The sequence below is a fragment of the Nostoc sp. DedQUE07 genome (genome assembly GCF_034530975.2).
Classification (GTDB): domain Bacteria; phylum Cyanobacteriota; class Cyanobacteriia; order Cyanobacteriales; family Nostocaceae; genus Nostoc.
Genome location: NZ_JAVRCC020000047.1, coordinates 1 through 55,316 on the forward strand (window position 1 = coordinate 1; position 55,316 = coordinate 55,316).

Sequence of the window (55,316 nt, forward strand, 5' to 3'; positions counted from 1 at the left end):
GACGCTCTTCCGATCTGTTGCCATCTGTAGTAATTGCCAGTCCTTCAGAAACTGCGATCGCTTTCTCAAACGTAAATAACGTAATTGCAGTTTCTGCTGGGGCATTAGATTCCAAGTTTTCAGAAACAGTATCTACGCCATCGTCGGGTGAACTCGATCCTAAATTTTTCCTCGGCTCTCTCTCTGCTAACAGCGAGAAGACTTGTACTTGCACGCTGTATTGCCAAGATTTACCGAGCAGATCCGACATCAAATCGCCGGAACACCGCAACTCCCAAACTCCCGGTTGGAAGTAGGTAAAAGGAATTACCGCCATTATGCCTTCTGAATTAGTGCGACGCGATCGCTTGAAAATTCGCCGCGTTGGTTGAACTTCCTCGGTTGAAGAGTGAGTTACCCGCACTTCCACGTCTGTATTAAGAAGGTTAGAACGAGCCAAAACTCTATACTGCCCTTCCAAAATTTCCAAATTTGGCGATTCTAGGATATGCCACGAGCGAGCGCCTTGTTTCTGTATCAGAAATTGCCAGTGTTCCATTGTAAGTGATGCCCAGACCGACGAGCCGCTGAGTAATATTGTGTATTAACTTGCTTGCAAGTTTACCTCAGTATTTTAGAAATGCCTCACTTAAATGGCTATCAAGTTAACTCAATTTTACTGACTTGACTTCTCACACTTTAACTACTCACCTCAAGGGAATTTCGATAAGTCGCCGTGTTGCTTGTGCGTAAAGCTTTTGTTGTTTTCTAAATATTAAGTTTGACAGATTCTAGTGCTAAATTAACAGGGATGCAATGGATAGCGTTAGTTGTCTTTGCTCAACTTAATGCAAAAATTTTTGTATTATTTTTTACTAGAATTTCCACTTTGCAATAGACACAACGTACAATAAATTAAAATTCGCTTGAGAATTGTTATTGAATCGTAATTGCCCACATTTTTGCTACAAAGAGGTAGGATGCGGTTCTTAAGTGTCCTCTGCGATCGCCCAAGTTAGGCGCAAAGCGAGATTGCAAATTACAACACTTAACCACGCAAAACGCATCCAATCTATCTGAAGTGGCTCTTTGAAGCGCTACAAAACACGTCTTCCCCGGAGTGAAATGTGGGTTGACAATGAGGATTTACAGGAGGGATTCGATGCTAGTCATTTTAATGGACGAGCAAATCCTTGCCCCTGAGCAAGTTTGCCAGTCTTGTTTACTCGCTGACGGGAGCGGTCAACCCCGTTGGCGTGGGGGTCAACTGCGCTGTGGCCAAGCCATTCGCAAACTTACTCAACAGCAGCCAGACCAATATGAATGTATGATGGGCTTTCGCATCGCCCATATAGAATAGTTGAATTTCTCAGCAAGACCAGCAATTGCGTTATCCTATGCTCAAGTAACTATTAAAATTTAACCACAGGAGAACGCATAATGTCTTGGCGCGGGTCTACAACAGTTTCAGATCGGATTTTTGCTTCCTTGCCTTATTTGCTTCCTCTAATTGAAGTTTTTGTATTTGGTAGATATTTACTATCAGAGTTTCCACCGTTACAACTACTGTTTTTACCGCTTCTGCCATTATTAAGAATTTACTACGGCGTGCGTTATGCAGGAATGATTATTTTTTTTGCTTTATTTTTGCTGGTAGTAAGAAATGAAAAAATTAGTCATTTTATTCGTTTCAACACCATGCAAGCAATCCTTTTGGATATCATTATCTTTTTGTTTAGCATCCTAACTGATGTTGTGGGACTAGTTCCTTCCGGTGGTTTTGCAATCCAAACTCTATCCACAACCATTTTTATCGGCATAGTGGGAGCAGCAGCATATTCAGTCATCCAGTCTGTGAGCGGACGTTATGCAGAAATTCCAGCGATTTCTGATGCAGTGTATATGCAAGTGCGTTAGAAGTTAACGGGACGCTACGGTGTTTTCCAGGCGACCGATACCTTCAATTTCTACGCGGACGCGATCGCCTGGATGCAAAGCACTTACACCCTCCGGCGTACCTGTAAGCACCAAATCACCAGGAAGTAGCGTCATCACCTGACTGATATAGGAAACTAAAACATCGGGGGAAAACACCATCCGATCGATACAGGCAGATTGAACTGGATTAGCATCGTCATTCACAAAAGTCTGCAATCTCGCTCCTGGATTTAATTCTCGCACAATCCAAGGCCCCAAAGGACAGAAAGTATCAAAACCTTTGGCTCGCGTCCACTGACCATCCTGTTTTTGTAAATCCCGCGCTGTTACGTCATTGGCGATGGTGTAGCCCCAAATTTTGGTTTGGGCTACCTCTGGCGTACATTCAAAAGCGTAATCGCCAATCACTAGAGCCAACTCTCCTTCATAGTCAACTCTATGTGACTGGGGAGGATACTTAATTTCCCTTTCAGATGGAATGATCGACGTAGGTGGCTTAAGAAAGATTAATGGCTCAGAAGGTACTGGAGTTCCCATTTCGGCCGCATGATCTGCATAATTCTTACCCACGGCCACAATTTTTGAGGGAGCGCAGGGAGCCAGAATTTGGTAATTTTCTGGTGTCAAAGTTAAATCAGTGGGTTGTCCTTGTAACCAGGGTGGAGCATCTAGCACCTGTACATTCAGGGATAGCTGTAGTAACCCATAGTAAATCTGTCCTTCTGGATTTTGAATTCGCACGTAGCGCTGCGCCATAACCTTGATAAATACCTTTTTTCTGCTTTTTAGTTGCTGTGAGTACCTAGCAATCGTCAGTTAGCTGTTTAGCCAACCGATTGAGCCTTGAGCAAAAAAGCGATCGCTATAAGATGCCCTTTAAAGAAAGATACCCCTTAGCGAAGCTGATAGCTCGATCGATCTTGTGAAAGAAATATCAGGATTGCCTCTCAACCTAGTTTTCATTAGGGACATGCAAAAAATCCAAACTTTGGCGATTTGGCTAATGAAACAAAATTGAAAACTGGTAAGATTATAGTTCCTTGTTGCTTCAGATGTTGATTAATACTGGCATTTTAAAGAAAAGACAGGTATAAATTAATATCAGCAGCCACTTTTGTCCATGAGGAAACTGAAAAATATGACTACAAATTACGAAACAATGTACATCCTCCGTCCTGACTTGGGAGAGGAACAGGTAGAGCAAGCAGTTACTAAATATCAGAATTTGCTTCGCGAACAGGGTGCTGAAGAGATCCAAATTCAAAATCGTGGTAAGCGCCGTCTAGCTTACGAAATCAAAAAACACCGGGATGGCATCTACATCCAGTTAAACTACAGCGCGCCTGCAACTGCGATCGCTCCTTTTGAACGCGCTATGCGTTTAAGTGAAGAAGTGATTCGCTACTTGACAATTAAGCAGGACATTGAAGAAGAAAAACCCCCTAAAGAGGAAAAAGAAAAGCCTACTAAAGTAGCTGCACCTGCAACAGTGTAGGAAGGTGAGGTGGATGAGGGAGATGAGGGAGTAGGGGAAGCAGGGGAAGAATTCCTAACTCCTAACTCTCCACTCCCCAATCCCCACTCCCATTCAATAAAATTTTGTCTTTTTCTTTTTTCGTCACTTGTTTGGGAATGCTAAATTAACAAATACTTGCCAAAGGTAGTACTCCCGCAGTTATACCTAAGAGTGGACAAGATTCTGAATGGGAGCTTTAAGCTACTGTGAGCCAATCTGATACACCTAATATTCAAGTTCTCTCGACGGAAGTATCGCAGCTACGCCAGGAGCTGCAACTTCGCGATCAATTAGTACAACAACTATCTCAAGAACTCTTCCGGCTGGTAAAGGGTAACACTAGTTTTATGCCACAGCAGCCGGAATTTGAGCGCGATCTGACCCAGTTACACGCTTTACAAGAACAACTTCAAGCTGTGGAACAGCAGGTGGCGTTCTACCAAGAGCAAATTACAACTCGTGACTCCGAAATTTATCAATTGCGACAGTCAGTTCAAGAACTTACCGATCGCACTCGGATGTTGGAGCAAGTAGTACAAGAGTTGCCTCAAATTTACCGTCGGAAGTTTGAGGAGCGGATGACGCCAGTGAGAGAAAAGGTAGCAACGCTACAACGGGAAAACCGCCAACTGCAAGCAGAACTGCAAAGTGTGAGTTACCGTTTAGCACTCAAAACTCGCAATGCTAGTCACAGCGGTATTGATTTACCAAATTTTCCCCGCCCAGCATCCGAACAAACTAATATTTCGACTCCCCAGAATGCCTAAAATTATCATTATGGTGGAATCTAAGAGGTAAGAAATTGGTGCATCAAAACATCTTGGAGGCATCCAAGTAGTAGATCGAGGCAAAAATAACTATAAAGTTAGAAATAACCTAAAAGCTGAGATTTTAACCTTTCTTACCTCCTGCTTCCTTTCACTAGTTACGTCCCATATAAAACAATTAGCTTAGAGTAATTTGCACAACCCTGGATTTAAAAGGCTGGGGAGTATCACAAACAGTTGCATTTGCTTTGATCGATTTTGGCAATTTCTGACTTTACTGCTTTAAGTAGATGACTTACAATAATGCAATTTATACTACCTAGCTTAAAGATATAAGTTTCCCTCAACATTCTTCTCTAGACAATAAAGAAAATCAGCCTGCTAGCACCAGACTGTTATTTTAAAGAGAATATGAAAGAATATGAACAAATGCAAATATCGCTTGACTCCGCCATCCTTCTGTAGGTAGATTTATTAGTTAGTCTGCTAGCATCAGACTGTTATCTTTAACGTTGGTAAAAATATCTTGGTAAGTGTCAAAAATTTCAAACACTGTATCGAGTTGGGTAAGTTCCAAAATCAACCGTACAGGAGCTTGTACATTGCATAGAACTAAGCGGCAACCACTCTGACGTGCAGCTTTTAAGCCTTTTACTAAAGGAACTAACCCAGAGCTGTCCATGAAGTTAACTTCTGCTAGGTCGATAACCCAGAGTTGATAAGCTTGAGGGACTACTCCAGCCATTTGTTCGCTCAAAGCCTTACCGCCTTGCAAATCTATGCTTCCTTGGGGTTTAAACAAAATCACTTGAAGTTCTTGTGTGAAAGCCATGAATTTAACAGGGTAATTGGAACACTTGACAAAAAATTGAAAAAGACATCAATACTTCTTCTCTTTCAACGGTAAAATGACCTTTTACCCAGATATTTGGGCAATTTTAGTCCTACAGTTGAGAGAGATTATTTCAGTATTCATGTCGTATAATTTGTGATAACTTTCATCAATATAGGCATAAGCGCCTAACAATTTCGGTATCAACCGTATCTTTTACAAGATTTTCACAATTTAAACGGATATTTATAAATTTTCTATAAAATTTTTAATCTTTTTTTAATAAATTATGAACATGTGGTACCAATCCCAAAATTTGTATATTTAATAGTCATAAATTAATAGTTCCCATAGAGTAGAAGTTATGTATTAGTTTGATTGACACCCCACCCAAAAACAAGCAAAAATGTAAAAATATAGTAAAAGTAAAAATTTGTAAAGACGGCGGTGTGGAATGTCTTTAGAGCTGATTTCACTAGAAAATATCCAGGAAGTTGCTCATAATTACGGGTATTGGGCAATTTTTTTCGGAATTTTGCTAGAAAATTTAGGCATTCCCCTTCCTGGTGAAACCGTGACCTTAGTAGGCGGGTTTTTAGCTGGCAGCGATGAACTAAATTTCTGGCTGGTTCTCGGTGACGCAATTATGGGTGCTGTCATTGGTGGTACTTGTGGCTATTGGATTGGTAGAGTTAGCGGTTGGGCTTTTCTGGTAAAAGTTGGCAGTATATTTCGGATTTCTGAAGTGCGGCTGCTGAGTATTAAAGATCAATTTAGTCAAAACGCTGCTAAAGGAGTGTTTTTTGGGCGTTTTTTGGCATTGTTACGAGTTTTTGCTGCACCACTAGCTGGTATAGCTGAAATGCCCTTTAGAAAATTCTTTTTATATAACTTTTTAGGAGCAGTTGCTTGGGCTAGTTTGATGGTGACATTAGCTTTTTTTGCTGGCAAAATAGTCTCTTTAGAACAATTGGTTGCTTGGGTGGGTCAATTTGCGATCGCAGCTTTACTAATCCTCGCTGCCTTAATTATTGTGCCCCTGTGGCTGGAGTCTCGCCAAGTTAAAGGTGCAGCAGAAGAGTAAGTCAAGCATAAACTAAGTGAGGAGTGAGGAGTAAAGAGTAAAGTAAAAAGTGAATTTTTTTAACTTTTACTTTTGTATTTTGCTTTTTTAACTCCTAACTCCTAACTCCCAACTCCTAACTCTTAACCCCTAATCTGCTTTGACCAAATGCGAGTCGGTAGTCCCCAAACGTATATAAAGCCTTCAGCGGCTTTGTGGTCAAATTTATCCTCGGCTCCGTAGGTTGCCAAATCAGGAGTATAGAGAGAATTATCGCTCGAACGCCCAACTATCGTAGAGTTGCCCTTGAACAACTTCACTCGCACAGTTCCAGAGACTTGCTCTTGTGTCTTTTGAATAAAAGCATCGAGTGCAACTTTGAGTGGACTGTACCACAAACCGTTGTAAACAATTTGGCTGTAAGTTTCTTCAATCCCACGCTTGTAATGGGTAACGTCTGCTGTTAGCGTCAAGCTTTCTAAATCCCTATGTGCTTGAATTAGCACCAACATTGCAGGTGATTCGTAGATTTCCCGCGATTTGATCCCCACCAGACGGTTTTCAATCATATCTATCCGTCCGATGCCATGATTTCCCACCGCCTGATTGAGTTCTTCAATTAGCTCAACTGGCTTTTTAGCTATTCCATTGAGAGTTGTGGGGATACCACCCTGGAAACCAATTTCAATGTACTCTGGCTCGTTGGGAGTGTGAGCGATCGCTTTGGTCATCTCATAAATTTCTTCTGGTGGCTCAAATGAAGGATCTTCGAGTAAACCAGCTTCAATACTACGACCAAGCAAATTTTTGTCAATACTATAGGGAGAAGATTTTTTAACTGGTGAGGGAATACCAAACTTTTCCCCATAAGCGATCGTTTCCTCACGACTCATTCCCCATTCTCTGGCTGGTGCGAGGATCTTCAGGTTGGGGTTTAAGGCGGTGACAGAGACATCAAAGCGAACCTGATCGTTGCCTTTGCCAGTGCAACCGTGAGCGATCGCATCAGCACCATATTTTTCGGCTGTTTCTACTAATATTTTGGCAATCAGTGGACGAGCTAGGGCGGTTCCTAGAGGATAACGATTTTCATAAAGGGCGTTGGCTTGAATCGCTCCAAAGGCGTAATCTTTAACGAAGCTGTCTTTGACATCCGCCACTAGGGATTCACTTGCACCCGATTTCAGAGCTTTTTCTCTGATTGGCTCTAATTCATCTCCCTGACCTAAATCTGCTGCTAGGGTAATCACCTCTTCCACACCCCACTCTTGCTTAAGGTAGGGGATGCAAACTGAGGTATCCACTCCGCCAGAATATGCCAGGACAACCTTTTTGGCGCGACCCATTAATTTCTCCAGTTAGGACAACAAAGAATGAGTCATTATTATATCTAAACTAATCCACGTATATTTTATTCATGCAATAACCTATAGGAGTCAAAATTACGGTTCACTCTCAATACAGTCTGGTTAAGCTCTAAGCAGTATTGAGTAGACCTCTTGCACAAATGAAATGTAAAATTTGCCCACCTTACGGGATCTTGCTACATCCCTCAACCCCTTCTCCCAATTTTGCATGAATAAAAAGTCTAGTTAAAGAAAATTTTCTTAGCTTGCTGCGCGTAGCATTGACTGTAGAAGAAGCCCCGATTATAAATGGCAAATGGATTAGGGCGAGTTTACCTAAGTAAACTCACCCTGAGTTGCATTTTATATTAACTAAGTTTTGAAATCCTTCTACAGGCTAAGGTTAGACTATAGAGAAAATCTTACTGAGTTCAGATTGATATGTTTAATGAGATTGTCTTACAGTTTGTAACTTTTCGTTCTTGCGCTTGCGTAGAAACATACCACCTACAGCCAGCATACCTAATGTAATACTAGGCTCAGGAACAGACTTAGGGTCAAAACCTGTAAATTTGTCAGTTCCTAGATGGAAAGAATGGTTGTCGCTTTCAAATCCACCACCACCTGTTTGGGTAATGACAATCTTGTTGAAAATGTCGTTGCTACTATCTGAGTAGAAGTGAAGGTAGCCATTTCCTTCACCGCCATGCTGTGATGCACGAATTGGAGCAACTGGGTTCACATCCTCAGTTGTAAATGATTTGATTAAATTATCGCCACTGTAGAAGGAAAAAACGTTACCAGAACTAATAGCTCCCCAGTCAATACCGAAATAATTGAGGGAACTTGCAAGGTTAATTGTGACTTTATCGCCGTTGAAAACTGCCAAATACTTCCCATTATTGACCTCACCATTTGCCCCAGCAGGTGCCCATACATCTGACCTCACACTGCTGGTTCCACTGTTATTCTCAAATGAGTATTTAGCAAAACCAGTGGTTGGTGCTTGACCATTATTGAAGTTAACAGTTGTCGTACCAGGAAGTTGAGTAAACTCAGAAAAAGCACCTTGGTCAGTTTCTCCATTAGGGCCTGCAATGCCAGTGGTTATTTGGAAGGAAATAGCCTGGGCAGAACCTGCATAGATAAATGAGGAGATTGCAGATAAAGATAGAGCAGCGATACAAGCAATTTTTGTAAAAGACATAATCTTGAAATTCTGTATTTTTAATTGTTGAAAAGTTCGTTTGCGACTTGGATTCATTATGTAGTGTCTTCTAGAAGAAACAATAGGATGAAACTACTGGATTTGTATTTATTGAAAAATTCCTATATTTAGCCAACATTTTGCCCTATTCTTGAACAGAAATCAGTAGTTTCACTTGCAGAAAAAGTGGATAGTATATCTGTTATTTATCTGAAATTAAAAAAGTTGTAAAGTTAGCCTGCATATATTAAGAATTTGTATCTTCGGATGTTGTCCTGATTAAGGAGCAATTAAGATAACAAACAAAATTGTTTTAAATTCTTTGTTTCCTGATAAATATAAATAGATTCGTGGTATTGCTATTGGTTTTGAGATTCTTCCGTCGCTATATTTACTTTTTCTTCTGTAATTAACTATGCAACCTGAGTGTTTTGACATAGCTATTAACATGAATTAAACTAAACTCTTGCAATCAACAAAAGAATTTTGACCGATGCATCCAACTGAAAAAGCTGTTGTCCCTACTCGCGTTATTGGTTTAATTAGTGGCACATCCGTAGATGGCATAGACGCTGCGTTGGTAGAGATTTCCGGTACAGAATTGGATCTCAAAGTTGAGTTGCTAGCCGGGGCAACATATCCTTATCCAGCCCAACTCAGAGAAAGAATATTAGCAGTTGGTGCAGGCGTTGCCATCTCAATGGCAGAATTAGCGGAAATAGATGATGCGATCGCCCAAGTCTTTGCCCAAGCCGCCCAAAATATTCAAATTGGTCATCAGCGCGCCACTCTCATTGGTTCCCACGGTCAAACGGTTTATCATCGACCACCCAAAGAGGGAGCAGAGGGAGATGAGGAGCAGGGGAGCAGGGGGAGAGAAATGATCGCTACCCACGGGCTAAACCCTAGCTATCCGTTAACAGCATTGGGCAGTCCTTTGGGTTATAGTCTTCAACTAGGGCGAGGTGCATTAATTGCACATCTTATGAACATTACGACTGTGAGTAACTTCCGCGTTGCTGATATTGCTATTGGTGGTCATGGTGCGCCTCTCGTGCCTAGAGTCGATGCTTATTTACTCAGTCATCCCCAGGAGGGGCGTTGTATTCAAAACATTGGTGGTATTGGCAATGTTGCTTATATTCCGCCTCGGCATGGAGACTGGCTCTCAAAAATTCGTGGTTGGGATACTGGCCCAGGAAATAGTCTGTTGGATCTTGCGGTGGAGCATTTAAGCGGTGGTGCTAAAACTTATGATGAAGATGGCAATTGGGCAGCAAGTGGTACTCCTTGCCATCAATTAGTAGAACAATGGCTCAACCAAGACTACTTTCATCTACCGCCGCCCAAATCCACTGGACGCGAATTATTTGGTGTGACTTACTTGCATCAGTGTTTAAAAGATGCTCAAGCATACCAACTCAATCCTGCTGACGTACTGGCAACTCTCACAGAACTTACAGCTGCTTCAATTTTTCATAGTTACCGCTCTTTTTTGCCAGAAATGCCACAACGAGTATTATTATGTGGTGGTGGTAGTCGCAATCTTTATTTGAAACAAAGGTTACAGTTGTTGTTAGGATCGATACCAGTCTCCACAACAGATGAAGTCGGCTTGAGTGCAGATTTTAAAGAAGCGATCGCCTTCGCGGTTTTAGCCTACTGGCGACATTTGGGTATTCCTGGCAACTTACCTGCTGCCACTGGTGCACCTCAAGAAGTACTTTTGGGAGAAATTTACCAAGGTCAGTTCTGAGTCAAGAACAATAAACAAGATAAAAAATTTCTCCATTCTCCACAGGCTAAACGTCCCGCTATCGCTAACGCAACTTAGCACCGTCTTTATCAATATTCAAAGCTACTATCTTTATAGGCTAAACGTCCCGCTATCGCTAACGCAACTTAGCACTGCTATAACTGTAGTCTTGGCAGCACTCAAGCAAGACAAGGAATAAAAGGTGGCTCATACTTTTTTATTGGAACCAGGACGCTGGGCAATGCAAGGAAATTGGCTGGAACGTAATGGTACGCCAATCAGCGTCAAGGGTATGACATTGGTAGCTTGGAATCGAGATAACTGGTTTACTATGGCCACAAAACTGATATTTCCAGGTAGCGATCGGTCTGAAATCTCTCTCCAATATAAGGGACGGTTGCATGATGGAGAGCGTCAGTATACTTTTTTACTACAACATAATATTTTGGGGCAGGTTGAAGGCGAAGGCTGGATTGGTCTGGATACTATCGTACAGCGTTACTGGGTACTAGGCGATCGTCAGCGTCGTAGTGGTTTTGAAACCCTACACCGGATTTCGCAAGATACATATTACCTCAGTAGTGGTATCTTGGCTGGTCATTTTTTAACTAGCACAATGGAAGCTAGCCTAGAGCGTCAGTCAGCTTAAAAGCAGCCCTACCTCACCGCTTTGCTGTTCTTCTAAGCCAAAAACTGCCGTTCAAAGAACTCTGGCAACGCACTGGTTTACCAACGCCTAATATCTCCTACCCGACTTTAACCACTCATCGTATATTCTTACCGACCTACTGAGTTGTATAGTAAAAAAGAAACGATCAAATTATGGTCAGGATTTTAGTATTTTACCTAACCATGTAGTCAGGAGTTCAGTTTCGTGAATCCTAAAGTCTCTGTTATTATCCCTGCTTACAATACTGAAACTTATATTGGAAAGGCAATAGAGTCAGCCTTAAAGCAAACACTCACTGACATTGAAGTTATCATGGTCGATGATGGCTCAAGTGATAAAACTGTAGAAGTCGCTAAAAGTTTCACCGATCGACGTCTCAAAGTGATAGTTAATCAGCAAAATGTTGGAGCGGCGGCGGCACGTAATCGCGCCTTCAGAGCAGCCCAAGGAGAATGGATTGCTGTACTTGATTCAGATGATTGGTATGCTCCCAAAAGATTAGAAAATCTTGTGTCTCTGGCAAATCAAACAAATGCAGACATGATTGCTGATGATGTTTATTTGATCGAAGACGGTACAACATCTCCTTGGAGTACATTGATTCAAGAAAGTGGAGAACGTATAGATAAAATCTTCCAAATTGATATCGTTTATTTTGTAGAAACTGATGTCTATGGGCAACCAGGGTTGCATCTTGGCTTAAGCAAGCCTCTATTCAAACGAGAATTCCTGATTAAGAACTGCATCGAGTACGATGAAGAAATTAGAATGGGTCAAGATTTTTGGATTGACATGAAATGCTTAATCAAAGGAGCTAGGTTTTTTATTGAGCCAAAACCCTATTATTTCTACCGTTCACGCCCTGGTTCTCTTGTATATCAAAGCCAATTACCACGTCTAAATCAATACTGCAAAACTACTACTTCTTTCATGCAACAAGACATTGTGAAAAATAATCCTACTCTAATGCGTGCTCTATCTTATAATCTCTCAGTCTATAAGAAAAATCTAGCTTATCTTCAAGTTGTAGAACCTATAAAACAAAGAAAATGGTTAACAGCATTCACAGGAATCAGGAAATATCCGGGTTTCTTTTATGATTTTATGTCCAGATTTCATAGTATTGTCGAGCGTCGAATTCAATATTATATAATGAATAATAAATCAAGTTTTGATATATATCCTAATCAACAGGAAAAACGAAAAAACAACACTTAAATATTACAGTTTACCAATGAATAATGCATTATTACATAGTAATAATTAGCTTGAAGATTAAAAAGATTGTTAGGTAATCAGAAAATTTTTTAAAAGTATTGGGTGAATATAATTCGTTATTACATAAACTAAGTCTATCTTCGTGAACTAATGCGAATTTAAGGGTTTGTTAACCTACAAAGACAGGTTTATCAAATTAAACATGGCTAGTTGTCAAATTATTTAATTGGGCAGTTAAAACGTCCAGATATTGCTATGTCAATGGCTTAGTTTTTAGGCAGTCGGCGCGCTCCGCACGCCATTGCTTAATCAGTTGCGTAAGTCCTGGTGTAGCCAAACTAATGCCGTCTTCTCCCAACACAAACCAACGTCTCGTAGAGAAAAGGAGATGCCAAGAGTGATAGCGCATTAGTCAAAATTGGGCAAACTAAAACTACACCACAATTTTTGAATGCACTTGTCCTCCCAAATATTTACAAACTGCTTTTGGAGTCGAATTTTCTATGTCAGACCCCAACATTGGTCGCTTACTCAGCAAACGCTACCAACTCCAAGAGTTAATCGGTACTGGAGCAATGGGTCGGGTTTATCGTGCTAAAGATACATTGTTGGGAGGTGTACCTGTTGCAGTTAAGTTTCTGGCTCTATCAATCCAAAATGAAAAGATGCGATTGCAAGACCGTTTTGAGCGAGAAGCAAAAACCTGTGCTTTACTAGGGCAAAAAAGTATCCATATTGTCCGAGTTATGGACTACGGCGTAGATGACAATAACACCCCGTTCTACGTTATGGAATACTTACAAGGACAAAGCCTGAACAATATTATTCGCAAGCAACGATTACCTTTAGCTAGATTCCTCAGTATGGCGCGTCAACTCAGCTTAGGGTTACAGTGCGCCCATGATGGCATCCCGGTTGATGGCGCTATTTGCCCAATTATCCATCGCGATGTCAAACCAAGCAATATGCTGGTGATTCAAGATCCCAGTTTTGGAGAATTGGTCAAGGTTCTAGATTTTGGTATTGCTAAGTTATTACAGTCAGATGGCGACCATACAAAATTTTATTTGGGGACATTGGCTTATTCTTCTCCCGAACAGATGGAGGGTAAAGAATTAGACAACCGTGCTGATATTTATAGTTTGGGCGTCATGATGTTTGAGATGCTCACAGGCAAAATGCCACTGGTGGCACCAACTCACTCTTTTGGTGCGTGGTATAAAACACATCACTATCAAAAACCACGTTCTTTTTCTGAGGCTGTGCCTGGATTAGAACTACCAAAAGAAATTGAAAATTTGGTGATGAGTTGTCTAGCTAAAGTAGCACGCGATCGCCCCCAAAGTATTACTGAAATCCTCAGAGTTTTAGCATCTTTAGAAAAGCCTGAGCATACACGCAAAATTCAGCAAGCCAGCCATTCCCTCGTTCCTACTACTACAGCTAGCACTGAGCTTGAACAAAAGACCAAAGCCGATTTGCGGGTATCCTGGTCAAACGATGAAATCGCTCGTGCCATTTCCTGGCCCAAAAATAAACCAATTGCCGATATTGTGTTTCCCCAGCCCATTCATACCAATGGGGAGGTTTTACCAGCTTTGTGGGTGATGCTACCGCAAGAAGAAATTCAAAAACGCTTACTCTGTACACGCTATAACCAATTTCTGTTCATCTCTATCCCCCATCCCATGCTCCTATGGATTACTGTCATCTACAATCGCAAGCATGGCGCTAAATGGTTGCCTTATTATCTCGATCTCAAAACCAGCCTTGGTCAAGAAATTGCTCGGTTACTACAGCACACAGGTTACTACCGCCTCTTATTCTTTGCACGAGAAGCACCAAATCCCTGTACCCACATCTTACTTTCCAGCGTCGCTTCTGCCCAGCGGCAACGACTGCAAGAGTGGGTCGCAATCAGCAATACCTTGATGTCCTCTGCCGACCCGCAAATTAGTAAAAGTTTACTCAAAAACGAGTACGAAAAGATTAAGCCTCAGATTATAACAAAACTGGAAAGTATAGATACAGATTCTCCATACGATCTTTCCAGCTAGGCATAATTTCTTAATGTTACGTGTTTCATAGGTGGTCGCTCTCACAATGTAACGTTTTATAAACAAAATATATATAAAGATGTAACTTCTAGTTATATGTATAAAGGGTGAAATCACTAGCTGCTAAAGCAGTAGTATATAAATTATCTCTGAATCTTCCTCTGCAAATATTCCAGTGGATTGTCAATTTGTGCAGGTGTGATTCCCTCATTAGACGAAACAACAAAAAGTTTGGCTAAAGCAAACAAGAGTTTTACCCTGCAATGCTAAAGTTAGTCTAGACTTCATCAGATATGCCGTAGACAATGTTTACTCATTCTTAGTTAATTTCGGGAATTGAACTTTTGCGCCATATTATTGTGGAATTACTTATCGAAGTTGACGCCCCGGCATCCCCAGCTCTTTTCCTCCTTGGAACCAAGCAAGAGAAGGAGGTCGCCCACTGCGACATTAGAACGACTCTATGCCATAGTGGAACCGGAATCTAAGCCCCACTGGTGTTTAAGAAGCTCTTGATAAGTTGCCTCGCGCACGACCATTTGCTCATAGAGCTTGACTAAAAAATCTTTAGCTTGATCGTGGCTCATATTTTGCACCTGAGTAGCAAATGAGCAGATGCTGAATTGCTGTTCCAAGGATAGTTTCATTGGTTGATTCATAATTACTCCGAAAAAACAACGCGTAAAGGTGATATCGCTCACAGAAGTCCAAATGGGATAATATTTGGACTTATATCTGTCCAACATTTGTTCCTCCGTATTACGAAAGATAACAATTGTTTGACAGATTGCCCACATCCAAAGTGTGGACTTTTTTCTGTTTTGATATCTTGCACCTAATCCTACTGATATACCACCCAAGTCAGCTGAACCATATTCCGGAAAATAAGCTCTATTTGGTCTTAGATAGGTATAACTACCTCTCTCATTCCTTCCTGCTTTGCACAAATATCCTTTAAAGAGAATATTTGGTGCTATGTAAAACCCGTCTTAGTCTTTGTGTTTAAAAAGCCTAAAATGCTGTCTCCGCAAGGGTGGAAGAAGCTTCGGAGGAGGGAAATTGTAAGGAGGTTGGGGAATTAATGGTAATAAGCGTGAATTATAGTCGCTTTACCTTATTACGTGCAAGATGTCAATTTCCTAATTTATACAAATTTATCCTCTTTGGGTGATTTTAGAGGCTAAAAATATTTGTATCAAATTGTAAAAAGGAAAAATGCTCACGCTGAACAAATTACTGAGTATATTTACCGGATTTGTCATTTGTCCTTTGTCAGTTGTCCTTTGTCATTTGTTTAAAGTTACTAAGCATCGACTAATGACTAATGACCAATGACCAATGACTAATGACTAATGACTAATGACTAATGACTATTTTCTTCAAGCGAGACGATGACAACTGTGATGTTATCGTGCCCTCCATGCTCTTTGGCAGCCTCAACAAGAGAGATGGCGGCTTTATCAAGCCAAGGACTATTTTGGAGGCAGTTAGCAATCTTCTGCTCGACAAGTTCTTCTGTAAGACCATCACTACATAAGAGCAAGCGATCGCCAACTTTTACATCTAGTGGTTGTACATCAATTTGATGCAAGTCTTCACGCCCTAAACAACGCGATAATACATGGCGAAAAGGATGTAATCGTGCTTCATCTAAGGTAATGTCACCGATTTTGATTGCTCGTGCTACCCAAGTGTGGTCTTCCGTCACCTGTTCTAAGTGCGACTCGCGGAAGCGATACAGCCGCGAATCGCCAACATGAGCGCACCAAGGCGACTCTGGGGAGCGAAAAATTACTGCTACAACAGTTGTCCCCATATCGGCGCGTTCGGGATGATTTTGCTGATCCTGCAAAATCGCTTCATTGGCACCCCACAAAGCTTGCTCTAGTAATTCTTGAGAAGACTTAGAAGTTTCCCAATTTGCTACCAAATACGCCTGAATTTCTCCAGTGGCAATTCGACTTGCCTCTTCACCTCCGGCATGACCACCCATACCATCAGCAACAACGAAAAATCGTCCTTCTGGGTCGATATAGTAAGCATCCTGATTATTAGAACGAATAAGTCCCGGATCGCTAAAACCCGTGAAATTAAGTTTCATAAATTTTTTGCAACAATTAATACATACGATCGTAACGGTCGAGGCGTAAAAGTAATCGGATCGTGATCGCTGAAAGCGCAGCTGCAATTAAAGCAGGCAGCAGTGCTAACCATACATAATCCTTAACCACTAAAATAGTAGCTGAAAGCGTGAAACCGCTGATTAACAGAGCATAGCTTATTGAGAGCTGAATACTGCTCTGTCGTCGCAACAGGCGTTCAGTTTCTATAGACCGAACGCGCAAGCGCATATCTCCTTGCTCTAGCTTCTCTAGTGTATCCTCTAATCTACGTGGTAGACCAAAGGCGGTACTACTTACCTGAGCTGCTTGACGACTTAATTCGTTAAGAAAGCTATTCCCCTCAGAACCATTCATATCGGTCATAAGTTGCATTGCATAAGGTTTGGCAACTTCCATAAAGTTAAACTCTGGATCTAAGCCTTTACCTACCCCTTCTAAAGTAGAAAAGGCTCGCATCACGAAAGTGAAAGTTGCTGGAAATCTAAATGGCTGATTATAAGCTATTTCGTAAAGGTCGTCACTGATTGCTGCAACTGATTGGTTCTCAAAGGGCTTATCCATAAAATGATCCAGCATATACTGGACGGAACGCCGTACTGGGCCCATATCATCAGTTGGGGCGATCGCACCTAAATTTATTAAAGATTGCACAACGCGATCGCCATTTTTTTGAGCAATGCCAAAAAGTGTTTCCATCAATCCTTCGCGGATGTTGGACTTAATCCGCCCCATCATGCCGAAATCATAGAATATCAGAGCGCCATTTGCACTGACGGCAATATTACCTGGGTGAGGATCGGCGTGGAAAAAGCCACTATTGAGTAATTGTAGTAAGTAGGCTTGAGCACCTTGACGAGCGATCGCTTTTCGATCCAAACCTGCTGCTTCTAAAGCTTCATATTGGCTAATTTTAATTCCAGGGAGATATTCCAAAGTCAGCACTCTGGAAGTAGCATAACGCCAGTATATTCTGGGGACGCTCACCCAATCGTAGCCGCGAAAGTTTCGGCGAAAAGTATCGGCGTTACGACCTTCGTTAAGATAATCAATTTCTTCCCAAAGAATCCGACAACATTCTTCGTAAATACCCAACCAATCTCGTCCACGTCCCCATTTGGGATGGTTTTGAAAGTAGCGGGTAATTCCTTTGAGAATCTGTAAATCTATTTCAAATAACTTCTTTAGCCCAGGACGTTGCACCTTAACAACAACTGATTCTCCAGTATGTAGTACAGCTTTGTGTACTTGCCCCAAGCTAGCAGCAGCTAAGGGAATAGGTTCAAAATTATGGAAAAGTTCAGGAATTTTCTTGCCTAGTTCTTTCTCAACGATCGCTTCTACTTGCTCATAGCTAAATGCCGGTACTTTGTCTTGTAATTTGGCTAGTTCTTCTACATATTCACCAGGGAATATATCAGCACGGGTAGAAAACAGTTGCCCAACTTTGATGAAGGTTGGCCCTAAATCCAATAGAGTATTGCGAATCCAGACTGCTTGGGTTTTGCGTCTTGCAGCTTGCTTGACATCAGTCACACCTCCCGGATAACTCCAAGATTTGTTGTATAGCCAAAGTTTGAACAGTAAGGTCAAGACAAAAGACCAAATGTCCACAAAACGCCGTTTGCTAGAGTATTTTTCCCGATTCCAACGGTATGCCTTCTCTGAATAACCTTGTTCCATATACTTTGTTTACCGTTGGTTTGCGATCGAATCACTTGGAAGAAAAGACACTCTGATTCCTAAACTATTCTTTCTTAGGTGTCATTTGTCCTTTGTCCTTTGTCATTTGTGCATAATTCTTAGCCTAATGACTAATGACCAATGACCAATGACTAAAATTTATGCAGAAGTTCTACGATAATGTTGCAATTCTGTTCGTAACAGGGCAATTTCAGCTCGTAATTCATCAATCTCTGCTTGCAAGTCACCTGAATCAGAACTGGCTTGCCCAGTACCTGGGGTAGGTTGACTGGCATTAGCTGTTTCTGCTGCCCGATTTGCTCGCTCTAAAACTTCTTCTGTAAATTGGCGCAGTTGCTCTCTAGCTTCTGCATCAAATTTGCCCAGATCGCTCAAAGCATCGGTCAAGACGACCTCTAAACGCTCATTAACTACTTCTGCTACCGCTCTGCCTACGAAAAAGGCTTGTACAAGGGGGTTACTCATAAATTTTTGTTACGTTGCACCGCAAGAGAATTATAACTTGCCTGTATGCTTTACGGCTTCTGTTGTTGAGGTAGAAATTTACTAGAAATTTACATAAGGCGATCGCTTTATTGATTGTATTCCAGCAACTCTCGATAATATTGCTCTGGTGTACTTGGTAAATAAGTTGTCATTTGCAAAGTTTGTTCCCTCAACTTGAAACCTTGGGTAATGTTAATCTGGCTGAGAAAATCTATATCGTGGGAAATTACCCAAAGCGCTCCTTGGTAATCATTGATACCTATTACTATTTTTTCAACAGTTTCAATATCTAGGTTATTAGTTGGTTCATCGAGAATCAGTAGATCGATTTCTGAGATACTAATCATAGCGATCGCTAATCTTGCTAATTCACCTCCACTCAGTACAGAGGCGCTTTTGTGAACGTCATCATATTTAAAGAGAAAGTGTCCCAGTTGTTGACGTAAATGCTGATAGCTGAGATCGGGATTGGCAGCTTGCATATTTTCTAGAATTGTGTATTGGCGATTTACCAATTCGTAGGTTTGATCGAGATATACAGCTTTCATCGCTGGTGTGAGCAAAACCTCACCTGATTCTAAAACCGCTGTTTGGTTTTCCATTCCCAAAATTGCCTTTACCAGACTCGATTTACCAGAACCGTTTGCACCGATAATGGCTATGCGATCGCCAGATGATATATGCAGTTGAATATTTTGAATCAATAGACGCTCTGATATCCTAAGATTTGCACCCTGGATATTAATTAGATTTCGGCGTTTTTGATTTTTTTCTTCTAGCTGAATACTCGTTACTTTGGTAGTTTTGACCTTCGTCTGTGTAACCTTTTGATTAGCCTTTGCTACTGCTGCTTCATGTTTCTTTTTCGCAGTTCCGGTAGACACCTCAGCTTTGGTTTTAATCAGTCCTGCTGCCATTCTATCAATACTACCATTCAGAAACTTGGCGCGACCGTTGCGACTAGATTGGGCTGCGCGTTGCTGTTCTTGCATCGCTGTGATTTGGGTACGTTTGAGTTCCTTTCTGGCAACTTCGTGCGATCGCAATGCTGCTTCTAACTCTATTTCTTTCTGTTGTCGATAATGAGAAAAATTACCTCCATATACTTTCAAACCAACAGGTGTAAGTTCCCAGGTTACTTCTGTTACTTGGTCTAAGAAAAAAGGCTTGTGAGAGACAATTACATACGCACCTGTGAAATTCAAAAGAAACTGTCTTAAGCTTTCTAATGCTTGCAAATCCATGTGATTAGTTGGTTCATCGAGCAATAACAAGTTTGGCTTTTGAGCTAAACCGATCGCCAAAAACAGTTTAGTAAGTTCTCCACCACTCAAGTTAGCAATTGGTAAAGATAAGTCAACTTTGGTGTGGAATTGTGTTTGCAAAATATCCTCAATCTTCCACCATTCATCAGAGATAGAAATCAAAAAATTAAGTACTGTATCTGCTGTAATTTCTTGTCTGATAGTGCTGATTTGTGGCAAATAATAGACAATACCATTACAGCAAACTGAACCTGTATATCGGTTAATTTGACCTGCAAGTATCTTGAAAAGTGTTGATTTTCCTACCCCGTTGCGACCAACCAAAGCAATGCGATCGCCCGCGTCGATATTCACATGAACTCCTTGAAACAAAGTTCTATCTACGCTGAGGTCATAGGCTAAATTCTCAGCTAACAATATTGATTTTTTCGGCATTATTCTCAAACCTCAATTCGCAAACTTCCACCCGCATATTTCCAAAATTTACGGGTAAATTAGACACAAAAAAAACTCAGCCGTAGACAATCGTCAAACGGTTCTATATAGATAGGAATAATGACAATATTTTTAGTGCATGACTATGTGAAGTAACCCTGTCAAACTAGTTGCGTTTATTCTTCGTTGACATTTGTTGCTTTAGTGCAACAGGTGTTTGGTACTACTTCATTTGTGCTATCTCATTGGAGTTGTGATGAGGTTTGATATTGACTACAGTGTAGCACTAAGGAATTTCGGAAAGTGAGAATGCTATCGCTTTTTCTATTTCCACACTCCCCAGCCCTACTAGAAAGACTTACAGCAGTTTGATTTTGTCTTAAATACTCTTGTGGGTGCGGTTGTGGGTAGGGGGGATGTGGGTGCGTTTATGGGTAGGGATGTGGGTGTGGTTGTGGTTGGGACTGTGGGTTGGTTTGTGGGTTGGTTTATGGGTTGGGTTGTGGGTTTGGTTGCGGGTTGGGCTGTGGGTGAGGCTGTGGGTTGGGCTATGGATTGGGTTATAAATTTGGCTGAAGACTCATTTACAACTGTACTAATACTACTAACATTAGGATTTGGAGCTACTGTAGGAACTGGGATAATAGCAAGCTTTCTAAATCCATTTATTTTGTTAGCACTAACAGTAACCAGTTTACCCGCACTTTCCATGCTGCTTTTTTCACCCCTAAAAAGACGTAGATTAATTACTAAATATCGCCAGTCTGAAGAATCTTTAATTAAACCGTAATCAAACAGATACCCGACTTCTTTAAGAAGTCGGGTATCTAGTCTTGTTTGTGACAAAGATAAGATCGCACTCTTTTTTTTTGTGTCTAACTTAAGAATGCGAAGCCTTTTTTTCCCAAGCCTTAATGTAGTGCGGTAAGCGATCGCTATGCCGTCAAGCTTATCGCTTGAACAAAAAGATTACTATATATAATAACTAACTATGAATATAGGTCAATCTATGTCTACCAAACATATCGCAGAGTATTTCAACTTTCTCTCTTCTGAAGACATTAGACTGAAAGACTCAAGAATTGGTATTGAAACAATTATTTATGAATACATTGATTGTGGACGTTCTCCAGAAGAAATTGCCCAAATTTATCAAACAATATCTTTAGAACAAGTATATGCAACAATTCTTTATTATCTGCAAAACAAAGAAAATGTCAGTGCTTACATCAAAAACTGGATAGAACACGGTCATAGAATGCGAGAACAACAGAGGCTTAATCCCCCGCCAGTGTCAAGAAAAACTGCGCCAACTCCGAATTAAAAGACAAGCTAAACAGCAAGCATGACACTGCAATATCTGATTGATGAAAATGTCAATCCTATATATCCAAATCAAATTAGACTACAAGAACCTGATATTGCGATCAAAGTGGTAGGAGAATCAGGAACTCCACCAAAAAGTACACTCGATCCATAAATTCTGTGTTGGTGTGAGGAGAATAATTTCATATTATTGACAAATAACCGAACTTCTATACCAGTACATTTAGCTGACCATATTGCTGTTAATCGTCACGTACCAGGAATTTTTATCCTCAATCAAAATTTAAGTATTGGTGAAAATATAGAAGAACTCATAATAGTTGCTTTGGCATTAGAAGACGATGAATATCAAGACAGAATAGTTTATTTACCCTTACCCTACAAATAGGCGATTACCTACGGTACGCTAGGCGATCGCTAACTACAACACTGCTAAAATAAACTCATACTTACTTGATGCCATATCCATTCTATGACCATTGCTCAAGAATTAGATTCTCAAGAAGGCATCTGCCAAGATATTATATTTCCCCCTGGTGATTTATATAGTGACGAACCTTCCTTGGAAAGCGAACTGCATTTACGGCAAATAATTTTACTTTTAACCTGTCTGGAATGGTTGTGGCGAGATAGAAATGATTTCTATGCGGCGGGAAATCTGACTATCTACTACAGTCCGCGCCAACGCACATCAGAATACTTCCGGGGGCCAGACTTTTTTGTTGTGCTGGGAACTGAACGTAAAACCCGCAAAAGTTGGGTAGTCTGGGAAGAAGATGGTAAATATCCGAATGTAATTCTAGAAATTTTATCTAACTCAACAGCTAATACTGACAAAGGTTTAAAGAAAACAATTTATCAAGACACTTTCCGCACACCCGACTATTTTTGGTTCGACCCTTACACACAAGAATTTGCGGGATTTCATTTAATAGATGGAGAATATCAACCTCTACAAGCAAGTGAAGAAGGGTATTTGTGGAGTCATCAGCTAGGGTTATACTTAGGAGTTTATGAAGGTTTATTGCGGTTTTTTACACGAGATGGACAACTAGTACCAACGCCAGAAGAAACGGCAGAACAGGTACAGCAAAAAGCTGAACAAGCCGAACAAAAGGCTGAACAAGCTGAACAAAAAGCTGAACAAGCCGAACAAAAAGCTGAACGTTTAGCAGCAAAACTGCGGGAGTTAAATATCAATCCAGATACAATTTAGACCAGAGCTATTTCATTTAGGATAGTGTTGTGCTAAAAACTCCTTAGCTTCAGTCTTATCTTTAATTACTCCATCCAAGGTAGCTGCAAGCATATCATCTAATATTTGTCGATATTGAGGCCCTGGTTTGTAACCCAGTTTCTTTAAATCATTGCCATTCAGTAGTGGCTGCACATTAGCCCAAACAGTTAAATATTCCCAAATCTGATGTCTAAGCGATCGCAAACTTTGCACAGCAATTAAAATCAGCATTGGTAAATCATACTGTCGCAATAACTGTACTACTTGACTAGGACTTTGGCACTTAGGCAAAGATTCCATTACTTCAGTTTGAGCACAAACCAAGTTTTGCAAGCGTTTAATCCCATCTTCTTGCAATTGCAGATTTTTTGCCACTTTTGCCCGATATTCTGGTGTTAGATGGGCGATTAACGTTTCTAAACGCATTTCCCAATGAATGAGGGTTGGTTGTGGGTCAAATCGCCGCAAACAGCGTTCTAGCAAACGTAATTGTCGTAGGACTTCCACATCTAGCTTCAGGCTAGGATGGATGCATTGCAATGCCTCTAAGTTATCTAGCAACTGCAAAGCCGATTTCCAGTAGGGGGCTTCTAGGATGTGTTTTAGTTCTGTTTTCAGTCGAGTTTGCAGGGCTGGAGTTCTGCTATTCTCTTGAGCAGTGCGATCGTAAACACCACTGTTGATGGCATAGCGGATAAACTCTTCAGTTTGCGATTCTATCTGAAATCCGAAGCGCACGGCAAAGCGCACGCCACGAAAAATGCGGGTGGGGTCTTCGATAAAGCTGTTGGCGTGTAAAACCCGAATTTGTTTAGCTTGTAAATCTAGTAATCCACCAAAAAAATCGAGTAATTCACCAGTCCGAGGGGAAGTCAGGCGCAAGGCGAGGGCGTTGATGGTAAAATCTCGGCGATACAAATCTTGACGAATGGAACTCGCCTCAACTTCTGGATTTGCGGCTGGATAAGGATAGAATTCTGTTCTAGCGGTGGCAATATCTACCCATAAAGAATCTAATTCTGGGTCTTTGTGCCACAGCAAAGCCGCAGTTTGAAAAGCCCCGTGGATTTCTAAGCGAGCCGTAGGGTAAAGTTGTTGGAGTGCCTTGGCTAATTCCACACCAGCACCGACATCTGCTGATTTATGAAAGCCATCAACTACAAGATCGATATCTTTAATCATCAAAGTGCCCGCGACTGCTTCTGTTAATAGCAAATCCCGCACCGCACCGCCCACTAAATAAAGATGCCAACCCCGTTTTTCTGCCTCTTGCGATGCTGTAGTGAGTAATTGCCACAGTTGGGGAGCGAGGCGATTTTGCAATTCAGTCCTGAGAGGAATTTTAGATTTTGTTAGCGCAGCGTTAGCGAGTCTGTGAGCGTCATTTTGAATTTTGAATTTTTGCTCGTCCTCTTCGTCTTCATCCCTTTCTTGATGTAATTCTCGCAAGACATCAGTACGGGTGACAATGCCCATTAACTGCCCATTTTCCAATACTGGTAAGCGTCCGATATCATAAGTCACCATCAGTGACTCAATTTGTGGCAGTGTCGTATCTGGTGTAATTGTTTTGAGATTCTTGGTCATGTAGCCCTTGACTGGCGCATGACTAAATCCGTGGTGTAAGGCGATATCAATATCCCGCCGCGAAATAATACCTACCAGTTGCCCTTGAGTATCAACTACGAACAAACCAGAGTGTCCATAGCGTAATAAAATGCGCTGGGCTTCGGCAATTGTGGTTTCAGGCAGAATCGTGCGGACAGGAGAAGACATCAAATCTCTAGCAGTGAGGGGATGGGGAATTTGTGCTTTTATCCCGTCAAGAAGCTGTTTTAATATTGCCTGCGAATTAACTCCCCTTAGATTTAAGGATGCAGCTTGCGAATGACCGCCGCCACCCAAGAGTTGAAATAATAGGTTAAGATTCGTTTTGGGAATTTGCGATCGCCCAATTACAGTTAAGCGTGAATCCTCTTCATTTAAAGGATACTCATTAGCCAGCAGTAGGGCATCAATTTCGGTTAATTCCACAAGTTCCGAAGCTAGGCTCGATAGCCCCGGCACAAAAGCCTCAGTTTTCAAAGTTACCCAAGCAACCGTATATCCATGTAGACAGAGATATTCTAAACTTTCCAGAGATTTCGTTAATAGCTGCTGCAATTGCGGAGATAATCCGGGGTCACGGTAAGTAGAAATTACTGATAAACTAGCCCCTTGTTGCATCAACCAAGCCAAAGCTAGGGCATCCCGTGCTGTGGACTGGTCATATGTCAAAGAGCCAGTGTCAACGTGGATACCCAAAGCCATCACAGTTGCTTCAGCAGAAGTCAAGGAAATTTCTTGTTGTTGCAATTGCTCAACGATTAAAGTTGTGGTGGCTCCTACTGAGTCAATATGCGATCGCGTGGCAGAAATATCTGATTCTTGTCCTAAGTGATGGTCATAAACTATAATCTCTCTTACAGTAGGTAAATCAAACCACTGGGCAGCTTTACCCAAGCGATCGCGTTGCTGTGTATCCACCACGGTCAGAGAGCGAATTTTTTCTGGATTTACCGAACGGCGTTCAATCAGTGGATATTCATCCCGATGCAATGCTAAAAAATCCCGTACAGTAGGATGAGAGCCGCCAGGTAGCACAATCTTGCTTCCCGATAGTAGGCGCGTCAAGCCTACTGCTGCTCCTAATGCGTCAAAATCTGCTGTTGTGTGGCAAAGAATTAAATCCATAGTTAAGAGTCATTAGTCATTAGTCATTGGTGCTTAGACAAAGGACAAATGACAAAAATGTTGCAATTTCTGCTAGCTTAAAAATAATAAGAAAGTGTCAGTGTCGCCCTTTAGGATATTCTATCCTTAGTATTTCGCTGTATTGGGAGAAGCAAAAATGACGATAATATTCCAATTTGCCTTGATCGGTCTAGTAGTGTTGTCTTTTGTCCTCGTTGTAGGCGTTCCGGTTGCTTATGCCACTCCCCAAAACTGGAATGAATCTAAAAAACTGCTCTGGCTTGGTTCTGGGGTCTGGATTGGTTTGGTGTTTTTAGTTGGTTTGTTAAACTTTTTTGTCGTGTAGGCGACGGCTTCGCTCTGGCGCAGGCACATAATATAAGAAATAGAGGGGCAGAAAAGCCTAGGTCAAAGGTTAAGGGAAACAAGGGATTTTTTCTTTTTCCTACTAACTTAATTTTGACCGCGCTTTCCTGCTCCTCTACATTTAAATAAGAAATGTATATTGGCCAGAAGTATAGTTGATAAAGAGGCAGTCATGGCAGTTTTCGAGGGAACTTTTACCCAAACGGAGCCTTTGCGGTTTGCAGTGGTGATTGGTCGATTCAATGACCTCGTTACCGGAAAGCTGCTAGAGGGATGTCAAGATTGTTTAAAACGCCACGGTGTAGACCCTAATCCCCAAGGTAATCAGGTGGACTATGTTTGGGTTCCGGGAAGTTTTGAGGTACCTTTAGTAGCTCGCCAATTAGCACTTTCCCATCGTTATGATGCTGTAATTTGTCTTGGCGCAGTGATTCGAGGACAAACACCCCATTTTGATTACGTATCCTCAGAGGTTTCTAAAGGCATTGCCGCCGCTAGCTTTCAAACTGGAGTGCCAGTAATTTTTGGCATTTTGACAGTAGATACTATGCAGCAAGCCCTAGAACGGGCAGGCATAAAAGGTAATCATGGCTGGGATTACGCCCTGAATGCTTTAGAAATGGCTAGCCTGATGCGACAACTGCGTTCTAACCTAGCAGAGCCATATTCTCGTAGTAGCCAGTCTCTGCCACCTTCTTTTCCAAGTGCCAGCGTTAGCAATTTAACTGTCGAGTCAGAAGAACTCAGCTAGTCCGTCATTAGTCATTTGTCCTTTGTTATTCATTAATGACGAATGACTAATGACCAATGACCAATGACCAATGACCAATGACCAATGACCAATGACTAATGACTAATGACCAATGACCAATGACTAAATTAAGGGGTTGACAATTACAGATAAATCTGAGATATTGGTATTTGGGTGATGATCGCGGGTATAGCTCAGTGGTAGAGCGTCACCTTGCCAAGGTGAATGTCGCGCGTTCGAATCGCGTTACCCGCTTCCAACTAAAACCTCTTGAATTTAACAATTCCAAGAGGTTTAGTGTTTTTAGGGTGCGTTGAAGTGTTCGTAGATTACCTCTGCACTCTTGTAAACTGCTCCAAATGTGGACAGATCGGTTAAAATTAGCCACAATCTATATATTTGGACAAAGAGTTAGACACTAAATATGTTTTAGCAGTTTCTGCTCTGGAAACGCCTGTGAACTCCAAGGCATAGAGATTGGAGACAATCCCGATCTAACCTTGATAACTGATTGTAATATATAGTGACCCAAAGGGAAATTAGCGGGTTTGTTAATGCGTGTTGTTTACGAGCCTAGCCTTCCCAAAGGATTGGCTTTAGGAGTGGTCGCCACTTATGCGCATAATAAATCCCCAAAAACGCAACCACATTACCTTGAAAGCGACAGATGAAGAGAAGGAAATTTTTAAACAAGATCGCCAACTACGGGGAAAGATTAAAAATAGATAACTCCGTACTGTGGCAATTAGTAGGATACTTAAAGTTAGCTGCATCTACTGTTGGTAATCAAGGCAATGTTTGCATCACCTTTTTATGTATATAAAGACAGAAGCCTTTAAGGTGTTTACCAAGGCATTATATTCTCGTAGTTCGTGTAAAACACGCTCAAGTTATTAGAACGCTTGTGCAATCTCAAAAACCCGAAAAAATCGATTTCAATACCGAATACCCCTGTCCCTGTCGTCGCCGGGGTCAGTTAATTCCGATTACGCTGACAGAAGCATTTGGTTGCGATCGCTGTCAGCAAATCTTTGTTGTAGAAGATAATGGTCATGTCCTAGAACAGCTTTCCACCACCTATCCCTACAAACGGGCTTGGCGTTGGATGGGAAATAGTTGGCATGTTGTCCATCCCCGCTTGGGAGAAAGCTATTTGCCTATAGCGCTGGGGATTATTTTCGTGCTAGTGATTATATGGCTGCCATTAGCACTGCGATTGGCAAATGGTTCCAGCATTATTGCTTGGGCAATGGTGGCGGTGCTATTGGCTATCTTACCAGCACTAATGGTTTGGCTTACCTACAGACGTTAACTCAATGACTGTTGAATTGTATGACCACCCCGAACCGATTACTAGTGCCCAACGAGCCTATCAAGCTTCCCTAAAGTTGGCGCTCACAAAGGGAGCAGACCGAAGTCGTGCAGTATTGGCAATGGCAAAGGCGATTGAGCGCTCATTTGACGACATTCTAGAAGCCAATACCTTGGATTTAGAGGCTAGTCGGGAAATGGCAGTGCCTGAATTGATATTGGACTGGCTGAAGCTGACTCCCACAAGGCTAGAGATGACAGTGGACATTTTACAACGGTTGGGGGAATTATCAGATCCGCTGCGACGCGTCAGAACTGCTGATTATCAACTGGAAGATTCCCAGAGTTATACCCAATTAATGCCCTTGGGAGTGATTGGATTTATTTATGAGGCGTTTCCCGATTTAGGGGCGATCGCAGCGGGTTTTTGTATCAAAACTGGTAATTGTATAATTCTCAAAGGCAGTACCGAAGCTAGCCATTCCAACGCGGTCATCGCTGAGGTACTGCAAAATGCGATCGCAGAAGTTGGCCTAGCTCCTGGCTGTCTAGAACTGATTACAGCAGAACATGGGGCTTCAGTTCGGGATCTAGTTACTCAAGACCAGTACGTGAATTTAGTTATTCCCTACGGACGTTCTAGCTTAGTGCAGCAGGTAGTCCGACAGGCAACTTGCCCAGTTTTAAAGTCGGCGATGGGTAACTGTTACCTCTACTGGTCGCTGAATAGCAGCTTAGAAATGGTGCGCTGGATGATTCTTAATAGTCATCAAAGTGAACCCGATCAAGTCAACGCCATTGAAAAAGTACTAATTCATCGTCAAGCCTTGCCATCATCTTTAGCAGTCTTGTGGAACAGCTTGATGGAAAAAGGCTTTGAAATTAAAGGAGATGCAGAACTAGTCCAATCCTTTCCTCAGTTGCAGCTGGTAAAAGAAGGCGAATGGGGAAACCCTTATTTAACGAGGACAGTAGCTTTTAAACTGGTGGATAGCTTAGAGGGTGCGATCGCCTGGATTAATGAATACAGCAGTGGTCATGCCGACTCTATCGTGACTGAATCTTACCAGGAAAGTCGGCAGTTTGCGTTGGGAGTTAACAGTGCCTCTACCTACATCAATACTTCCCCGCGTTTTTCCCGCAACCCTTCGCGGGGAGATTCTGTGTTTCTTGGTATGTCTAATCAAAAAGGTCATCGTCGGGGATTTATCAGCCTGGAAACCTTGACCACCGTTAAGCACATTGTTCAGGGAAATGGCAGGTTTTAAATAATTCGTAATTTATACAGTGTAATTCGGAATTTTGAAGTAAAACTATCTGAAATCACCGTGAAAAATTAAATTTCCCACACCTCAACGGTGCTGTCTCCACTCCAAACAAATAGTTTCTGTCCATCTGAGCTAATTGCAAGACCAGTAATTGACGATGAATGACTTGTGAAACTACAAAGTTCATGTCCTGTCCGAATATTCCACACTTTGATAATTCCATTTTCTCGACTACCACTAAGTAAAAAACGTCGATCGCGGCTGACAGTAATTACAGGCATATACCCTGAAAGACTTAAGGTGCAAATTACTTGTTGGGTTTGCCAATCCCATATTTCATAGTTTTGGTCAAAGCCTTGTTCTTCAGTCACTAATATTTGCGAATTTGAGTAAATGGGATAACGGCGATGAATATTTTCGGGGATAAAAATAGAAGGTGTTATCTTTTGTTCATTAACATCCCAAAATGTTAGTTCATAGCCATCACGAGTACTTACAAAAGTTTGACCATCTGGGCTAAAAGAAACTTTCCAAAATTCCTCCGACTGGATATTTGTAGTGAAAATCTTCTGCCCTATTTTTAAATCCCACACCTCAGCCAAATCAAGACAATACCAAAGTCCTAAAACGCGATTGTTGGGTGCGATCGCGATTTGATCGAATTCCTTCGTTGCTTCTGACTGGAATGTGCATATTACTTGTTGTGTTTGCATATTCCACACTTGAATTATGTTTTTATAATTACAAGTAACTAAGGTTTGCAACTCTTGGCTTATATCTACACAAGCTATCCTGCGAACTTTATCGGTATACCTTTCAATAGTAAAAAGATACTCAAAAAATAAATAGGGGTTGTATGCCTGTAATGCCAGTTTAGCTCTTGGCTCTGCACTTTCAAGAAGTAGCCAATAAGCTGCTTCTTGAACATCAACTTCTGAGTTCTCTAAAGCTTGAATAATCAAGTCTAAGCCAGCTTCCCCATACTCAAAAGCATCTAGAAGGGCATCAATTTTTTGTTCAAATTTTCCATAAGCTAGCAATTGCTTAACTCTTTCAATCGCTCCCAAAATTGTATTGTTAACTGTCATAAATTATTTACTATTTAGGTGGTGGGTTTAAATTCCCCACAAAATTCTCCCAGTGCCAATTCCCTAATTCAAATTTAAACTTAACAAAATCTTAATTTCTGCTTGATCCTGGTTTGCTAAGTTCCTTGTGTTTGGTTGAGCAGCAATTAGGAAACAAGTCAAATCAAGCCATTATTTGTGCTTTTCACAACTGACCTTCCTAAATGCCAACTGTATTTACATCTGAATAGGGGTGAATATGGAACTTATTGATAGCACACGCCTCCTAGCAAATCGGTGCAGAAGGCGGAATTTTTTGTTGGGTGCAGGATTTTTAACGGGGTTAACAATCGCTAGCCAATGGCATCCGGTATTGGCTAACTCAAGGTTTTCTAGCTATCCGTTCAGTCTTGGTGTTGCATCTGGCGATCCTTTGCCGGATGGTGTTGTTATCTGGACACGACTGGCTCCAAATCCACTCTCTGGAGGCGGAATGCCACTGGTAAATGTTCCAGTGCGGTGGCAAGTTGCCCTTGATGAAAACATGAAACAGGTTGTGCGGCGAGGAACAGTACTAGCAACACCAGAGTTAGCGCACTCAGTCCACGTTGATGTCCGTGGGCTAAACCCTGACCATTGGTATTGGTATCAATTTCAAGCAGGTAGGGAAGTTAGCCCCATTGGACGGACTCGTACAGCACCAGCATTTTATAGCTATACCCAACAACTGAACTTTGCTTTTGTCTCCTGTCAAGATTGGCAAAATGGCTACTATACAGCTTATCGGCATTTAGCTGAGGAAAATCTCGACCTTGTGGTTCATCTGGGTGACTACATCTACGAATACGGGCCACAATCTGGTGGGCCGCGCCAGCATAATAGTCCAGAAATTATCACTCTTAAAGACTATCGCGATCGCCACGCTTTGTACAAAACTGACCCGAATCTGCAAGCTGCTCATGCGGCTTTTCCCTGGATTGTGACTTGGGACGATCATGAAGTTGACAACAACTACGCCAACTTAACCCCTGAAGACAACCAAACCCAAGAGGCTTTTAGAAAACGGCGAGCTAATGCTTACCAGGCTTACTACGAACACATGCCCTTACGTCAGTCTTCATTGCCCAAGGGCCCAGACGCGCTGCTTTATCGGCGGTTGACTTTCGGTAATTTAGCTGAGTTCAATGTGCTAGACACGAGGCAGTATCGCACTAACCAACCTTGTGATGATGGACTTAAGCCTCGCTGTTCCCAAGCTTTTGATACAAATGCTACCATGGCCGGCTCAAAGCAAGAACAGTGGCTACGAAAAGGGTTAGACCAATCGCGATCGCGCTGGAATGTGATTGCTCAACAGACCATGCTAGCCGAGTACAATTTCAATAGTAATCCAGGTGTTGGTGTCTTCAATGTGGATCAGTGGGACGGTTATGTGGCTGCGCGTAATCGGCTTTTGAGTTTTCTCAACCAGCGCCAACCCTCTAATCCAGTGGTAATTACTGGAGATATTCATTCTAGTTGGGTACACGACCTAAAGCTTGACTTTAATAACCCAAACTCGCCGACTGTAGGCACTGAGTTCGTAGGAACTTCAATCACCTCTGACTTTCCCACCTCATTCATCGCTCCATCTCAAGCTGCCCTAACTAATAATCCCCATACTAAGTTCTTTGACGGTGCTTACCGAGGATACGTCCGCTGCAACCTGACTCCAAAACGCTGGCAAAGCGACTATCGTGTTGTATCAAGCATCGTTGACTTGAATGCTTCAGTCAAAACCTTAGCTTCGTTTATAGTCCAAAACGGACAACCAGGGGCACATCCAAGTTAAGCAAATCTCACAAGTAATCAAACAAACCCTCCAAATAGAATCTGGGGGGTTTCAATATAGTATTAAATATAATTTCGACTATTAGAATATCTGAATTCGGAGCTTGTTATCCCACATTTTGCGGGTGTTCCGATATAGCAATCTTATCTGAGTTACTAAAACTGCAAAAGGTTTAAAAAGCTAGAGAATATGGGAAACTCAAAAGGAGCGTAGACTATATTAAGTGGGAAGCGATCGCCTGTTAAAGGTTATACTAAATCAATTTTCCTATAGAGTTATTTTGGCATTTATTTGCAATACTTAACTTATCTATAATTAACAAAAGTAAACATAGATTAAAAATAATAACTAACATCATAATTTATTAAGTTCATTAGACTAAATTAAGAGTATGCTGAATAGTTGAAGCCTAGTTTAGAGTTGAAGTACTAAGTGCAAATAAAGTTAAATATTTGTTTAGTTTTTTCTCCTTTGTCATTTATTTGAGTGTTAAATACTAAAAAACAAAGTTTATTTGTGCCAACTTCCTAACTAGGTTGTCAAGCAAAGTGGTGAAAATCCGACCAGAGCCAAGTACCAACAGCGAAAACAAAAGTAAACTTCACAAAAATTACGTAAAATGATCAGAAGAATTTTGCTGGCTGTATCGGGATTGGGACACGCAGAAGAAATGCTCAAAACCCTGAAAGAAATCCCTTCAATTCAATCTGCAAAAGTTACAATTTTGCATGTTGTTCAAGCACAAAATGCTGCTGCTACCATGACAACTAAATGGGAAAATGGGGGTAAAATTCTGGCGAATGCCATTCAAACCTTGAACTTAGATCCTAGCCAAGTTTCTTCAATTTTACGTGAAGGCGATCCCAAAGATGTAGTTTGCCAGGTCGCTGATGAAATCGATGCTGACTTGATTATTATGGGTTCGCGCGGACTGAAGCGGCTGCAATCGATTTTATCAAACTCAGTCAGTCAGTATGTTTTCCAGTTATCTTCTCGCCCCATGTTGCTGGTAAAAGATGACATTTATGTTAAAAGAATTAAGCGAATTATGGTGGCAATAGATAACTCTGATTCAGCAAAAAATTGCTTGAAATTGGCATTGTTTTTACTGCGAGATATTCCAGGTGGCGAATTAATTTTGGCAAATATTAGTACAGATTTCGGCGGTAAAAAATCGGAAATAACCAAGGTTAACCCAGCTCAAAATCCAGTTTTAGCAGCCGCTGTTGCAGAAGCTGAAAAACAAGGCATCCAATCTCGTTCTTATATCAGCAGTGGCAAACCTGGTGAAGAAATTTGTCGGTTGGCTGAAGAGTTGAATATAGACTTATTATTGCTCGGTTCTCCAGATCGTCGGCCATCGATCGCTAAGAGTTTTGTTGATATCGATCGACTTATCGGATCTTCCTTGTCTGACTATGTTCGAGTCAATGCCACTTGTCCGGTATTGTTGGCGCGGACAATCGCTTCTTAAAGTAAACAGTGCTGAGTATAATAATTGTTGTAATAAAATAGTAAAGGAGTAAGATTTTTATTGTCTTTACTATTGGGCACTCAGCATAGGCTACGCTAACAGCACTAAATGGATAGTTGATAAATAAAAACCCCTACACTATTGGCGCAGGGGTTATTTATTTTATACACAAACTCTTAACTATCTTTTCCACCTTCGCGGCTAGCAGTTTGGATGTAAAGAATTAGTAAAAACACGGCGGGGACTAGTACGAACAAAATGCTCGCTATGAACCCCAGGTCATTAACTTGCATGGCAAGAAAACCTCTCTTAAATTTCCAGTCAACAACATTAGGATAGCATTATCGATGACAGAGTTATACCAATTCAAAATTCAAAACTTGTACTGAGCTTGTTGAAGTATTCAAAATGTCTGCGTAGCGTCTCGTAGAGAGAAAACTCAATTTTGGTAAGTATTTTGACTACTGACTGGATACATGACAGATTTGAGAACTTAAGGCTTCGTGACTACGCTGACTGAGCCATTCACTAAAGTTTGACAGGCAAGGCGATAATTTTCTGGCTTTTTCTTGAATTTCCGGTTTTCTACTTCTGTGCGCAAAGAAAGATTTTCTAGTCCTTCGACTATCTCGACAACGCAAGTACCACATTGACCATTACCACCGCAATTGGTCATTTTACCAATAAATGTATATATATCAATGTCATTTTGTATCGCCTTGAGCCGGAGATTAGCACCATCTGCTGCCACTACTTCTTTATTTTCTTTAACGAATTTGATATTACCCATAACTGATTCCTCCTTGACTGTAAGCTTGGCTTTCAAGGCTTCATATTGACATAGCTTGATTAATATCTTATTTATTATAATAATTTATTGCAAAATATTAATAAATATTAATTTTATCAAATACGACACTGCAAAAAAATAGGACAGGTAGTCTACCTGTCCTATAAATTGAACAATAGATTAACTTATCTAAATCCCACAGCTGCTTGCCAAACGAAAGCAAGCAACAAGAAGAATACCGGGATAACTGGGAGAACGTCTACCAAAGGATCGAAGATTTGGTAAGCTTCTGGCAGTTTTGCTAATAAAAGTGCTGCTTCCATGTTTGTTTAAATCCACCTATCCAACACAGCTTTCATAATTGAGAAGTATCTTAACATGGTTTGGTCATTGGTCATTGGTCATTTGTCATTTGTCATTTGTCATTAATACCCTGTTCTTCCACTCCCCACTCTTCATCTCGACTTTCTTCGTTGAGCCAGTGGCCAAATTCTGTGGTGAAGCGATCGCTCAATATTGCTTCTCGAATTTTTTGCGTAAAGCGAATTAGTTCGGTAATGTTGTGAATGCTCAACAAGGTATAAGCCAAAATTTCCTGCGATCGCACTAAATGAGATATGTAAGCACGGCTAAAATTTTGACAACTGTAGCAAGGACAAGTTTCATCTAATGGCGTAAAATCTTCACGAAACTTAGCATTTTTTAAATTCCAGCGTCCGCCTTGGACTATCGCTGTACCATGTCTTGCCCAGCGAGTGGGAATGACGCAATCAAATAAATCTATACCAGATGCGATCGCGATCGCCATTTCCCGATAAGTTCCCACACCCATCAAGTAACGCGGCTTTTCGGGGGGTAAAAGTGGTGCTGTTACTTTGACAATCTCAGCCATCAATTCTGGCGGTTCTCCCACACTCACGCCACCAATGGCATATCCCGGCAAATCCAACTTAGCCAAAGCTTCCGCCGCACGGCAACGCAAATCCAAATACACGCCCCCTTGCACAATCCCAAACAAAGCCTGATCGCTGCGTTGATGAGCCGTTATGCAGCGTTCTAACCAGCGGTAAGTGCGCTCAGTTGCAGTTTCTACTTCTTGGCGAGTCGCTGGGTAAGGCGGACACTCATCAAAGGCCATAATCACATCTGCCCCCAAAGTATTTTGAATCTCAATGGAGCGCTCTGGTGTTAAATTAATAATTTGTCCATCATGGGGCGAGCGAAAAGTTACGCCTTCTTCAGTAATTTTTCGCATCTCGCTTAAGCTAAAGACCTGAAACCCACCTGAATCTGTGAGCATTGGCCCGTTCCACCCCATAAATTTATGCAACCCACCACCTCCAGCCACGATCGCTTCTCCTGGTTGTAGGTGAAGATGATAAGTATTGGATAAGATCATTTGCGCCCCAGTCTCTCGGAGTTGAGATGGAGTAATAGTTTTGACATTAGCCAGCGTTCCTACTGGCATAAATCTGGGGGTTTCTACAAGACCGTGAGGGGTGAAAAACACTCCTGCTCTAGCTTTTGTCTGACTACAGCAAGCAAGACATTGAAAAGAAAAATTCGCACTCATGCCATTTGGAATTTTAGATTTTAGACTTCGGCTGCGCTCAGTCGAACGATTTTGGATTGTGAAACACTAATCGGTAAAGAGTTTCAAAAATCCATAACTAGTACAACGGAGCAGAACTAAACCTACCATTTCATTACAGCCAGAAAATCCAAAATGAAAGCTTTTTGACTTTTGGCTTTTGCCTTGCGATACTAGCAGCCATAAAACCAAATGGTATTAGGGCAAAATTCATATTATTTGGCTAAATTATGGACAAACATCAAGATTGGTAGTTGAGTTTTAGCGAACACTTAAGCATTCATTATTAACCTAGTTACCAACTTTACAAGTATATACTCTAAATAATTGTTATTTAGAAAGAATCAGAACAGTCATCGTCAATTTCTGCATCCCACTTGGCTGAGAGTACTTGTTCCATCATCGCTTCTATAGCGCTGACATTGAAGCTTCGCTCTCGTCGCTCTTGTAAAGGTGTCGAGCGGGGAATTAACCGCAGACACAATCCTTCTTGCATCAAATCGAAGTAGGTTTCTTGTTGCGACGACTGTTTTAGTTCTAAATAATCAAAACTACAAACATTCAGATATAGCGCGCGGTTAGCCACTAAGGTAGACCTTTGCGGATTGGCAAAAACTTCCATCACATCCCCTTCACCCTCGCTCAGTACCTTATCTTCTTGGGTGTAGATGTAGTGGACTCGACCTAAATCTGCCAGCAATCGCCGGATGTCGAGCTTATTCACAATGATGCCCGTGTTAATAATGCACGGAGCTGGTATCCTGGTGTCGGGTAGATGATGACTCATAGGAAAATTGCGATTGAGCTAAGGAGAGCAACAACATAGCTAAACTGTCATAATTGAATAGCTTCTTTACTCCCTACATTTAAAAAAATATCAATTTTATGGGGCAATCGTCTAATAATTTGGAGTAAGTTTTTAGTTAACGAATACAAAACAGAAATTTTGCTCCTTGATGGAATTTTAACTTCCTAAGTTAGTCGTTTTTGTATAAAAAAATACTCAAAAATATTTGTTTACCACTTAGACCAGCATAACAAAATTTTCAACGAGAATGTTTAATAGAAGTAAATCTTATTTAAAGTTTTAAAGTCTACTGATGTCGGTTCTACCGAAATTATGACTATTATCCAGCAATTTACCAAAAATTAATGTAATTCAGATGACGAAACAGCAACAGTGGTGGAAAAAGCTGCTGTTAAAGCTGGCAGCTAGTATTATATTTTACACAAGTATTCCGTTACCGTATTTGAACGGATTGGACTTTCAAAGAGTAGCACGTCTTGCTTCGCTTGTCGGAGTAATGATTGGGGGAATTTTAGGGTTTCTGGATACGGGGATGGATTATCTGGGGATGCCCGTGTTAACTCGTAGTGCTTTAGTAGTAAGTGTTTGGATTGCCATAACTGGAGGATTGCACTTAGATGGGGCAATGGATACTGCCGATGGTTTAGCAGTGGGCGACCGAGATCGGCGACTGGAGGTGATGGCAGATAGTGCTACAGGAGCCTTTGGAGCAATGGCTGCGATCGCCTTGGTGCTACTGAAAATAACAGCTTTGACAGATATGCCAGAAAACCGTTGGTTGTTGCTGATGGCTGCTTGTGGCTGGGGACGTTGGGGACAACAGCTAGCGATCGCCCGATACCCTTATCTGAAAGCAACTGGTAAAGGCGCATTTCACAAACAAGCCATTCGTTCTTACAAAGATTTGTTACCGGGATTATTATTGTTGTTTAGTTTGAGTGGTTTACTTTGGCTGATAAATAGACAGCAACTATTTCTCGCACTGGCAATGATAATTGCTGGAAGTGCGATCGCTACTTTAACTGGTGCATGGTTCAACCACAAATTAGGTGGACACACTGGAGATACTTACGGCGCAGTCGTTGAGTGGACTGAAGCCTTATTTCTCTGCGTACTGACTGTAGGAAGTTAGGAGTGAGGAGTCAAAAGTGAGGAGTTAAAAATCAAACTCCAAACTCCTAACTTTATTTAATCGGTTGCAACTTTGTCACTTTGAGTTTAAAAGCCCCAACCCCAGTTTCCCCAAAAGACCGGACACGAATAACATAATTCCCTGTCTCTACGATGCGAGTAAAGAGTAAGGAATTGCTACTACCATCAGGGCCATCATCATTTTCTGCCAAAGTCGAACCATCAGGTGCTAGCAGTGTGATGATGCTGTCAAAGTTTTCCGATGACAGGTCAACTGCTAAATTGTCGCCCTTCTGCAACTTCACAGTGTAATCACGGGCAAACCCACCTTGACCTGTGGGAATATCTTTGTCTGAAAGGCGATCGTCAATTTCAGTACTGTTAGATAAAGGAATTGGACTATACAATTTATTTTGAGCAAAAGCTGCACTAGTACTAATGCCTATTGCCAGCAATGTGGCAGGAATGATGACGAGTTGTTTTAAACCTGCCGCAAAAACTTTATTCATACATTTAAAGCAATTTTTCTACAAAAATAGGGTAATTAGGTCAATTTATGTACTTATCCGTCAAAGCTTGCCTATTGCTTCTTAATTTATCCGTCTTTGACGGCAGTGGCTACAGCTACTAATCCTAAGACCACAATTCCATACTGACGAAGTGTTTGCACAGCAGACCTGGCAGTAGCACCAGTAGTATAAATGTCGTCCACTAACAGCACTGGAACATTTGGAGGACGATGGCGAAATTCTTGCCCAATAGCAAAAGCTTGGTTCAAGTTTTTTTCTCGTTTAGATACCGACAAACCAAACTGCGCTTCAGTTTCTCGCACTCTTGCTAAACCATTTAGTTTCAATTTTAATCCAGTTATTTCGCAGAAACTTTGTGCTATCAGTGCGGCTTGATTGTATTTACGTTGTTTTTGTTTACTAGCGTGAAGTGGGATAGGAACTACTACAGGCTGGCTATCTCGCTTCGGTGAATTTAACAACCATGCTTCCCCTAACCATTGACCCAAAGGACGAGCGATTTGGGGTTGATTTTCGTATTTCATCGCTGCGATCGCTCGTTTCACTGGCCCACCATATTCCCCCCAGCCAAACACTGGTATAGGCTCTTGCCATAGAGAAATCGGGTCTTTACGTTGACATTTTTGCAGTTGTCTGGTGCAGTTTTGACAGAATTCTTGGGAAGTTGCGCGTTGACATAGAGGGCAATGGGATTGAAGAAAAAGATTGAGTAAGCCTGTGAGATTTTTAATCCAAGCGTGCATTTAAAATTGTCCTTTGTCATTTGTCATTTGTCATTTATCCTTTGTCATTTGTCCTTTGTCGTTTGTTTTTAGCTAATGACTAATGACTAATGACTAATGACTAATGACTATTGATCAATGACTTAACATACACGCGATCGCACCTTGTTGTTTCCACTCCTGTTGCTGGAGTGTAGCCATTGTTTTCATACAGCTTGACTGCTTCCACCAAAACACTGGCGGTTTCAATCCAAATTTGTTGAAAACCACGCTTTGCGATCGCTGCTTCTAGCTGTTGTAACAAATATTTCCCTAATCCTAAACCCCTAATGCTGGGTAAAAGATACATTTTGCGGATTTCTACAGCTTTTTCACCTCGGTGTATGGGGTAGTATGCTCCAGTACCTACTAACTGACTTTGGTGTTCAATTACCCAAAACTCTCCCCCAGTAGCTAAATAACATTCCTCAACTCGCAGCACATCTTGGTCAGCACCCTTGGGTTCCCAAGCCAGACCGTATTCTGATAATACATAACTGATGACTTCGGCGGCTCTTGTGCGATCGCTTTTCACCCAATCACGAATTAAAAAATCTTGATAATAGTTTTTCATTACCATTTGCTGGTCAAGTTTACCCAGAAAAATTTTCCGCATCTATATCCCAATTTACTCAGCAAATAGCAATTCTTGCAGAGTTCATTTCAAGCTGTAATCTCTAGGCGTGAATTAAGTCCACAAATTCGGGAATTAATTCAGTCACGTTCCCAGGTGATTATTCAGGGAGATGGTATCGATCGGCAAGTGTAGAACTTAGCAATTTCACTCCTGCTGCAATTTAAAAGCACTTTTTGCAAAGTAGTTTCCTTTCCTAAATTCTAAATTAGATAATGATTCTGAAAGTTAGATTTATTTAAAAGCTTAAAAGCTATTTAGAATATTGAAGCGAAACACCAACTGGCATTCATTTCTTGTGGCAAAAGCTGACTTTTCACAGTATTTAGAAAATTTTGATATTAAACAATCGCTTGCAACAGAATTTAAGAAATAAGAGGGGTAAAGGGAAAAAGGTTAATAATAGTCTCCCACCATAGAAGCAATAGCTTTTTACCCTTTCCCTTGTCCCTTACCGTTCCTGATAAATAATTGATGATACACTTCCTGCTCCTGCCTTCTTGTATTAAGGCAATGTTGCTTCAGAAATGCTCAAAGTTTTGTTGTCGTCGGCTTTCGAGGACTCATTTCCTGGAACGGATGCAGTTATCTCCCCAATGGCGCTGTCATTTGTCCCAGTACCAGGACGCAAGGCACTTAAAGCAGTCTTAATCACAACAGCTGTAGGTACTGCCACAATTACACCTAACAGTCCGCCAATTCTTGCCCCTGTTAAGACCGAAATTAAAATCCAAACTGGATTTAAACCGGTAAAACTGCCTAAAATTCGGGGGGCAATTAAGTTTTCGAGAATTTGCTGTACAATTACCGCTGCGATCAACACTCTCACACCCATTGAAAAATCTTGCAACGCTACCAACAGTGTAGTCAGGGCGATGCCTACAGAACCGCCAAAGGGAACGAGAGCCATCAGTCCAATAGTTAGTCCGAATAACAATCCAAACGGCACTTTCAGCCACAAAAAGGTAGGAATAAGGGCTGAAGCCATACAGGTAGATAAAATCAACTGGGTGATGAAGAAATTTTGGAAACTTAGGCGGACTGTTTTAGAGAAAGGCTCGCGAAATTTATTAGGTAGCCATTCAACTAAACTTTCCCAGAGTTCACCCCCATGCTGTAAAAGATAAAAAGTCAAAACCATCGTCAAGAGAATATCTAGCAGACTAGTAACTGTCAGTACAGCTAGATTTAAAACTTGTCCGGCGATCGCTTGTAATTGTCCTTTGACGCGATCGTTGATTTGCACTACCAGAGCATCGAGGTTAATCGGTAAGCCAAAAGTCTCAGCTTTTTCGTTTAATATCATTAACTGAGAGCGTCCAGAGTCGATCAGCTCTGGCAAACGAGCCACCAGTTGTTCAGCTTGGGTAAGAGCCAAGGGAAAAAGTGTCACACCCAACGCCAATAAAATCGATAAAGCCAAGAGAAATACTAAAATAGCAACTTGCTCTCTCTTAGCACCATGATGCTCCATCCAGCTCACGGGGTAGTTGAGCAGAAATGCTAGCACTGAGGCTCCGACTAAAATGACTATGAGAGAATGGAAATAATTGAAAAATACCGAAATTGCCCAACCATTGATAACTAGCAGCGGAGCAAATAGCGCGATCGCCCCGATTCGCGCTATTGGAGTAAATGTTTGCCACCAGTCGAGTAGCTTACGTGTCTGCATTTTGAGCTGATTGCGGAATAGAACTAAATGAAATTTTTCCTTACAGCTTATTATCTCTAACTATATGAATCTTATTCATCCTTCTAGTTTAGGAGTTAGATTAACCCCAATGAAGAATTTTGAACCGAAAGACAATAGGGACTGGGGACTGAGGACTGGGGACTGGGGACTGGGGGAAGAAGAGGGACAAGGAGGACAAGGAAGAATTATTCCAGAAGTCTCTTTTTTGTCTTCTTCCAATTCCCAATCTCCAGTACCCAATCCCCAGTACCCAATGCCTAAAACACAGTTGCTTTTACATTTAGTTCCGATCGTCGGCTTTTTTCCATCCTTGTGGACGCTCTATCGAGGCCAGGGTAATCGGGAACAACTTGCTATTAGTCGTCTGTCTATTACTTTGGCACTTACTTGGTTGTTGAGTTATCTATTATTGGCTACCGGGGCAGCAACTTCAGATTTTTTTCCGCTACGTCTATTTATCCTCAATAGCTTTCTCACGTCAGGTTACTTTTTAGTAAGTATTTGGTTGATTTTGCGCCTAATGCAGGGCAAATCTAGTCGTTTACCAGGGTTTAGTAATTTAGCTGAACGAGTGCTTGGCAAGTATTTATCTTAATTTTTTAAGGCGATAAATTGTCGGTGTTTTTACTGAATTTTGGAAAATTTCTGGCTGATTTCTTTATATATCTAGTCAAATCCAGTTTATTATTGCCATACTTCAGTAAAACATCTCCAGGTTGTCCCAAAAAAAGAATAAATGCTGCTATAAGTGTTGTGGTTGACACTACATTAAAAAAGTTAGCACCGATAATTAAGAGTTAGCTATTATGGGTTAATTTGTTTAGGTGTTTTTAGTCTGCAAAATTACTGAATTTGATTAGTGAGTAAGTGTGAGGAAGTCTGTGACCATTCAAAGAAGTTCGGCGGAAGAAAACCAGTCGGGAAAAGCCTCAAAATCCAATAAAAAAATTCCCCAAAGCTCAACATCAGGGCGGTGGCTGTGGTTTTGGGTAGGTATGGGTGGTATTGCGATGGTATCAGCAACTGCGGGGGCGCTTTTAGCAGTGTCTTTGACGAGTACGCCTTTGCAACAAGCGCAGCTAACTCCAAAGGATGAGGCGGCCTTTGATAGCGATCGCATTTCTGGAGGTGTGCTGCGATTTTCAGAATTAACTCGTCCAGTGAATCTTTTGGTGATGGGAATGAGCGTACTTCCCCCAGATATCCAAAACCCTCCTGAAGATACCAAAAATCTCAAATACCTGCCCCAAGTCAACTCTTTTGATGGTCTTTCTGATGTGATGCTCTTGGTCAAATTCGATCCAGAGACGAAAAAAATAAATATGCTCTCCATTCCCAGAGATACCCGCACGGAAATAGAGGGGTATGGAGTGAAAAAAATTAATGCTGCCAATGTTGACGGTGGGCCAGCTTTGACTGCCAGAACTGTTAGTAATCTCTTAGGAGGAGCAGGAATCGATCGCTATGTCCGAATTAACGTTTTGGGAGTTGCCAAGCTAATTGATGCTTTGGGTGGCGTGACTGTCTACGTTCCTAAAGATATGAAATATCAAGATGATTCTCAGCATTTGTACATCAATTTGAAGGCTGGTAAGCAGCACCTCAATGGCGAGCAAACATTGCAATTACTGCGTTTTCGCCATGACGAACTCGGTGATATTGGTCGGATTCAGCGCCAGCAAATGGTCATGCGTGCTTTGATGGAGCAAACACTCAACCCGGCTACTGTTGCTCAATTACCGAAAGTTCTTGATGTCGTGAAAGACCACATTGATACTAACTTGACGGTTGAAGAGTTAGTAGCGCTAATGGGTTTTGGGGTGCGGACAAATCGCTCTAATATGCAAATGTTAATGCTGCCAGGTCGCTTTAGCGAAAAGAATGAATTTGATGCTAGCTATTGGTTGCCCAACAAAGATGGAATTGCGAAACTGATGGCTCAACACTTTGGTTTGGAGTCAGAACAGGAACAGCTGGCAACTACAACTAACCCCCGCTCTTTGCGTGTAGCAATTCAAGATAGTACAGGTGGCGATCGCTCTAACCTGCAACCGTTAATTAGAGCCTTAGAAAAATCTGGATATCGCAATATCTATGTGGCCAAGGCATGGGGTGAACCTCTAGATGTAACTCATATTGTCGCCCAACAGGGAGATGGTGACAGTGCCGAGTCAATTCGCGGCACTTTGGGATTTGGAGAAGTGCGGGTGGAAAGCACTGGCAACCTTGCATCGGATATCAGTATCCAAGTAGGTAAAGATTGGTTGGAACAAAAATCTATTTTGGAGAAGTCGTTGACACCCTAAAAGGTATATCTGCTGATACTGAATTTACTACCTGGCTCAGTTCTTGGAGTTTAGCTGCTACTACACCATTGGTTAATAATTCTTCTGCTTTAGCTAAACCCTCTGCCATATCTGAACAAATACCACTGCGCCATAGATAAAATCCGCCATTCCACAAGGCTGTTTGCATCAATTCACCTGGTTTACCTGCCAAAACCTCTTGAATATCCGCCACCAGTTCTTCAGTAGTTCCAAGGGGTACGTTCTTGGTAGTAAAGCCGTAATCGCGCGGTACGAGGTGCAATCGTTCTACCTCTTGGGGTGCTACGGATGAAGATAAGCTGATGATTGCAGTGCGATCGCGCGGTAAGTCGCAACTACCTTCCAATCCTTTGACTAATGTAAATTTTGTCACTCCTCGCAGTCCTAGAGCTATCTGAAACATCCCTTCTGTCGGTGGATGGACAAACCCAGCAATTACGTGAGCATCCCCAGCATAAGGACACCAAATTAGCTCCATTGTCGCCAACGGCGGACGTTTGCCAAGTTGGTCGCGGTACTCCCAAAGACTTGTAGTTAAGGGAAAATGCTGAGGTAGATAAATAAAGCCGATTCCCGTTTGCTCAAACACTTGTTGAGTTTGGGCTAGGGGTAAAGTAGTCCAATCGACTCCTAAACCCTGCCAAATATTTATCAGAGGTAAGCCGTACTTCGTGGGTAGGCGATCGCCACCATGCATTACCACTGGTTGTCCCACTGCGGCGAGTAGTAAAGCTGTGACGGGACTAATTGGTGCTGTACGTGTCCTACCATCATAAGGGATGCCAAGAGCGATCGCTGGTCGCCCAGAGGCTATGGGTTGCAGTTTTGGCCCTAGTTCCTCATAAGCATCCAACATTCCGGCTAACTCTTCTCCCGTAGGACGCTTGATTCGGTGAGCAATCAAAAAGGCTCCAATTTGGGCTGGTGTCGCTTCACCCAGCAGCATCATTTTAGTAGCGGTGGCTGCTTCAATACGAGTTAAATTCTTAGATGTGTGGTTTCCGCTGCCTACTTTTTGCAGAAATTCCCGAAATACATTGCTCATTTTTCCTTTGTCCTTCGTCCTTTGTCCACTGTCATTTGTCCATTGTCCGTGAATAACCGAAAATGGCTAATGACCGAATTATGGATTTACAGCAGTTTTCATGTATTTAGACCACAATTATGAGACCTAACCCCCAGCCCCTTCCCTACTAGCGTTGGGGAGAAAATCAAAGCCTCTCTCCTTTTAGGAGAGAGGAATGGAAGTGAGGCCTATTTGTGGTTCATTTACCTGAAAATCGCTGTAAGAAGGTAAAAATGAGTCGTCAACAGCAGGTTTACTAAATTATTTAGCCCAAAAATTTGTCTACCTTTAACAAAGGGCTTAAGCTTGTTGTTAAGCCCCAAGTCTTGTTAATTTAAAGTTATAAATCAGGTTTTTACTACACAACATATACAGTGAAATTAACTAGATTATCCTGACCAAATCGCAGGGAATCGCCGTTCAGTAGGCGATACTGCATCCCAGGAGTTAAAGGATTGTTGTTTAAATAAATACCATTTGTACTCATATCAACAATCATATAGGAATTTTGCGACCAGTCCCAATCGACTCGCGCATGACGACGTGAGACTATTCCCTCACTGGGAATGCCGGTCAAGTCAATTTCTGGCGGCGCTATTCCTGGACTCTGACTGCGGCGACCAATATAACCTCCTTCCCCAATGAGGTGAAATTCTCTGCCAGTGCTATGAATCAGCTTTAAGGCTGGCGCTCTTTGAGGTGGAGGGGTATAAACAGGTGGTGTTGGTTGATAGGAAACTCGTGGCTGATAGACTGTTGAATAATCTATTGGGGCTTGTTGGGGAGCTTGGTAGTTAGGTTGGTCTGTAGGCGGCCGCTGATACTGAACAGGTGGTTGACTAGGCTGTTGTTGAATAGGTGGAGGTTGACTAGGTGGTTGTGGTGTAGAAGAAACTACATTACCCACAGGGGTAGAACACCAGGGACAAACCTTAGCATTGTTCGGCAGGGCGCGGTTAAAATATTCGCAACTAGGATTAGGGCACCGATTTGCAGGCATAAGACTTTATATCATCAGGCATAGGTTGTAAAGCTACAAGACCTACTTTACTAAGTAAACACTGACCCTGACGAGTAGTTAGCATCTGGGCAAATGTAGAACCACCAGGTAGGCGATTGCTGTCTTTAGGGTACACCACAAAAATAGGGTATCCCAAGGGGTAGCTTTGGAAAGTTGTGACATCAACATAATAATCATCATGTTGACACAAATCATCTGAGGGATTAATTGAGCGGCGATCGCGCTTTTGAAACAGAGGTTGAATAGCGGACTTTTTAGCATCTGCGATCGCTAAAGGATAGCCAGTACACTGACTCGAAGTTTTACTGATAATCCCAAAACTGATAATACCAGTAGTTCGCCCATCTAAAGTTTCACTGCGTATCAGGTTTTGGGTTTTTGTTGTATCAAGTTTAGTAACTTTCGCTGCAAATAAAGCTTCGTCTTGAGGAGCATTTTGCAGAACTATTTGTTGAAATTTACTGATTGCTTCCGGTTCAGTTGGGGCAAAAGGTTTCACAGGCAGATTTGGAAGTTTAGGATTAATCTGCTGCCAATTAGTAATTTTGCCTGTATAAATTTGACGCAATTGCTCAAGATTGATTTGTCCCCCAAGAGCATTGGCAAGATTTGAGTCTCTTTTATTAAATGCGACAAAAACAAGTAAACCATCATAGGCTACTGGTTTTTTCGCAAGTTTATCTGTAATATTGTCTACCAAACTAGTAACGGCAAAATCTTTCTTGTTTGTTTGAACTTCTTCGATACTTTTAATCGGATTATTTATATTTGATGACAAAACAGATTTATAGTCAAATGTTGCTGTTGCATCTGGCTTTGGTCTGGTCAATAAATCTCCTAAACGGCTGTTGTCCACTAATTGCGTTAAAACAAAACTCCATGTACTATCTTTTTCTCCTGTATAAGTAAATTGTCCAGAAGGAACGTTAGGGACTTCGGAAAAATTCCGCACAAGTCTAGACCATTGGATATATTGATTAGGATTATCTGTCTTCCTACCCCAAAGCCAATACCAAATTCCCCCGCCAAGTAGTAATAGAAATAGGATTAATAACAAGATTAAGGGCGTTGGCAAAGGCTTTTTTAGTTCTTGAGAACCTGGCGATCGCACTGAATTTGAATTTTTAGCACGATCTTCTTGAGGAAGTTCTAGTAGTGCTTTACGAGCCGCTTCTGCACTTTCAAAGGGAGTTTCCAGCCCAATTAAACGATAAATAAATTGCTTTAAATTGCTATCGGTATCCGGCCATTGTTGATTATCTCTAGGGTCGAGAGGCTGGTTAGATGAAAAATTAGTTGTCCGACCTACCCATAAATAAAAGGCTAATAATCCTAATGATTCCAAATCTTGCTCAGGTCTGGCGGCAGCAGGTTGAGGAATAATCGGTGGGATAAATAAGTTTTCCCAGATAGCTAAATCACAAAAATATATAGAAAATTTTTGATTATTTTCTACTTTAATTAAAGTACTATCTAAATTGATATTACCGTGAGTAATACCCAGTTGTGTTTGATTGGAGGGAAAACGTAGCTTTTGAGTGTGGAGAAACTGGAGAGTTTGTAAACCTTGATTTAAGACTTCACGCACCTCAAGAGATGTCATTGCTCCCTTTTCTATGAGATATTTACCTAAAGTTTGGGATGACTCTATGCCTTGAGTAATTAAATAACAGCGTTCTCCTTTTTCATCTGCGATCGCTTCTTTCGTTTCCACCAGACGGAAGTTTTGAATTCGACTATCGGCTAAACTTATCCCACCTACACGTTTAAAAGTCTCTTTTCGCTTTTGAGTCTCACTTTCATTAAAAGAACGATTGGGGAGCAAATATTCTTTGATGATTACAGGTTGTTTGTCTTTAAGTTGAACACCTGAGTATAAGCGGCCTAAACCCCGCACACCGACAAAACTAGTTATTTGATAAGTTCCCTGACTTCCTTTAATCTCACCCTCCTGTGGTAAAGTCGCTGGAAAACCACATTCCAAGCAAAACTTAGCACCCTTGATTTGCTGCGCCGTTTGGAAGGGGCGATCGCAACTTAAGGGAGAATTGTACGAGCAGGGGTATTCTTGATAAAAAGATTCAAATGAAGCCATATACAAAAAGTTTCGTGAATTGCGCCGACTATTTCAGTCGCGCTCAAGCATGAACTAATCCTAGCTTGAGGGCAGTCACAATCGCTTGAGTCCGGCTAGTAACCTTCAATTTTTCAAAAATACTGGTGAGATGCGCCTTAACAGTAGCAACTGTTACATATAAATGTTTAGCGATTTCTTCATTAGAAGCACCTTGAGTTAACCAATATAAAACCTCTTGCTCTCTTTCAGTTAAATGCACCTCATGACATGCTTTTACACAAGAATCTGAATAAGCTTGAAAAAACCGGAAAAATCGACTAGCAACTTCTGAAGGTAGATAAATTTCTGACCTAGTTACAGTGTCAATAGCTTCACATAATTGGGTTGCCACACGATTTTTAAACACATAACCTGCGGCTCCTCCCTGCATCGCTCTAAAAATCCAGTCGTCTTCTTGATGAGCCGACAATACTAAAATTTTGCCACTGTAAGCAGCTTCTTTAAGACGTGCCAGAACTGTAATTCCATCACATCCTTTCAATTGCATATCCAGCAAAATTAAATCTGGACACTTCTGAGTTGTAAACTTTAAAACCTGCTCAACAGAATCTGCATCGCCAATAACTTCTACAGGTAACGCAGAATTAATACTATAAAAATTTAGGAGAGTACGTAACCCTTGACGAAAGCGTTCTTCATCATCTACAAGTAAAACCGAAAGTTTATTATTATCATTAGCCATATCTTTAATTACGAATTACGAATTACGAATTATAAATTAATTTACGCTCCTTGGTCGAGGTAAAATCAGCGAAAATTGTGCCCCACTTTCTGATAAAATTTGTGCCCAGATACTTCCTTGATGATCCAAAATAATTTTTTTAGCAATAGTTAAACCCAGTCCTGTACCTCCTTTACGTCGGGAATAAAATGGAGTAAATATTTTTTGTAAGTCTTCTTGAGACAATCCTGGCCCTCGATCGGAGATTTTAATTAAAACTTCATCTTGAAAAATTTGCCAGCTACAGGTAATAGTTCCTGAATGAGGGCTGAAATGAGCGGCATTACTGAGGATGTTATCAAAAACTTGTTTCATTTGTAATTTGTCTATTTTCAATATTGTCGATGTATCGGGAATCGATATTTTAAGTTTTTTTTGATTAATTATAGGTTGTAAATTTGTGATACTTTCAACCACTAAACTTCTTAAATCTTGAAGTGTTACCCTTAATTTTGCACTTTGACCGCAATCAATCAGTTCATTTAAATTAGTATCTAAGTCTTGTATACTTTCGCCGATGATTTTTGCTTGCTCTTGCCAAGGGCTATCCTCTAAACCTAAGCATAAATTATGTGCATACAATCCTATAAGTCCTAAAGAGTTACGCAATTGATGACCGACTCTATGTAGGATATCTTCTAAAAGTTTAATTTCAGTTTTTTGTCTGCCATAGTCCAAGGAAATATCTACATACTTACTCAGCAGCATAGCAGAGCGTTTTACATATAGTTGTAAACTCGGTGAGAGAGCTTCATGAGTAATGATTTGAATATATTCAATTTTCTGATTTCTATAAGATATGGGGCAAATGTAAGAAATAGATGAAAAGTCCTTAAGCTTAAATTCATGTAAATTCAAAACAGGCGGAAAATCTGTCAGCCATGCTTCCGAACGCAAATAAGCTAAAGTTTTTGGAGAAAAAGGAGTTTGGTCTTGACCATAATTTATAACTTCTTGATTAGTTCTCAATAATGGATCGTGATAGACAATACGAGCAAATAAAATTGGATATTGACTAGTTAATTGCTCAGACTCAAGCTGACAAAAGCTTTGGATGTCTGAGGAAGTCAAATAATTAGAGCCATTGTCTAGTTTTTGTACAGAAAAGCCTAGTGTCATAGCTTCACTCGCTTTTTGCAACCAAATGTTTTTAATCTTCTGCTGACCAGTATAAAATTATGCAGTCTCAGCAATGTTTATTTTTTTGTTAAGTTATCTTTTGGGATAATTCATCCAAATAATTATTAAGGTTTGTATTCACACGTATATCAAGCTAACTTTGCTGTGTAAAGAAGTTTGTAGTAAGGACTTTAGTCCTGATGTTAAGCACTGAAATGCTTACTACTTACCTAAGCTTTCGTTAGCTTAATAGACTACTTAGGATGTCTTTTCAGCCATTAGTCTCAAGTTAAGATGAAATCACTGGGGTCAATTAGTATAGCTAGGGACACTTCGGCAAGCTCCCTTCGACTACGCTCAGGGCGGCGCAGTGCATCGCTGGGGACTGGATGAAAAGTCTTTTTGTCTTTAGGTTTTATCCTCCTCAAATTAAAATTGAACAAAAATAATAATCGGCTGCCTGAATTCAATAAACGGCTGCCCGAATTCAATTAACGGCTGCCCGAATTCAATAAACAACACCCCAAATTCGATGAACGGCTGCCCGAATTCAATAAACAACACCCCGAATTCGATGAACGGCTGCCCGAATTCAATAAACAACTGCCCGAATTCGATGAATATACCTTTGACATTTGGGCTAACTTGACACCAATGCTTTTCAACCCACCCACAAGAAAAAATGTATGTAGTGCGTTCAATTAAGAACTGCTCCAGATTAATCTACAAACTGAAGTTGCGACTTTACGGATTCTTGACCCAATACCCGATTTAAAAAATATCGACAAAAGTCTAATTAACTTTAGAAGCCCGATACATATACTGTAGAGGCATCTGGATTAGCTACCAGCAGAACACCTTCATGCTTATCTTCGTTCTTCAAACTTTAGCCGAAATTCTCGCTGGAGGAACCTCACTTACCAGTACAGAGCAAATTGACTTTAGCCATCCTGGTAATCGTAGGGAAGAGGGAGCAGGCCCGACTCTCAATTTATATATTTTTGATATACGTGAGAGTAAGCAGGTACAACATTCTGGCAGGCAAGTAGAACGCAAGCTAACACGCGCTCTACAACCTGCTACTGTAAATTGGGCACCCGCTTGGTTTGATGTTTCGCTGCTATTAACAGCCTGGGATAGAACAGCTTTAGGTGAGCATCACTTTATTAGTGAGGCGTTGACTGTGCTGTTGCGCCATCGCACCTTGGAAGAGGAGTTTTTGGTTCCTGAATTGCGGGGCTATGGTAATTTGAACATGACAGTTGCCTTAGAGCCGCCAATTGAGATTGGCTCTTTATGGAGCGCTCTCAATGTGCCATTGCGTTCAGCCTTATATTTGACAGTTACAATACCCTTCGAGCCACAACCTACTCCAGTACCTTTGGTTTGGGAGCGAATTTTCAATTTGCGAAATCAATTGTCTCGCGATAGTGACAGTTTAGTATTAACCAGACGAGTTGCGATCGCAGGTATTGTCAAAAGTGCGATGACAAATTTGCCGCTGGTAGCGACAGAAGTGGCTGTGAGGGGAACTGAAAAATCCATATTAACCACCAAAGAAGGGCTGTTCTTCTTTGAAGACCTTCATTTAGGTAATTATGTTTTGACTCTGAATCATCCTGGCTATTTACCCCAAAACGTCAATGCATTGGTAGATAACCAAAGTAATACTTTCAAAGAAATATTTCTAACTCCTGAATAATTAGATTTTTACTGACTTGGAGAGACTTTCATGGCTAGACTTGATTACTTTGCTCCTGGTGTTTACATCGAAGAAATTGACCGGGGTAGCCGACCAATTGAAGGTGTTAGCACAGCAGTTGCCGGATTTGTAGGCTTTACAGAAGACGTTCGCGGTGGGGCTGAGTTATACAAGCCCATGCTAGTAACCACTTGGACGCAATACTTAAACTACTTTGCCCGTCTCAACTCTGATGGCTTCACCGACTTCAACGCCTATTTACCCTTTTCAGTCTACGGCTACTTTATGAATGGTGGCGGTCGCTGCTGGGTAACAAGCATTGGGACTCAGTTACCAAACGCACCCAGACCCGCAACTCCAGAACCGGCTACCCTCAGAATCAACTCTAGAGGTAATCGTCCAGCCCTCCGCTTTACTTTGCGTGCTGAACAAGCATCAGGCGGATTAGTAAATCTTGTAATTATTGATGGTTCACCGCGTGCCCTACCTGAAGGTACTGAAGGAGAAGCACCTCCAAATACGGGCGAGTATTTCACCATCCAAATTCGTCGGGGAGATGAGCTTCTAGAGGAATACGAGAACTTGACAATGAACCGCGAACCTGCTGCTCAAGCAGCGACTTATGCGGTGACGGCATTGAGAAATTCGATGTACATCACCGTAGAAGACATAACTCAAAGCGGACAGCCTTTAGCTCGTCGTCCGGTCAATGGTCAATATGAACTAGCGCCACCCATTGTTGCTGCCACACCTGATAGATTTTCGCAAAATTTAGAAGGGGTTCGAGACGATCGCACCGGGGTACGCGGTATCTTTGAAGTTGATGAAATCACAATGCTGGCCTGTCCTGATGTGATGCGGGCTTATCAAGAGCAGATACTTAATTTAGATCAAGTCCACGGCATCATCGAACTGATGATTAGTATGTGCGAGGGTTCTGCCAGTGGCGATATTCCCAATCCGCCCAACCGCATGGTTGTACTTGATGCGCCACCGGATGCCGTCAAACCGCAGCAAGTAGTGGAATGGTTGAATAGATTTAACCGTCGTTCGATGTTTGCGGCCCTTTATTATCCTTGGATTAAAGTACCTAATCCACGCGATCGCGGTAATCCAATTTTAGTACCTCCTTGTGGTCATGTGATGGGTGTTTGGGCCCGCACCGACGAAACCAGAGGAGTTTACAAAGCCCCAGCAAATGAAGTTCCCAGAGGCGTAATTGGTTTGGGCTATGACACCAACTTCCGCGAACAAGAACTATTAAATCCCTTGGGGATAAATTGTATTCGCAGCTTCCCCAATCGAGGTATCCGCATTTGGGGCGCACGCACTTTAGTTGAGCCAGATAAAACAGAGTGGCGTTACATCAGTGTGCGTAGATTAATTAGTTATATCGAAAAATCCCTAGAACTGGGGACTCAGTGGGTAGTTTTTGAACCGAACGACCAAGATTTATGGGCGCGTGTAACCCGTACTGTCAGTAACTTCTTAGAACGTATCTGGCGTGAAGGTGCATTATTTGGGGCATCTCCAGCCCAAGCATTCTATGTCAAGTGCGACGAAGAATTGAACCCACCAGAAACCAGAATTTTAGGACGTTTATATATTGAAGTCGGAGTTTGTCCCGTAAGACCGGCTGAATTTGTTGTTTTCCGCATCAGCCAATGGAATGGCATTGAAGATAGCGAATAGGGCAATTCAATTTTGGATTTTGGATTGCGGATTTTGGATTAAATTTCAATCTAAAATCCAATATCTAAAATCTAAAATTCTTGTTCCCCATTTCAAAATTAATTACACACAAAGGAGTCTAAAAGTATGGCAGGCGAATTTTTAACCTCTTGTAAGTTTTACTTCGAGGCTGACGGAATTACTGATAAATTCATCAAAGAAATTAGCGGACTAGGCGTTGAAAATACACCAGCGCAAGAAGTTCACGGTTCATCTAAGGGCGCTAAACTCATGCGTCAAGCTACACCAACTGTTGTGAAATTTACCAACATTACAGTAAAAGTCATTGCCACTGATGATATAGACCTTTATAAATGGTATCAAGACTGTAACGAAGACATGGGAGACCCTCGCAAGTGGGCACAGAATCGTAAGACTGGTTCGGTGGTTGCTTATGACCAACAAGGCTCAGAAAAAGCACGGTGGAACATTGTCAATTGTTATCCCTGTAAATACACCGGGCCTACCTTAACAGCCTCTGGTGGTGATATGGCAAATGAGACTGTTGAATTGGTTCACGAAGGAATTAAACGAATCAAATAATTAGCTTATGCAGTAATTAAGGTTTGGGAGTTTAAGTTGCATAGCCTCTACAGGCAGAACGCTTTGTGTCGGAGTCTGTTTTGCAAAGTTGCTCCTCTTGGGAGACCCCATCGCTTTTAGCGTCTCCCCTTGGGAGAAGACCGCACTTTGCGCTAAATCTCCGTCACAAAACGTAATTACGAATTACGAATTACGAATTACGAATTATTTAACAGTGGTACAATCCGCAAGCCGAATTCCAGAAGTTTTGACAGCCCATCGGTTCTATTTAGAACTGACATTAGAAGGTCAAAACGATGCCAATTGTTTCTTTTTGGAGTGTCAAGGCTTTAAAAGAACACAAGAGGTTATTGAAATTACTGAAGTCACTTCTCAAACCTGGGGTACAAAAGGGCAATCAAAAGGTCAGGTGGTGAGAACTAAGCTTCCTAGCAATCCCAAGAGTGGTAATCTCATTCTGCGTAGAGGAACCACTAACTCTATGGATTTTTGGAAGTGGTTTGAAAAAGTCGAAAAGGGTAATTGGTCACAGCAACGTAGACTTGTTGCTTTGTCTATTTATAATCAGGCAAATCAAGAAGTAGCTAGATTTGAATTAGCCGGTGCTTGGCCTGCAAGTTACAAGATTGCCGATGTCAACGCCCGCAGCCATGACATCGAAATTGAGGAGGTGGAGGTTGCTTTTGAGGAATTTAAACGCGTGAAATAATTAGGAGAATTATGTTTCCCACAGAGTTTGAATTTACACTGCCAAAGGGGTATCTAGACTCTGAAGGCAACCTCCATCGCAAAGGTGTAATGCGGTTATCAACGGCGATAGACGAAATTGCACCCTTGCGTGACCCTCGCGTTAAAGCAAATCCCGTTTATGCCACAATTATTATCTTGTCACGAGTGATTACCCACTTGGGTGCTTTATCAGAGGTTACTCCTGCAATCGTGGAAAACTTTTTTTCCCAAGATTTAAATTACCTCCAAGATTTTTACCGTCGAATCAATGGCTTGGAAGGCGAAACTTCCATACCGGAAGATACAGTAAATTCTCCCGAAGCACTTCTTCATAATTGAATTGGGCATTGGGGAATGAGGAGCAGGGGGCAGGGGACAGGGGGAAAAGTTCCAAGCTACGTCTGCAAGTATCAAAGGCTCATTAAAGGAGTTCAAAGACTCATTAATGAGTATCAAAGGCTCATTAAAGGAGTTCAAAGCCTCATTAAAGGAGTTCAAAGCCTCATTAATGAGTATCAAAGGCTCATTAAAGGAGTTCAAAGACTCATTAATGAGTATC

The 55,316-nt window shown here is 41.5% G+C and carries 54 protein-coding genes, 1 tRNA gene and 1 pseudogene; 29 read left to right on the forward strand and 27 right to left on the reverse strand.

All coding sequences use genetic code 11. From position 1 onward, the window contains the following. Positions 1–538, reverse strand: a pseudogene (locus RMZ95_RS26310) (hypothetical protein); the annotation flags it as partial. Between the two features lie 603 nt (positions 539–1,141). Between RMZ95_RS26310 and RMZ95_RS26315 the strand changes: the two are divergent. Continuing rightward, complete coding sequence (locus tag RMZ95_RS26315; RefSeq protein ID WP_094348028.1) at positions 1,142–1,339, forward strand: hypothetical protein; 198 nt, start codon at positions 1,142–1,144, stop codon at positions 1,337–1,339. Between the two features lie 80 nt (positions 1,340–1,419). Continuing rightward, on the forward strand, positions 1,420–1,896 hold the full coding sequence (locus tag RMZ95_RS26320) for a Tic20 family protein (protein ID WP_322670288.1): 477 nt from the start codon (positions 1,420–1,422) through the stop codon (positions 1,894–1,896). Between the two features lie 3 nt (positions 1,897–1,899). Here the strand turns inward: RMZ95_RS26320 and RMZ95_RS26325 are convergent, their stop codons facing one another. After that, on the reverse strand, positions 1,900–2,673 hold the full coding sequence (locus RMZ95_RS26325) for a fumarylacetoacetate hydrolase family protein (RefSeq protein ID WP_322670289.1): 774 nt from the start codon (positions 2,671–2,673) through the stop codon (positions 1,900–1,902). Positions 2,674–3,055: 382 nt separating this feature from the next. Here RMZ95_RS26325 and rpsF point away from each other — a divergent pair, with 382 nt between their 5' ends. Continuing rightward, a complete protein-coding gene (gene rpsF, locus RMZ95_RS26330; protein ID WP_322670290.1) occupies positions 3,056–3,412 on the forward strand; it encodes a 30S ribosomal protein S6 in 357 nt (118 codons plus the stop codon). Positions 3,413–3,639: 227 nt separating this feature from the next. Beyond that, the gene (locus tag RMZ95_RS26335) at positions 3,640–4,200 is read left to right on the forward strand and encodes an Npun_F5560 family protein (protein ID WP_094348024.1); all 561 of its coding nucleotides are present in this window, start codon (positions 3,640–3,642) and stop codon (positions 4,198–4,200) included. Between the two features lie 478 nt (positions 4,201–4,678). Here the strand turns inward: RMZ95_RS26335 and RMZ95_RS26340 are convergent, their stop codons facing one another. Beyond that, a complete protein-coding gene (locus RMZ95_RS26340) occupies positions 4,679–5,032 on the reverse strand; it encodes an STAS domain-containing protein (RefSeq protein WP_322670291.1) in 354 nt (117 codons plus the stop codon). A gap of 454 nt (positions 5,033–5,486) precedes the next feature. Between RMZ95_RS26340 and RMZ95_RS26345 the strand changes: the two genes are divergently transcribed. Beyond that, positions 5,487–6,116, forward strand: coding sequence for a DedA family protein (locus RMZ95_RS26345; protein WP_322670292.1), 630 nt, complete (start codon positions 5,487–5,489; stop codon positions 6,114–6,116). 122 nt (positions 6,117–6,238) lie between these two features. Here the strand turns inward: RMZ95_RS26345 and RMZ95_RS26350 are convergent, their stop codons facing one another. Continuing rightward, a complete protein-coding gene (locus RMZ95_RS26350) occupies positions 6,239–7,441 on the reverse strand; it encodes an argininosuccinate synthase (RefSeq protein ID WP_322670293.1) in 1,203 nt (400 codons plus the stop codon). Between the two features lie 445 nt (positions 7,442–7,886). Beyond that, a complete protein-coding gene (locus RMZ95_RS26355) occupies positions 7,887–8,648 on the reverse strand; it encodes a PEP-CTERM sorting domain-containing protein (RefSeq protein ID WP_322686431.1) in 762 nt (253 codons plus the stop codon). 493 nt (positions 8,649–9,141) lie between these two features. Here RMZ95_RS26355 and RMZ95_RS26360 point away from each other — a divergent pair, with 493 nt between their 5' ends. From RMZ95_RS26360 to RMZ95_RS26375, 4 genes are all read left to right on the forward strand, one after another. Then, positions 9,142–10,404, forward strand: coding sequence for an anhydro-N-acetylmuramic acid kinase (locus tag RMZ95_RS26360; RefSeq protein WP_322686430.1), 1,263 nt, complete (start codon positions 9,142–9,144; stop codon positions 10,402–10,404). Positions 10,405–10,606: 202 nt separating this feature from the next. Next, on the forward strand, positions 10,607–11,053 hold the full coding sequence (locus tag RMZ95_RS26365; protein ID WP_322686429.1) for a hypothetical protein: 447 nt from the start codon (positions 10,607–10,609) through the stop codon (positions 11,051–11,053). Between the two features lie 225 nt (positions 11,054–11,278). Then, on the forward strand, positions 11,279–12,292 hold the full coding sequence (locus RMZ95_RS26370) for a glycosyltransferase family 2 protein (RefSeq protein ID WP_322670297.1): 1,014 nt from the start codon (positions 11,279–11,281) through the stop codon (positions 12,290–12,292). Between the two features lie 503 nt (positions 12,293–12,795). Further along, positions 12,796–14,349 (forward strand): serine/threonine-protein kinase, encoded by a 1,554-nt coding sequence (locus tag RMZ95_RS26375; RefSeq protein WP_322670298.1) that lies wholly within the window; start codon positions 12,796–12,798, stop codon positions 14,347–14,349. A 461-nt stretch (positions 14,350–14,810) separates the two neighbouring features. Here the strand turns inward: RMZ95_RS26375 and RMZ95_RS26380 are convergent, their stop codons facing one another. The 5 genes from RMZ95_RS26380 to abc-f form a co-directional block, all read right to left on the reverse strand. Beyond that, on the reverse strand, positions 14,811–15,008 hold the full coding sequence (locus RMZ95_RS26380) for an NblA/ycf18 family protein (protein ID WP_041565841.1): 198 nt from the start codon (positions 15,006–15,008) through the stop codon (positions 14,811–14,813). A 704-nt stretch (positions 15,009–15,712) separates the two neighbouring features. Beyond that, complete coding sequence (locus RMZ95_RS26385) at positions 15,713–16,450, reverse strand: Stp1/IreP family PP2C-type Ser/Thr phosphatase (RefSeq protein WP_094348014.1); 738 nt, start codon at positions 16,448–16,450, stop codon at positions 15,713–15,715. A 16-nt stretch (positions 16,451–16,466) separates the two neighbouring features. Then, complete coding sequence (locus RMZ95_RS26390) at positions 16,467–18,152, reverse strand: AarF/ABC1/UbiB kinase family protein (protein WP_322686428.1); 1,686 nt, start codon at positions 18,150–18,152, stop codon at positions 16,467–16,469. Between the two features lie 159 nt (positions 18,153–18,311). Beyond that, positions 18,312–18,638 (reverse strand): DUF6825 family protein, encoded by a 327-nt coding sequence (locus RMZ95_RS26395; protein ID WP_322686427.1) that lies wholly within the window; start codon positions 18,636–18,638, stop codon positions 18,312–18,314. Positions 18,639–18,745: 107 nt separating this feature from the next. Then, positions 18,746–20,359, reverse strand: coding sequence for a ribosomal protection-like ABC-F family protein (abc-f, locus tag RMZ95_RS26400; protein WP_322686426.1), 1,614 nt, complete (start codon positions 20,357–20,359; stop codon positions 18,746–18,748). Positions 20,360–20,750: 391 nt separating this feature from the next. Here abc-f and RMZ95_RS26405 point away from each other — a divergent pair, with 391 nt between their 5' ends. The 5 genes from RMZ95_RS26405 (at position 20,751) to RMZ95_RS26425 (ending at position 22,901) form a co-directional block, all read left to right on the forward strand. After that, positions 20,751–21,149 (forward strand): hypothetical protein, encoded by a 399-nt coding sequence (locus tag RMZ95_RS26405; protein ID WP_322686425.1) that lies wholly within the window; start codon positions 20,751–20,753, stop codon positions 21,147–21,149. A 219-nt stretch (positions 21,150–21,368) separates the two neighbouring features. Then, positions 21,369–21,683, forward strand: coding sequence for a DUF433 domain-containing protein (locus RMZ95_RS26410; protein WP_322686424.1), 315 nt, complete (start codon positions 21,369–21,371; stop codon positions 21,681–21,683). Between the two features lie 21 nt (positions 21,684–21,704). Beyond that, positions 21,705–21,839 carry a hypothetical protein gene (locus RMZ95_RS26415; protein WP_322686423.1) on the forward strand — a complete coding sequence of 45 codons (135 nt, stop codon included), beginning with the start codon at positions 21,705–21,707 and terminating at the stop codon, positions 21,837–21,839. A gap of 36 nt (positions 21,840–21,875) precedes the next feature. Beyond that, complete coding sequence (locus tag RMZ95_RS26420; RefSeq protein WP_322686422.1) at positions 21,876–22,073, forward strand: hypothetical protein; 198 nt, start codon at positions 21,876–21,878, stop codon at positions 22,071–22,073. Positions 22,074–22,157: 84 nt separating this feature from the next. Further along, complete coding sequence (locus RMZ95_RS26425) at positions 22,158–22,901, forward strand: Uma2 family endonuclease (protein ID WP_322686421.1); 744 nt, start codon at positions 22,158–22,160, stop codon at positions 22,899–22,901. 12 nt (positions 22,902–22,913) lie between these two features. Here the strand turns inward: RMZ95_RS26425 and RMZ95_RS26430 are convergent, their stop codons facing one another. Next, positions 22,914–25,655, reverse strand: coding sequence for a CBS domain-containing protein (locus RMZ95_RS26430; protein WP_322686420.1), 2,742 nt, complete (start codon positions 25,653–25,655; stop codon positions 22,914–22,916). A 157-nt stretch (positions 25,656–25,812) separates the two neighbouring features. Between RMZ95_RS26430 and psbZ the strand changes: the two genes are divergently transcribed. The 5 genes from psbZ to RMZ95_RS26455 all read left to right on the forward strand — a co-directional run bounded on the left by psbZ (position 25,813) and on the right by RMZ95_RS26455 (position 29,351). Further along, positions 25,813–26,001 carry a photosystem II reaction center protein PsbZ gene (psbZ, locus tag RMZ95_RS26435; protein ID WP_322670309.1) on the forward strand — a complete coding sequence of 63 codons (189 nt, stop codon included), beginning with the start codon at positions 25,813–25,815 and terminating at the stop codon, positions 25,999–26,001. Between the two features lie 192 nt (positions 26,002–26,193). After that, positions 26,194–26,772, forward strand: coding sequence for a 6,7-dimethyl-8-ribityllumazine synthase (gene ribH / locus RMZ95_RS26440; RefSeq protein WP_322670310.1), 579 nt, complete (start codon positions 26,194–26,196; stop codon positions 26,770–26,772). A gap of 183 nt (positions 26,773–26,955) precedes the next feature. Continuing rightward, positions 26,956–27,027 (forward strand) — tRNA-Gly (locus tag RMZ95_RS26445). A 649-nt stretch (positions 27,028–27,676) separates the two neighbouring features. Continuing rightward, a complete protein-coding gene (locus tag RMZ95_RS26450; RefSeq protein ID WP_094348002.1) occupies positions 27,677–28,084 on the forward strand; it encodes a hypothetical protein in 408 nt (135 codons plus the stop codon). 4 nt (positions 28,085–28,088) lie between these two features. Continuing rightward, positions 28,089–29,351, forward strand: a complete 1,263-nt coding sequence (locus tag RMZ95_RS26455) for a glutamate-5-semialdehyde dehydrogenase (protein ID WP_322686419.1) — start codon at positions 28,089–28,091, stop codon at positions 29,349–29,351. A gap of 68 nt (positions 29,352–29,419) precedes the next feature. Here the strand turns inward: RMZ95_RS26455 and RMZ95_RS26460 are convergent, their stop codons facing one another. Further along, positions 29,420–30,439: a hypothetical protein gene (locus RMZ95_RS26460; protein ID WP_322686418.1), complete on the reverse strand. Its 1,020-nt coding sequence runs from the start codon at positions 30,437–30,439 to the stop codon at positions 29,420–29,422. 238 nt (positions 30,440–30,677) lie between these two features. On the opposite strand from RMZ95_RS26460, the gene RMZ95_RS26465 reads away from it, so the two are divergent. Then, entirely contained in the window at positions 30,678–32,249 is a 1,572-nt protein-coding gene (locus tag RMZ95_RS26465) for an alkaline phosphatase (RefSeq protein WP_322670313.1), read from the forward strand. Between the two features lie 619 nt (positions 32,250–32,868). After that, complete coding sequence (locus RMZ95_RS26470) at positions 32,869–33,723, forward strand: universal stress protein (protein ID WP_322670314.1); 855 nt, start codon at positions 32,869–32,871, stop codon at positions 33,721–33,723. Between the two features lie 176 nt (positions 33,724–33,899). Here RMZ95_RS26470 and psbM read toward each other — a convergent pair whose 3' ends face one another. From psbM to RMZ95_RS26495, 5 genes are all read right to left on the reverse strand, one after another. Further along, the gene (gene psbM / locus RMZ95_RS26475) at positions 33,900–34,016 is read right to left on the reverse strand and encodes a photosystem II reaction center protein PsbM (RefSeq protein WP_084227279.1); all 117 of its coding nucleotides are present in this window, start codon (positions 34,014–34,016) and stop codon (positions 33,900–33,902) included. Between the two features lie 200 nt (positions 34,017–34,216). Beyond that, positions 34,217–34,513, reverse strand: coding sequence for a 2Fe-2S iron-sulfur cluster-binding protein (locus RMZ95_RS26480; protein WP_322686417.1), 297 nt, complete (start codon positions 34,511–34,513; stop codon positions 34,217–34,219). 185 nt (positions 34,514–34,698) lie between these two features. Next, the gene (locus RMZ95_RS26485) at positions 34,699–34,836 is read right to left on the reverse strand and encodes a photosystem II reaction center protein K (RefSeq protein ID WP_006195022.1); all 138 of its coding nucleotides are present in this window, start codon (positions 34,834–34,836) and stop codon (positions 34,699–34,701) included. A gap of 92 nt (positions 34,837–34,928) precedes the next feature. After that, positions 34,929–36,086 (reverse strand): tRNA guanosine(34) transglycosylase Tgt, encoded by a 1,158-nt coding sequence (gene tgt / locus RMZ95_RS26490; RefSeq protein WP_322686416.1) that lies wholly within the window; start codon positions 36,084–36,086, stop codon positions 34,929–34,931. Positions 36,087–36,438: 352 nt separating this feature from the next. After that, positions 36,439–36,891, reverse strand: coding sequence for a hypothetical protein (locus RMZ95_RS26495; protein ID WP_322662022.1), 453 nt, complete (start codon positions 36,889–36,891; stop codon positions 36,439–36,441). 376 nt (positions 36,892–37,267) lie between these two features. On the opposite strand from RMZ95_RS26495, the gene cobS reads away from it, so the two are divergent. Beyond that, a complete protein-coding gene (cobS, locus tag RMZ95_RS26500; protein WP_322686415.1) occupies positions 37,268–38,044 on the forward strand; it encodes an adenosylcobinamide-GDP ribazoletransferase in 777 nt (258 codons plus the stop codon). A 52-nt stretch (positions 38,045–38,096) separates the two neighbouring features. On the opposite strand, the gene RMZ95_RS26505 is transcribed toward cobS, so the two are convergent. From RMZ95_RS26505 to RMZ95_RS26520, 4 genes are all read right to left on the reverse strand, one after another. Next, entirely contained in the window at positions 38,097–38,552 is a 456-nt protein-coding gene (locus RMZ95_RS26505) for a PPC domain-containing protein (protein ID WP_322670317.1), read from the reverse strand. An 86-nt stretch (positions 38,553–38,638) separates the two neighbouring features. Further along, the gene (locus tag RMZ95_RS26510) at positions 38,639–39,316 is read right to left on the reverse strand and encodes a ComF family protein (RefSeq protein WP_322670318.1); all 678 of its coding nucleotides are present in this window, start codon (positions 39,314–39,316) and stop codon (positions 38,639–38,641) included. Between the two features lie 100 nt (positions 39,317–39,416). Then, a complete protein-coding gene (locus tag RMZ95_RS26515; RefSeq protein WP_322670368.1) occupies positions 39,417–39,908 on the reverse strand; it encodes a GNAT family N-acetyltransferase in 492 nt (163 codons plus the stop codon). A gap of 565 nt (positions 39,909–40,473) precedes the next feature. Continuing rightward, entirely contained in the window at positions 40,474–41,640 is a 1,167-nt protein-coding gene (locus tag RMZ95_RS26520; protein ID WP_322670319.1) for an AI-2E family transporter, read from the reverse strand. Positions 41,641–41,914: 274 nt separating this feature from the next. On the opposite strand from RMZ95_RS26520, the gene RMZ95_RS26525 reads away from it, so the two are divergent. Further along, positions 41,915–42,256 carry a hypothetical protein gene (locus tag RMZ95_RS26525; RefSeq protein ID WP_322686624.1) on the forward strand — a complete coding sequence of 114 codons (342 nt, stop codon included), beginning with the start codon at positions 41,915–41,917 and terminating at the stop codon, positions 42,254–42,256. Between the two features lie 286 nt (positions 42,257–42,542). Continuing rightward, positions 42,543–43,967 (forward strand): LCP family protein, encoded by a 1,425-nt coding sequence (locus tag RMZ95_RS26530; protein ID WP_322670320.1) that lies wholly within the window; start codon positions 42,543–42,545, stop codon positions 43,965–43,967. On the opposite strand, the gene RMZ95_RS26535 is transcribed toward RMZ95_RS26530, so the two are convergent. The 6 genes from RMZ95_RS26535 to RMZ95_RS26560 all read right to left on the reverse strand — a co-directional run bounded on the left by RMZ95_RS26535 (position 43,939) and on the right by RMZ95_RS26560 (position 50,655). After that, entirely contained in the window at positions 43,939–45,033 is a 1,095-nt protein-coding gene (locus tag RMZ95_RS26535) for an anthranilate phosphoribosyltransferase family protein (protein ID WP_322686414.1), read from the reverse strand. The two genes, RMZ95_RS26530 and RMZ95_RS26535, sit on opposite strands and share 29 nt — an antisense overlap. A gap of 379 nt (positions 45,034–45,412) precedes the next feature. Further along, on the reverse strand, positions 45,413–46,054 hold the full coding sequence (locus RMZ95_RS26540) for an FHA domain-containing protein (RefSeq protein WP_322670322.1): 642 nt from the start codon (positions 46,052–46,054) through the stop codon (positions 45,413–45,415). Beyond that, positions 46,032–48,170, reverse strand: coding sequence for a substrate-binding domain-containing protein (locus RMZ95_RS26545; protein WP_322686413.1), 2,139 nt, complete (start codon positions 48,168–48,170; stop codon positions 46,032–46,034). Before RMZ95_RS26545 ends, RMZ95_RS26540 begins: the two co-directional genes overlap by 23 nt. A 43-nt stretch (positions 48,171–48,213) precedes the next feature. Next, positions 48,214–48,894, reverse strand: a complete 681-nt coding sequence (locus RMZ95_RS26550; protein WP_322686412.1) for a response regulator transcription factor — start codon at positions 48,892–48,894, stop codon at positions 48,214–48,216. Between the two features lie 36 nt (positions 48,895–48,930). Beyond that, a complete protein-coding gene (locus tag RMZ95_RS26555) occupies positions 48,931–50,052 on the reverse strand; it encodes a HAMP domain-containing sensor histidine kinase (protein ID WP_322686411.1) in 1,122 nt (373 codons plus the stop codon). A gap of 429 nt (positions 50,053–50,481) precedes the next feature. After that, entirely contained in the window at positions 50,482–50,655 is a 174-nt protein-coding gene (locus RMZ95_RS26560) for a hypothetical protein (protein WP_322686410.1), read from the reverse strand. A 259-nt stretch (positions 50,656–50,914) separates the two neighbouring features. On the opposite strand from RMZ95_RS26560, the gene RMZ95_RS26565 reads away from it, so the two are divergent. From RMZ95_RS26565 to RMZ95_RS26585, 5 genes are all read left to right on the forward strand, one after another. After that, positions 50,915–51,754 (forward strand): Pvc16 family protein, encoded by an 840-nt coding sequence (locus RMZ95_RS26565; RefSeq protein WP_322686409.1) that lies wholly within the window; start codon positions 50,915–50,917, stop codon positions 51,752–51,754. A 30-nt stretch (positions 51,755–51,784) separates the two neighbouring features. After that, a complete protein-coding gene (locus RMZ95_RS26570) occupies positions 51,785–53,446 on the forward strand; it encodes a phage tail sheath family protein (protein WP_322686408.1) in 1,662 nt (553 codons plus the stop codon). A gap of 126 nt (positions 53,447–53,572) precedes the next feature. Continuing rightward, a complete protein-coding gene (locus tag RMZ95_RS26575; RefSeq protein WP_094331970.1) occupies positions 53,573–54,028 on the forward strand; it encodes a phage tail protein in 456 nt (151 codons plus the stop codon). A gap of 214 nt (positions 54,029–54,242) precedes the next feature. Further along, the gene (locus tag RMZ95_RS26580; RefSeq protein WP_322686407.1) at positions 54,243–54,737 is read left to right on the forward strand and encodes a phage tail protein; all 495 of its coding nucleotides are present in this window, start codon (positions 54,243–54,245) and stop codon (positions 54,735–54,737) included. 11 nt (positions 54,738–54,748) lie between these two features. Continuing rightward, a complete protein-coding gene (locus RMZ95_RS26585; RefSeq protein WP_251959044.1) occupies positions 54,749–55,096 on the forward strand; it encodes a hypothetical protein in 348 nt (115 codons plus the stop codon). Positions 55,097–55,316 lie beyond the last annotated feature (220 nt).

What these genes read in the sequence shown, in the direction of transcription:
- RMZ95_RS26385 (WP_094348014.1), bottom strand. Translation starts at nt 16,450, where the DNA reads ATGAAACTTAATTTCACGGGTTTTAGCGATCCGGGACTTATTCGTTCT.
- RMZ95_RS26350 (WP_322670293.1), bottom strand. Translation starts at nt 7,441, where the DNA reads ATGGGTCGCGCCAAAAAGGTTGTCCTGGCATATTCTGGCGGAGTGGAT.
- RMZ95_RS26360 (WP_322686430.1), top strand. Translation starts at nt 9,142, where the DNA reads ATGCATCCAACTGAAAAAGCTGTTGTCCCTACTCGCGTTATTGGTTTA.
- RMZ95_RS26465 (WP_322670313.1), top strand. Translation starts at nt 30,678, where the DNA reads ATGGAACTTATTGATAGCACACGCCTCCTAGCAAATCGGTGCAGAAGG.
- RMZ95_RS26340 (WP_322670291.1), bottom strand. Translation starts at nt 5,032, where the DNA reads ATGGCTTTCACACAAGAACTTCAAGTGATTTTGTTTAAACCCCAAGGA.
- RMZ95_RS26570 (WP_322686408.1), top strand. Translation starts at nt 51,785, where the DNA reads ATGGCTAGACTTGATTACTTTGCTCCTGGTGTTTACATCGAAGAAATT.
- RMZ95_RS26535 (WP_322686414.1), bottom strand. Translation starts at nt 45,033, where the DNA reads ATGAGCAATGTATTTCGGGAATTTCTGCAAAAAGTAGGCAGCGGAAAC.
- RMZ95_RS26540 (WP_322670322.1), bottom strand. Translation starts at nt 46,054, where the DNA reads ATGCCTGCAAATCGGTGCCCTAATCCTAGTTGCGAATATTTTAACCGC.
- RMZ95_RS26425 (WP_322686421.1), top strand. Translation starts at nt 22,158, where the DNA reads ATGACCATTGCTCAAGAATTAGATTCTCAAGAAGGCATCTGCCAAGAT.
- RMZ95_RS26410 (WP_322686424.1), top strand. Translation starts at nt 21,369, where the DNA reads ATGTCTACCAAACATATCGCAGAGTATTTCAACTTTCTCTCTTCTGAA.
- rpsF (WP_322670290.1), top strand. Translation starts at nt 3,056, where the DNA reads ATGACTACAAATTACGAAACAATGTACATCCTCCGTCCTGACTTGGGA.
- RMZ95_RS26455 (WP_322686419.1), top strand. Translation starts at nt 28,089, where the DNA reads ATGACTGTTGAATTGTATGACCACCCCGAACCGATTACTAGTGCCCAA.
- RMZ95_RS26375 (WP_322670298.1), top strand. Translation starts at nt 12,796, where the DNA reads ATGTCAGACCCCAACATTGGTCGCTTACTCAGCAAACGCTACCAACTC.
- RMZ95_RS26565 (WP_322686409.1), top strand. Translation starts at nt 50,915, where the DNA reads ATGCTTATCTTCGTTCTTCAAACTTTAGCCGAAATTCTCGCTGGAGGA.
- psbZ (WP_322670309.1), top strand. Translation starts at nt 25,813, where the DNA reads ATGACGATAATATTCCAATTTGCCTTGATCGGTCTAGTAGTGTTGTCT.
- cobS (WP_322686415.1), top strand. Translation starts at nt 37,268, where the DNA reads ATGACGAAACAGCAACAGTGGTGGAAAAAGCTGCTGTTAAAGCTGGCA.
- RMZ95_RS26315 (WP_094348028.1), top strand. Translation starts at nt 1,142, where the DNA reads ATGCTAGTCATTTTAATGGACGAGCAAATCCTTGCCCCTGAGCAAGTT.
- abc-f (WP_322686426.1), bottom strand. Translation starts at nt 20,359, where the DNA reads ATGCCGAAAAAATCAATATTGTTAGCTGAGAATTTAGCCTATGACCTC.
- RMZ95_RS26470 (WP_322670314.1), top strand. Translation starts at nt 32,869, where the DNA reads ATGATCAGAAGAATTTTGCTGGCTGTATCGGGATTGGGACACGCAGAA.
- RMZ95_RS26550 (WP_322686412.1), bottom strand. Translation starts at nt 48,894, where the DNA reads ATGGCTAATGATAATAATAAACTTTCGGTTTTACTTGTAGATGATGAA.
- RMZ95_RS26345 (WP_322670292.1), top strand. Translation starts at nt 5,487, where the DNA reads ATGTCTTTAGAGCTGATTTCACTAGAAAATATCCAGGAAGTTGCTCAT.
- RMZ95_RS26495 (WP_322662022.1), bottom strand. Translation starts at nt 36,891, where the DNA reads ATGAGTCATCATCTACCCGACACCAGGATACCAGCTCCGTGCATTATT.
- RMZ95_RS26480 (WP_322686417.1), bottom strand. Translation starts at nt 34,513, where the DNA reads ATGGGTAATATCAAATTCGTTAAAGAAAATAAAGAAGTAGTGGCAGCA.
- RMZ95_RS26460 (WP_322686418.1), bottom strand. Translation starts at nt 30,439, where the DNA reads ATGACAGTTAACAATACAATTTTGGGAGCGATTGAAAGAGTTAAGCAA.
- RMZ95_RS26355 (WP_322686431.1), bottom strand. Translation starts at nt 8,648, where the DNA reads ATGTCTTTTACAAAAATTGCTTGTATCGCTGCTCTATCTTTATCTGCA.
- RMZ95_RS26525 (WP_322686624.1), top strand. Translation starts at nt 41,915, where the DNA reads ATGCCTAAAACACAGTTGCTTTTACATTTAGTTCCGATCGTCGGCTTT.
- RMZ95_RS26380 (WP_041565841.1), bottom strand. Translation starts at nt 15,008, where the DNA reads ATGAATCAACCAATGAAACTATCCTTGGAACAGCAATTCAGCATCTGC.
- RMZ95_RS26505 (WP_322670317.1), bottom strand. Translation starts at nt 38,552, where the DNA reads ATGAATAAAGTTTTTGCGGCAGGTTTAAAACAACTCGTCATCATTCCT.
- psbM (WP_084227279.1), bottom strand. Translation starts at nt 34,016, where the DNA reads ATGCAAGTTAATGACCTGGGGTTCATAGCGAGCATTTTGTTCGTACTA.
- RMZ95_RS26390 (WP_322686428.1), bottom strand. Translation starts at nt 18,152, where the DNA reads ATGGAACAAGGTTATTCAGAGAAGGCATACCGTTGGAATCGGGAAAAA.
- RMZ95_RS26395 (WP_322686427.1), bottom strand. Translation starts at nt 18,638, where the DNA reads ATGAGTAACCCCCTTGTACAAGCCTTTTTCGTAGGCAGAGCGGTAGCA.
- RMZ95_RS26510 (WP_322670318.1), bottom strand. Translation starts at nt 39,316, where the DNA reads ATGCACGCTTGGATTAAAAATCTCACAGGCTTACTCAATCTTTTTCTT.
- RMZ95_RS26545 (WP_322686413.1), bottom strand. Translation starts at nt 48,170, where the DNA reads ATGGCTTCATTTGAATCTTTTTATCAAGAATACCCCTGCTCGTACAAT.
- RMZ95_RS26520 (WP_322670319.1), bottom strand. Translation starts at nt 41,640, where the DNA reads ATGCAGACACGTAAGCTACTCGACTGGTGGCAAACATTTACTCCAATA.
- RMZ95_RS26415 (WP_322686423.1), top strand. Translation starts at nt 21,705, where the DNA reads ATGACACTGCAATATCTGATTGATGAAAATGTCAATCCTATATATCCA.
- RMZ95_RS26515 (WP_322670368.1), bottom strand. Translation starts at nt 39,908, where the DNA reads ATGAAAAACTATTATCAAGATTTTTTAATTCGTGATTGGGTGAAAAGC.
- RMZ95_RS26325 (WP_322670289.1), bottom strand. Translation starts at nt 2,673, where the DNA reads ATGGCGCAGCGCTACGTGCGAATTCAAAATCCAGAAGGACAGATTTAC.
- RMZ95_RS26485 (WP_006195022.1), bottom strand. Translation starts at nt 34,836, where the DNA reads ATGGAAGCAGCACTTTTATTAGCAAAACTGCCAGAAGCTTACCAAATC.
- RMZ95_RS26320 (WP_322670288.1), top strand. Translation starts at nt 1,420, where the DNA reads ATGTCTTGGCGCGGGTCTACAACAGTTTCAGATCGGATTTTTGCTTCC.
- RMZ95_RS26430 (WP_322686420.1), bottom strand. Translation starts at nt 25,655, where the DNA reads ATGGATTTAATTCTTTGCCACACAACAGCAGATTTTGACGCATTAGGA.
- RMZ95_RS26585 (WP_251959044.1), top strand. Translation starts at nt 54,749, where the DNA reads ATGTTTCCCACAGAGTTTGAATTTACACTGCCAAAGGGGTATCTAGAC.
- ribH (WP_322670310.1), top strand. Translation starts at nt 26,194, where the DNA reads ATGGCAGTTTTCGAGGGAACTTTTACCCAAACGGAGCCTTTGCGGTTT.
- RMZ95_RS26555 (WP_322686411.1), bottom strand. Translation starts at nt 50,052, where the DNA reads ATGACACTAGGCTTTTCTGTACAAAAACTAGACAATGGCTCTAATTAT.
- tgt (WP_322686416.1), bottom strand. Translation starts at nt 36,086, where the DNA reads ATGAGTGCGAATTTTTCTTTTCAATGTCTTGCTTGCTGTAGTCAGACA.
- RMZ95_RS26575 (WP_094331970.1), top strand. Translation starts at nt 53,573, where the DNA reads ATGGCAGGCGAATTTTTAACCTCTTGTAAGTTTTACTTCGAGGCTGAC.